A 52116-nucleotide genomic window follows, 5' to 3' on the forward strand; every position below is an offset into this window, starting at 1 on the left:
GGTCGAGGGACTACTGCTCGAAGAGCGCCCCATTTAATTAGAGCTGTATAACATTTTGAACTTCTATATTTTTCACTCCGTTTAAGTTAGTTATATTATACCTCATCTTTCTAAGAAATGCTATACCAAAAAGGAGATAGCCTGCGCGTTGAGAAAAAGACATAAAGTGCGAGCGCTCTTTCCAGACGAAAAATGCGATCGCACTCACACTCTCAATCAAAGATTGCCCCTCTCATTGCACTCATGGCGATCGCCCCATCACCTATAATTTTAATTAACATCCTGTCCCTCCCTTAAGCAGGGCTGGGGGGACAGGATGGGAGGGGAAACGAGACTTAAAGCGATCGATAAACGCGATAGTTAATTTCAGGGAAAATATTATCAATCTCCTCAACCTTCTCCAACCAACCCGAATCAACTTTCCCTTCTTTCACTTCATCGTAAAGCTTGTGAAAGCGCATTAAGTGCGATCGAGTCCGGCGCACTGCATAGGGCACCATCGTTCCTGTACGCATGATAAATGCCCAGTCAGAAGATTGAGCTAGCAGCACTTCCCGCGCGGCTTGGTTCAAAGCCCGCCACTGCAATTCATCTGCAGGTTCCATGCTTCCCAACTCAATCATCCGTTCCGCTGCTTTGTGTAAGTGCGGGTAAATCCAAGCATTGGTATCGTTGAGCCAATATTCGTGGAAACCCCGGAAACCCCAGCTAGACTGAGACGGGCGGCACACTTGCTGAGTCGGATTTCCGCGCAAATAATCGGCTAAGTGCGTCATGTCGTAGGTATTTTGGTCGTACCAACTCTTGCGGAACAGGTAATCTAAGAACCAAGGCCCTTCGTACCACCAGTGACCGAAAAGTTCGGCGTCGTAAGGCGAAACAATAATGGGCGGACGCTGCATAATGCCGTTGAGGTGTTCGACTTGGCGTTCCCGGTTGAAAGCAAAGTTGCTGGCGTGTTCGGCTGCTTTTTCCCTTGCCCAGTAAGGATCGTACAACTGTTTATCGCCTAAACCCAATCCGCGACCGGTGATTTTGTGATATTTAATCCCGGTATTTTTCCGCTGACCGTTGGGCATGATGTAGGGCTTAATGTAATCGTAGTCAGCTTCCCAGCCCAAATCTTTGTAGAATTCCCGGTATTCGGCCGCGCCTGGATAGCCGACTTCAGAAGACCAAACCTGCTGCGATGATTCGTGATCCCGGCCGAAGGCTGCTACTCCGCATTCGGTGAAAATTGGGGCGTAGCTGCCGTAGCGGGGACGCGGGCGGGCGTAGAGGATGCCGTGACCGTCTGTGAGAAAGTAGCGGAGCCCTGCATCGGCTAACATCCGCTCTAAGCCTTCATAGTAGGCGCATTCTGGCAGCCAAATGCCTTTTGGTCGGCGGCCGAAGTTTGCTTCGTAGTTGTCGCAAGCTACTTGAATTTGTGCCCAAACTGCTTCGGGGTACATTTTCATCAGCGGTAGGTAGCCGTGGGTGGCACCGCAGGTGATGATTTCGAGGTTGTTGGTATCTTGGTGTTCTTTGAAGGCTTTGACTAAATCTCGATCGTACTTTTCCCAAAAGTTGCGAACTTGAGAGAAGTGAGCGGCGTAATGTTCTGCTAAATAGCGGAGGTGACCGTTTCCGCTGTTGTGTTCGATTTCCAGATCCGCTAATTCTTCGAGTTTAGCCAAGTGGTCGTCGAAGCGGTCTTGCAGCAAGGGGTCGCGCAGCATGGCAACCAAGGGCGGCGTCATGCTCATGGTAATTTTAAAGTCGATGCCGTCGCGCTTGAGCCCTTCAAAGACTTGCAGCAGGGGAATGTAGGTTTCCGCGATCGCCTCAAACAGCCATTCTTCTTCTAAAACGTAGTCGCTTTCGGGGTGGCGGACAAAAGGCAAGTGGGCGTGGAGAACGAGTGCGAGGTAGCCAATAGTCATAAAAAAATTCGGTAAGTGGGAAACGAGCGTGTCTTTAGACCTGAGAGGGAAACGGCTAGGCGGTTTCAACCGCCGTGAATCTTTCCATTACACGGGGATTGCTAGACGGGAGTGTACTTTTGTAATGTACTTTCAGTGGGACAATTACCACATCCAACCTCGCAATCGGCGATCGCATAATGTTCGCTCCTTTATGAGCCTCTATGAGAGGGGTAATGTTAGCTTGCGCCTTCGTTAACAGCCGGTACTATATCTAGGACACTGATTTAACTCAATAAGTCTGTTTAATCCTAAATTTCGCTTGGCAAGGAAGTAGCTTCGCATTCCCTGGTAGGTCTTTAACTCTTACCGTTAACGTAGTACGCAGGTACGCATCTGGTCAACTATGGTTTAAGTCTTAGGCTGGAAGCCCAGTATCTTTAAACCTGGGTCGTTGACAGTGATTTGGATGCTGTAGTTATTAACTGACGCCAGTTAGGCACAGCTTTAAAATATTTTAAGATTTTATGCTGAAACGGGGCTCACAAAATGCCGTGTTTTTTTAATGGCCTTTCTCTAACAAACTAAATGTCAGCAAATTCTGATTTTCTGCTTGCTGTCGGATTAAGCCTGCTGCTGTTTGAGAGTCTACTGCTTTTGAGAAAAAGAATCCCTGGGCGTACTCGCATTTTAACCCTTTGAGTATAGATAGTTGCGAGGCTTCTTCGACTCCTTCTGCTACTACATCCATGCCTAAATTGTGGGACAAAGTAACGATCGACCGCACAATTTCTGTCGGGTCAATGCCTCCTTTACTAAAATCGAACTCACCTCCCATCCTGCTAACAAAAGAGCGGTCTATTTTTAAGGTATTGGTGGGGAAACGGTGCAGGTAGGAAAGCGATGAATAGCCGGTGCCGAAGTCGTCAATGCACAAGTGTATGTTTCGGGTTCTGAGTTGCACCAGCATTGCTGTTACTGATTCGGAATTTTCTATGAGTACGCTTTCGGTAATTTCTAGTTTTAAACTGCTGCCGTCGAGGTTAGTTTCTTGAAGAACTTGGTCGATGTATTCGATTAAATCTGGCTGAGAAAACTGTTTGACAGAAATGTTGACGCTAACGCTCAAGGGGGGGTTGCTGGGAAATAGCTGCTGCCACTGGCGGATTTGGTGGCAAGCTGTGCGAAGTACCCAGCGGCCGAGGGGTACGATTAAGCCGGTTTCTTCGGCGATGGTGATGAATTCGCCGGGGGAAACTAAGCCGCGTTCTGGATGCTGCCAGCGCACTAGAGCCTCAAAACAGGTAATTGTGTTATTGGCGATCGACACGATCGGCTGGTAGTGAATAATAAACTGGGGCGATGCGGATAAGGGAGGTAAGGCTGATTCGGGGGATGGAGGAAAGTCTTCTTCTGTGGCCGGCTCTCTAATTGACTCGATCGCCCGCCGCAGGTCGTTTTCTAGCTGCAACAGCCGCAAAGCGTGGGCGTGCATGGAACTGTTGAAAACTTCGTGTCGGGCTCTGCCGAGTTCTTTGGCGCGGTACATTGCTGTGTCTGCGTCGCGCAACAGGGTTGTCGGTTCCAGGTATTCGCCAGAACTCAAAGCTATGCCGATGCTGGCGGTGATAAATACTTCGTGTCCGTCTAGAAGGAGAGGGGAGGTGATTTTCTTTTGCAGGCGGTTGACAATGGCGGTAGCTTCATTGATGCCCTCGATGTCTTCTAGCAACAGCACAAACTCGTCTCCTCCGAGGCGGGCCACTGTATCTCCGACCCTCATACAAGCTTCCAGACGCCGCGCGATCGATACTAGCAATTGATCGCCGATGGCGTGTCCGAGGGAATCGTTGACTACTTTAAATCTATCTAAATCGAGAAACAGCACGGCAAACAAGTAGTCTTTGCGCCGTTTTGCCAGCCTCAGAGCGTGTTCCAGCCGATCGGTAAATAGTGATCGGTTAGGCAATCCGGTGAGGGCGTCGTGAAAAGCATCGTGCAGCAGTTGTTCTTCGGCGAGTTTGCGCTGAGTGATGTCGTGACAGTTAATCACGATTCCCTCGACTGCGGGATCATACAGCAAGTTGGTTGCTACAGCTTCTACATAACACCAGGAACCGTTGCGGTGGCGGACTCGGTACTCAACTGGGGACAGGCTTCTTTTGGGGCTTTCAATGGCTTTGTGGAGGGTTTCGGTGATCGTGGCACAGTCGTCGGGGTGAACTATTTCTAAGGCGCTGCGGCCGATCGCCTGGTGGGGCGCGTATCCTAAAATTCGCTTAACCGAAGGGCTGATATAGCGGAAGATTCCTTCGGCGTCGAGAATGATCGTGATGTCTGTGGCGTTTTCAATCAGCGAGCGAAATCGCTGTTCGCTTTGGCGCAGGGCTGATTCTGCTTGTTTGCGATCGCTGATGTCGAGGGCTACTCCGTCTATAATTACGTCGCCGTTTTCGTTTTTGGAAAATTTAGCGCTGTCTTGCACCCACTTGACCTCCCCCGATCTTAGAACGATGCGGTACTGCCGATCGCACGGCAAAAGAGTCGCTCTCGATGCTGCTACGCGGCTGTCAAACGAGCTTTTGTCGTCTGGATGGATGATTTCGGTCAAGAGTTCCGGGTGCGAAATCACTTCTTCGGCCCCGAACCCAGTAACTTCGCGCACGCCCGGACTGATGTAGGGCATGGATATTGTGCCATCTCGATGCAGCACGGTGCGGTAGACTGAGCCGGGAATGTTGGCTGCCATTGTGGCTAGCTGCTGCTGGATGCCGCAGACTGCTGCTTCGGCGCGCTTGCGTTCTGCAAGTTCGGTTTGGGCTTGTTGGTAAAGTTCGGCTTGGTGGATCGCGATGGCGCACTGATCGGCTATGGCTTTGAGTAGGGAGAGTTCTTCTGCGCTCCAAGAGCGCGCCCGATCGCACTGATAGAGGCTAATTCCTCCCAAAAATGACTGCTGGTAGAGCAGTGGGGCGATCGCGACGGAGCGAAACCCTACCAACCCTGCTGATTCTTGCAGGGACGGGCACAGGGTCGATAACTCGTCGATAATCAGGGTTTCCCCGGCCGCGAGCCCCGATCTGTAGTGTTCGGCCACTTTGCAATTTAGCCCGACAAACCCTTCTCTGTCGGCTGCTTTGCTGATGTAGCGAACTTTGATGCCGCCTTCAGCATCTGGCTGCAAGATGGCGCAGGCGCTGATGTCTAGAGCTTCGTGCAGTTGATCTGCGGTGGTTTGCAGCACTTCATCGAGTACAAGCGTGAAGCGCATGGCTTGGAGGATGCGGTTGACAATCGCTTCTCGCTGAGCTTGTCGCTGAATTTGGGCGATCGCTTCTTGTTGCTGGCGCCGCATTTTGTATTCTTGGAGCGATCGTTCTAAGACTGTTGGCAACCTAAACAGCCGCCCTTTTAATACGTAATCGGTCATTCCAGCTTTGATGCACTCAACTGCCGCTTCTTCTCCCAAACTTCCCGTTACTAAAATCAAGGGTATGTCTTGCCCTAATTCCTGCATTAATTTCAACACTTCTAAACCGTTGAAGCCGGGGAGGCGGTAATCTGAGAGTACAGCATCGTACTGGCAATTTTCGAGCAGTTTTCTGCACTCTGTGGCTGTTTCGGCAGTGTCGCACTTAAAATTTACCCCCCCCGCTTCTAAGGCAAGCACTATTAATTCCATATCTTCTGCCATGTCTTCGATAATCAACAAGTTTAATGTTGATTCCGCTACCATTTTTAGTAGATAGTTGGTCTGATTTATATCTAACATAAGGTATTGGGGAGGTTTTCAATTGGTTATTCGTGTTGTTGCTAGTAATTTTTTAGACGGAAATTGGTTGTTAATTTTATCTCGATATTTTTAGCAAAATCAATTATATACTCTACTCTCAAAACCTTTATTTAGCACCGACAGTCGAGGGCTGACCGAACCGATTGGGGATCATCCCAATTTTTTAAAGAGCGTTTTTTAGGAGTACGAGCATCTTGCACAGCCAAGCCTAGATCTTTGGCTTCCATCTCTGACAGGGAACACCCCTGTCACACCAAACTTCAGATGCTCTCACCGATTGTGACTTATTTAAGTGTATAAGAGTTTTAAATTATGAATTTAAAACTCTTATACACTTAACTTACTAATCTATACTACCGTTTGAGATTGTTTGCCCTAGTTTAAAGTAAAACGTGGCTCCTTGACTAGGTAGGCTTTCGGCCCAAACCGTGCCGCCGTGGCGGTGAATAATCCGCTGGACGATCGCCAAACCGATGCCCGTACCTTCAAATTCTCTCTGGGAGTGCAGCCTCTGAAAGGCTCCAAACAGGCGATCGGCATATTCCATCGGAAAACCCACCCCGTTATCCTTGACAAAAATCGTCCCATCAGGTAAACCCTCAATAACTATTGTAGCCGGAGTGCGTCCGCGGCTGAACTTGACGGCGTTGCTAATCAAGTTGCTGAACACCTGTTGCAGCAAGGTTGGATCTCCCATTACTGTCGGCAAATCTCCGACGGCAAATTCAACGCTGTGGGGAGTTTGGGCCGGATCTGCGACGGTTGGGGGTTTAGTCAATTTAATCGCATTTTGTACCAAACGGCTCAGATCGATCGGAATTTGCCTCAAATCGGTGCGACTCACCCGCGACAGGGCGAGCAAACCGTCAATCAACAGGCTCATTTTTTGGCTGCTGTCTTCAATTATTTCCATATAGTGAACTATTTTGCGATCGCTCAAAGCCTCAGTTAATTCTAGCCGCTGCTTCAACGCTTCTACAAAACCTGAAATGTGTCGCAAAGGTGCGCGCAAGTCGTGGGAAACCGAGTAAGAAAAAGATTCTAATTCTTGATTTGCAGATTCTAATTGCTCTGTGCGTTCTGACAAAGCTTGTTTTGTCTCTACCAACTCAGTGATATCGCGAGAAGTGCCAATTAAAGCATAAACCTCGCCGTCGAGATTTCTCAGGGGAATTTTAAAAGTATCGTAGTAAATAGTCTCGCCAGATATCACAAATTTATCCTGCAAGTGCAGAGCTTCGCCTGTTTCAAATACCTGCCAATTTTCCCTACCAAATTGTTCGGCTATTTCTGGGGAAAAAGATTCAAAAATAGTTTTGCCCTGCATCTCTCTTCTGCTATTTAAACCAGCAGTTTTGGCAACAGATTGGTTGACAAAAGACAGGCGCATCTTGTCCCGTTCTACCACATAAATGTAGTCCGGCAAAGCATCAAAAAAAGTCTCTAACTCTGCAGTACGCTGGGCGACTTGAGCTTCTAAAGTTTCGTTGAGTTCTTTGAGTTCAGCTTCTACTCGTTTGCGTTCTGTAATATCTTGACCAATGCCGATACAACTGCCGTCGGAAAGGCGAACATTTGCCCAAGAAGTGTCGATAATTCGCCCGTCTCTAACTTGTGTTTTGAAGTCGCTCCACTTCTGACGTGCTGCTTGAATTTCGTCCAAAACGTATTGACGATATTCTGGCTGCGGATAAAATTCCGCCAAGATATCGCCGTCTTTGGTTTCCGCCAAACTCCAGCCGAGCACTTGTTCCCAGTGGCGGTTTACCCAGTTTATTTGACCGTTTTTGTCTAAGAATGCGAGCATAATCGGCACGTTGTCGAAGATAGTTTGCAGCAGTTCTTTTTGCTGTCTTAATGATTCTTCGGCTTGTTTGCGATCGCTGATGTCGAGTACGGAACCGATAATTTGCCTCATTTTCCCGTCTGGGGTTCTTTTGAAGATTGTAGAGCGATCGTGCACCCAGCGCCATTCCCCATTTTTGTGTTTGATTCTGTAGTCTCTGTCATCCGTTTCACAGGCATTGCTGCTGTGTTTTAGTCGCTCCATACCTGTAATTAGCTTTAACATATCATCGGGATGAACTAAGTTAGCAATAGCCTCTATACCCAAATCTTGCCATTCTTTGACCGTGTAGCCGAGTATGGCTGTGACAGATTCATTTGCATAAATATTTTGGTTTTCTACTGCATCGTAAATGTAAATAAAGTTGGGAATAGTTGTCAGGATGCTATCTAAAAGTTGTTGATGTTTTTGCAGTTCATATTCCGCCTGTTTGGACTCGCTTAAGTCCAGCACAAAACTAACGCCTAACTGTTGCGTTCCTTCTAAAAATGTGCTACCCAGCAGCACCGGAACGCGGCTACCATCAGAGCGTATAAATTCTTTTTCAAAGGGAACAACCGTATTTTTAGCCTTCAGTTCGGCAACTTTTTCGGTATCTAAACGCACGTATTCTGGCGGTGTCATTTCTTGCCAGTTAACTCTCCCGGCAAGCAGCTCGTCCCGCGTATAATTTACCGTGTTTAAAAAAGCGGCGTTGGCATCTGTAATGCTACCGTTAAGATCCCAAAAAATTAGGCCGATCATGTTAGAATCAACTATGGCTTTAAATTGGGATTCGCTTTGTCGCAACTGCGATTCGACTTGTTTTAGTTCTGTGATGTCGCGGGCTATGGATAAAAGTGTGGCGACTGAATTGTCTTCAGCAAACTCGGGAATGACTCGACAGTGGTAATGTTTTATGCCCTCGGGACTAGGAAACTCAAATTCTATGGTTTCTTGTTTGCCGGTGCCAAAAACTTTCAAAAAAGTCTCGTCCCACAGGTCGCACAAGTGTGGGGGCATTCCTGATTCTCTGTTGCTCTTGCCAATTAATTCGGCAGGGGGTTTTCCGGTTGCTGATTCTACTGCGTGGTTGATGTAAAGGTGGCGAAATTTTCGATCAAACCTGGCGATGATATCAGTCGCATTTTCCGCTAGGGTGCTGAAAGCTTGTTCGCGCCGGTGCAGTTCTTCTTGAATGCGGTGGCAATCGGTTATGTCTCTGCCAAAAGATAGAATTGAAACTACTGTTCCCGATTCATCCATGAGTGCAGAATTGTACCATTCGCAGTAAATTATCGAGCCATCTTTGGTATAGTTGCGGTTGCGGCAAACGTTCCGGGTTTCTCTGCTGTCTAACAGTTGATTCGTGACGGCGCACACTTGCTCGAAGTCTTCTTGATAAACTATTGACCATTGGTGCCAGTATTTGCCAATCGCTTCTGCTGCACTCCAGCCAAATAGTTGTTCTGCCATTGGCGACCACCGCACTACCCGAAATTCCCTGTCCCACTCTATAACTGCCATGGGCGAGTTTTCTAGATGAAATTCCCGCCGCGAGTTGGCTTTTTTTATTTGAGTTTGAAGTTGCTGCCGGAGTTGCTTCGCCTCGGCCAAGCGATCGCTGATTTCCTGTGTGTTTGCTGAGCCGGCGTTGGCGATTTGAGCAATGGTTTCTGCTGTTTGTTTTTCGAGTTCGTGCCAAGCGAGTTCGAGGGCTGATTCCGCCTGCTCTAGCTCAGTGGTGCTGTTCTGAAACAGTGTGGCACTTTCAACTGGAATTTCAGGCATACTTTTGGCACTTAGACAAGTGTTACTTTTACAATTCAAAATTAAAGCTTAAAAATTAAAAATATGTAATTTCCTGTTAAATTATACATTTTTAATTTTTAGTCTGTGCGTGGAGCCGATCGTTAGAGGCGCGCGGCGTTATTAAAGACTGCCAGTAAAAGGATTTGGGGTGCAGATTGATCAGCCATTGTGGTGGATCGATCTAAAACTCTCCTGGGTAAGGGAAGGGTGCGGGCAGGAGCAGGCGCTAAGTATATTTTTGCACAGAGTTGTTGTTTGGGGGCGATCGAAAGGAGATCGGCGTGGCTGCGGGCTTGGGTCGATCGCAAATCTGTAGCAGGGTGTTGCGTATGCAGAGCCCCATTTGTCTCAACTAAACACGCTTTCTCAAAGTCCGGCAGGGGTTAAAACCTGCCGAACAAAGGGTTTGACGCGCTTGTTGACACCAATGAAACCGCCCCTACCTACAAATAATCTCCCATCAGTTTGGTCAATAAAAAGCTAAAATAAAATCTAAAGTTATTCAGTCTTTAAAATCGCTTATGACTGCTGCTGCACCAGTTAAAACTGAGTACGAAGCCATTATCGGTCTCGAAACTCATTGTCAATTGAGTACGAATACTAAAATTTTCTCCAGTTCTTCTACAGAATTTGGCAATGCCCCAAATACTAACATTGACCCAATTTGTATGGGAATGCCTGGAGTGTTGCCAGTATTAAATCAAAAAGTGCTGGAGTATGCGGTGAAAGCAGGGCTGGCTCTCAACTGCGAAATCGCACCTTACAGTAAGTTTGATCGCAAGCAATATTTCTATCCCGATTTGCCGAAAAATTATCAAATTTCTCAGTTCGATTTGCCGATCGCTACTAACGGTTGGCTAGAAATTGAACTCGTGGATGAGACGGGAAATTCTACTAGAAAAAAAATCGGGATCACTCGCTTGCACATGGAGGAAGATGCCGGAAAATTGGTGCACGGCGGCAGCGATCGGCTCAGCGGTTCAACTTATTCAATGGTCGATTACAACCGTGCCGGTGTGCCTCTAATCGAAATTGTTTCGGAACCGGATTTGCGATCGGGCGCGGAAGCTGCTGAATACGGTCAAGAATTGCGCCGGATCGTGCGCTACATCGGTGTTGGCGACGGGAATATGCAGGAAGGTTCGCTCCGGTGCGACGTGAATATTTCGGTGCGCCCCGTTGGCAGAGAAGAGTTCGGCACGAAGGTGGAAATTAAAAATATGAACTCTTTTAATGCGATCGAACGGGCGATCGATTATGAGATCGAGCGGCAAATTCAAGCTGTGGAAAATGGCGAAACCATCATCCAAGAAACCCGGCTGTGGGATGAAAACAAGCAGTGTACTTTCAGTATGCGGGTTAAGGAAGGTGCAAGCGATTACCGGTATTTCCCGGAACCGGATTTGCCTCCGATCAAAGTTTCGGCCGAGCAATTGCAGGATTGGAAAGCTCAACTGCCGGAATTGCCGGCAATGAAGCGCAATCGCTACGAAACTGAGCTCGGTCTTTCTCCCTACGACGCGCGGGTGCTGACTGACGACAAAGCGGTGGCGGAGTATTTTGAAAAATCGATCGCCGCCGGTGCTGTGGCTAAACAAGCTGCCAATTGGGTGATGGGCGATATTACTGCTTATCTGAAAAATGAAAAACTGGCGATCGCAGAAATTCCTTTCCAACCGCAGGATTTAGCTGAACTGCTGGGGTTAATTGAGGCCGGTACGATCAGTGGCAAAATCGCTAAGGATATTTTGCCGGAGTTGCTGGCCAACGGTGGTTCGCCTCAGAAGTTCGTTGAGAGCAAGGGTTTGATTCAAATTTCGGATACTGGGGCGATCGATCAAGCGATCGATGCCGTGTTGGCAGCCAATCCCAAGGAGCTCGAACAGTACCGAGCCGGTAAAACTAAGCTGCTGGGCTTTTTTGTCGGCAAGGTGATGAAGGAAACGGGCGGCCGAGCCGATCCCAAACTGACGAATGAGCTGCTGACGGCGAAGCTTAACGGCCCAGGCTAAGCATTTGTTAAGGGGATCATGTAGCGGATACAGCGGCGGGCGATCGGTTTTTCCTGAACTCGTCGCGCGATCGCCCTTCTCGCTGGCTCGTAACTTTATAATTAATCTACATTTCTTTACAACATCTTCATGTTTGGGGGTGACACCCCTCATCCCGACCGTGTTATATTGTGTTATGTAGATGCACCCTGATGGCAGAGAGAGTTACTTAGGTAGCTCTCTCTTTTTTTTGTCTTTTTTTTTGCACGGACGTGAAAATACGGATGGGAGAGGGGGATTTGCCATACTGATCCCCGATTACTGATTACCGATTAGCAATTACCGCTTTGAGTCGATTAATATCAACTTTAGTTATTAACTAATTTTGGCACTATGAGCGAACAAGCTAGCGAGCTAATCAAGCAGGGGATTTCGCAATATCAGGCGCGCCAATTTGAGGCGGCGCTGGGTTCTTGGCAGGAAGCGCTGGCGCTGTATCGCTCAATGAACGATAAGCGGCGATCAGGTGCGGCGCTGGGTAATATGGGCGTAGCTTACGAAGCGCTGGGAAATTATGCTCAGGCGATCGACTGCTACCAGCAGCATTTGGTGTTAGCGCGGGAAATTGGGGATCGCCGGGGCGAGGCGAATGCTTTGGGAAATCTGGGCAATGCTTGCTGTGCTCTTGAGGATTTTTCTGGTGCTATTGATTACCAGCAGCAGCGTTTGGCGATCGCGCGGGACACTGGCGACGGGCGCTCTGAGCTGGAAACTTTGGGCAATTTGGCGCTAGCTTACGATGCTAAGGGAGATTTGCCTGGTGCGATCGAATGCTATCACGAGCAGTTGTCGATCGCGCGCGCCTGCAAGGACGATCGCATTGAGCGCAATGCTCTCAAGAATTTGAAGCTTGCTTACAAGTATTTAGCAGATTACGACAAGGCCGACGAGTACCGACAGCAGCAATTGGCGATCGTCCGGCAACTGTTTTTAACCGATAAAAATAAAAGTTTTCTACAACTTGCAGAAACAGTGGGTTTGAATCCGATTGAGGATTTTGCTGGGGCTAATTTAAGCGGCTTTGACTTGCACTACACTGATTTTAACGGTGCGGATTTGCGCGAAACCAACCTCCGAGGTGCCGATTTGACTTTGGCCGATCTCAGCGGTGCTTTGCTGAGCGCTGCTATTTTAATTGATGCTAATTTGTGCAATGCTAATTTGCGGGATGCTGAACTCAGCAGCGCCAATTTAAGCGGTGCTGATTTGCGGACAAAGCTGCCTCGGGCGAATTTGAGCGGTGCAAATTTAACCGGCGCCAATTTGAGCAGTGCTTATTTACCGAATGCGATTTTAGTAAATGCAAATTTGACAAATACTGATTTGAAGAATGCTGATTTAAGCGGTGTCAATTTGAGTGGTGCGAATTTAAACGGTGCTGATTTGAGCCGCGCTGATTTGAAAAATACGGTGGTTAAAAATGCAAAGTTTTTTGGTTGTCTGGGAATTTCGGAAGCTGTGAAGGTTGAATTGATGGCACGGGGCGGGATTTTTGAGTAGAATTAATTGGAAATATTGGTAATTGTAGAGGGTAACAAAAGCTATGACTGCCGTAACTGCAAAACGATTCTCGATCGCAGAATATCACCGTTTGGGAGAACTGGGATTTTTCGCCCCCGAGGAACGAGTTGAATTGATTCGCGGAGAAATTATCCTCAAGACTACTAAAAGTACGTTTCACTCTGTTTGTAATTCGCTACTGTTAGGAGAATTGTACCCGCTGCTGCGAAAAAGAGCGATCGTGCGCGGTCAAGAGCCAATTATTTTGTCTGATGATAGCGAACCAGAGCCTGATGTTGTTATTGCCCCCAATCGTTCTGACAATTATTTATCTTCTCACCCGCAGCCTGCTGAGATTTTATTGGTAATTGAGGTTTCGGATTCTACGTTGAAGTACGATCGCACAACCAAGTTGTCTCTCTATGCTGAGACTGGGATTTCTAATTATTGGATATTTAATTTGGTTGATAATCAACTGGAAATGCACAGCGAACCTTATCAGAAACAAAACGGGAGTTGTAGTTATCAATTGCAACGAGTTATGTTGCCAAATCAGACGGTGGTAATTCCGGGTTTTCCAGAGTTGTCTCTGGAGTTGTCTTCGGTATTTCCGGCGCAGAGTGGTGACTAAACATTCTGGCTCGATAGCACATATTTTAACTCAGTAATTAAAGAGCGATCGAGCTTTTTTCGATGATATAATGTAAAAGCGCGATGGCTACGCCCCGGCTTGCGCCTACGAACTCTTCACCAAATTAGCCCTATGTCTGCTCAAACTCTCGCCCCGCCGGAACAAATTGTCCACCTATCGGGTATCAGTTGGCAAACCTACGAAACTTTGCTTGCTGAAATCGGCGATCGGCAAATTCGACTGAGATATAATCGCGGCAATCTTGAAATTATGGTGCCTTCTCCAGAACACGAACGCTTCAAAACAATAATGGGTCGATTTGTTGAAACCTTAGCGGAAGAATTAGAGGTAAGAATTGAGCCCCTTGGTTCCACAACTTTCAAGCGTCCTGAACTTAGCGGTGCAGAACCGGATGAATGTTTTTACATCCCGAATATTAGTGCAGTTAAAGGCCAAAAAAGAATCGACCTGACTCAATATCCGCCGCCGGATTTAGTGGTGGGAATTGATATTACCAGCCGTTCGGAAAATACCTTGCAGGTTTATGCGGATCTGGGAGTGCCGGAAGTTTGGATTTATAATGGATCGCGACTCAGAATCAACAGATTAGAAAATGGAGAATACCTTGAGGGCGAGATCAGTTTAGCATTTCCCAGCTTACCGATATTAGAGATTGTCAGATTTTTGGAATAAGCAGAAACAATGGACTATTTGGAATTAGTGAAAGCATTTCGGAATTGGGTAAAAAGCCAAATTCAGCAAAACCAATGAGTTGCAGATAAAATTAAACAAAATTTACAATGATAGTCCAGGAAAAAAAGCTGTGTTGTGATAAAATAGAGATGATAAACTAATTTAAATATCAATTACAGGCTGGTAGTGCCAGCAATTCTACCCGATATGCGATCGCTAGAGTCTCACAACAAATACCCAGATTGCTTGTGGATGCAATTAGAAGCAATTCCAGTTCCATCGGTTGCACCCCAAACCCAGCAGCTCGATATTCACTTGAGCCTGAATTTTAACGAGCATTGGGAACCCCTGCTAGGTGGTCGCGTCAAATTTGGTCTGCAAGGCGGGACGCTCAAACTCTATCTAGAAAACTGCGAAATACCCGTAGCATCACGTCAGTTAGTCGGTTCTTTCAAGCTTTTGCCAATAGGAGAAACCCTGCCCATTCAAAGCAGTGCAGAAAATTTAGTAACCGAAAGTCAGCGGGGAGTTCAGGGCGGGGAGAAGGCGGAAAAAACTAAGGAAACAGAGAGCATATTTTGTCACGTTTCCACAATCAGCGATGATACAACGCCAGCTTGGATTTTTGCAGTAGAACAGGGCAAATCAGTATTAAAAGGTTTGCTAAAAAGTGCTAAGCTGGGAGAATTGGCTGGCAAAGAATTTAGGATGGCAGCGGCTTTTGAAGTTGCTAAAGAAGATATTAATCTCACAGATGCGGAGGGTTTGTGGCCGCACGATATCACGCCAAATCAACATTCGGTTTTAGAAAGAATCCTGACTATATATCTGCAAGCAAATAAACTCCAACCTGCCCTCAGTTGGGCGCTATTGTCCTACAATTTGCCTCCGGTTGAACCGCGCGAAGTGGAAATTGTCCCGGAAGCTGAATCGGAATTGCAGGAAATGGTCGATCGCATTATCTCTGCTGAAACCGACAACTTTGTAGAGTTGGCAAAAATCGCCAATCTCAACCCAGCACTAGATTTCGCGGGTAGCAGCTTGCGCGGAACGACTTTAAGTGCAGTGGATTTTAGCAGCGCAAATCTCGATCGGGCAAATTTCCGGGGTGCAACCTTAAACGATGCCGATTTCAGCGACGCCAACCTGCAAAATGCCAAATTCGGCGGTGCAGATTTGAGTGGGGCTTTCTTAGGAAATGCTGATTTAAGCGGTGCAGATTTGCACAAAGCAAGTCTAGCTTTAGCTAACCTCAGCGGTGCCAATTTGAGCGGCGCCAATCTGCGGGAAGTGAACTTAACAAATACTAATTTCAGCGGTGCGAATGTCGAGTCAGCCAGATTCGGGAATAATTCAGGAATGGATGAGGAGATGCAGGTGAATCTACAGCAGCGAGGCGCAATTTTTGAAGAGGTTTAGCCCGTAAGTGCGAGCTCCCTTTTATTCATCCGCCTCTATTGTGGCACGGGCGTCACGCCTGTGCGAGGGAATTTCACCTTTAAACTATCGCCTCTGAAAAAAGTTGCTTCTTAATCCTTAACTCTCTAACTAAATTTATAGAGGGCGATGAACCGTAACTGTTAAGAGGGTAGACAGGCATTTCTTGCCAACACTGACGGCAAAACCAGTATACTTGACTGTGGCGAAGGTGACGCAGCAGTTGATTCGTGCAGCAAGGACAGCTTGTCATAAAAACCTCTTTTTTATAGGAAAGTGTATTTTTCTTTTGTTGCCAAGTGCTGTAAGCTGTGTTGAAGCAGCAACTCTATGAATGTAGATGTAAGAAGTAAAGATTTGGTAAAGAATACAAGGTTGTTAAGGAATTGATGCAAATCGAAATCTTTCGTAAAAATAGCAATAACTGAGAGAAATTGTATCCAACAATCCCCAGATTTCCAGAGAGGATATTAAGATTGTCACGTCTTAAGAATCCTGCGTCTGCCATACCGGGGAGTGTCAATCATCCCATCCCAAAATCTCTGCCACTTTTCCCGGCAGGGTGGTGGGGTCAAATGGTTTGCGAATTACCCCAGCAACACCCATTTCGGCAAATTCAGCTATATCGGTTGACATAACTCTTGCTGTCAGCAGAATCACTGGAATCGATCGAGTTATGGGATCGGATCGGAGACGAGCGTACACAGCAAACCCATCCATTCCCGGCATTGATAAATCCAGCAAAATAGCATTAGGTCGTTCTGTTTGTAGGATTTGTAAACATTCTTCTCCTGATTCGGCCACCAGGGTGTTCCATCCCGCGAGGTCTTCCAGGCACAACTGTACCAGTTCGCGGAGGTGCTCTTGGTCATCAACAATGAGAATTTGCTTCCCTTTCATCTTGTTTTCAGGCAGGAGACTGCCATCATAATTAGCTACTTGCAAAGTGTTCATTTTATTTGGGTTGATTAGGAATCTATTTTTTGGTTGCCAATTGAGTCTCAAATACACATCTTTAAGCAATCGCTCAAATTTGCAGTTGAGAGTTGAATCCGAACTTCGGATGGCGGAACTCTCAACTCTTTAGCAAGCTGAATTGTTAAACAATCCTGGTGTATTTCAGTCCCATAGATTTCAGGATGTACGCGGTGGGGCAACGGGATGAGAGTTTGAAATCCACTAGGAAGGAGATAACCTTTTACTCCAGCCACTTCGGTAGGTTGACCTTGAATTAAAACAGTTTCTGGAGTGATTTGGAGATTCAATTTGACAAGATGAAGGTCAGAAAGGTGAACTTTAAGGATAAGTGTCACATCCTTTTCTTGAATTTTAATGCCTGTGATCGGTGTTTCCTCTGTATGAGCAATCCAAAGTGTGGATTGCTGACAACAAGTGGGCAAACCGGAAAATGAACCTGCGAGATCCTGATTTACATCATTCAAAGCCTGAAAAGCATTCATTGAGTCTCCTCCTAATGCAAAGAACTTTTAGCTGCATAACAGGAGACTAAATAGCAACGGTAAGGAATTGGTAAAGATTCCGTTATTGTTACAAAACTTCACAAAAATGGTGCAAGTTATTCATCCCATCCCAAAATCTCTGCTACTTCTTCCGTCAGGGTGATGGGTTGGATCGGTTTGGCAATTACCCCAGCTACCGCCATCTGGGCAAATTTAGCCCGATCGCTGGGCAAAACTTTCGCTGTCAGCAGAATCACTGGAATCGATCGGGTAATCGGATCGGACTGGAGGCGAGCGTACACAGCAAACCCATCCATTCCCGGCATAGATACATCTAGCAAAATAACGTTGGGTTGTTGTATTTGCAGTATTTGTAAACATTCCTCTCCCGATGCTGCCCCCACTGTTTTCCATCCGCGTAAATCTTCTAAGCAGGCCTGCACCAGTTCCCGAAGGTGTTCTTCATCGTCAACAACTAGAATTTGTCTGTCTGTCATGGGATTTTGGATTGGAGATTTGGGATTTGGGATGGATGCTACAGATTAATCTAAGCGTTATTCAATGATGGCTAAGGGTAGGGTGAAGCAAAATGTGCTGCCTTCACCTAAGATACTTTCCGCCCAGATTTTTCCGCCATGTCGCTCAACTATACTGCGACAGATTGCTAAACCTAAGCCGGTGCCTCCTTTTTCACGGGAGTCGGAGGCATCGACTTGTTGAAATCGACCAAAAATGAGTTCTAGTTTATCGGCAGGAATGCCTCGTCCGCGATCGCTAACTTGGAACAGCACAAAGTCTGTCTGGTTTTCGGCACTCAGATGAATTGTGGAGTCGGCAGGTGAGAATTTAATCGCATTACTGAGCAAATTTGTTAAGGTTTGGACGATCGCATCTCCTGTTGCCCAGACTTCTGCATCCGTGGGGTTAACGATTAATGAGATCTGCTTTTGAGTAGCCAGCGCCTGAATGCTATCTACTGCTTGCTGCATCAAATCGGCAGCTTTGCAAACAGTTTTGTCCACAATTGCCCGCCCGGAGTCTAGGCGCTCCAAATCTAAAATATCATTAACCAGGTTCACTAATCGATTGGTATCGAGGAAGGCAATTTCAATCATGCGTCTAGATTTTTCGGGTTTTTTATCATAAACCCCACTTTTTATTAGTCCCAATGACATTTGAATTCCTGTCAAAGGAGTGCGAAGTTCATGGCTGACAATGCCAATGAACTCATTTTTCATGTGTTCGATCTTTTGTCGTTCGGTAATATCTTCCCCAATGCTGATAATTCCAATGATGTTTCCCTCTGAATCTTGCAGCATGGTATTGTTCCACGCAACGAACCGTTGTTCACCAGATTGGGTCAAGATGGGATTGTGATAATAGAGATGATATTTCTGGGCTAAAACGTCCGAAAAAACACTTTGGATCGATTGTTGAATAGAACTGGGTAAGAATTTTTTAAACCAATTTTTTCCGAGAACTTCTGGGTAAGTATATCCTGTGACTTTTAAGAAGAAAGGATTAACGTAATTGACATTTCCCTCTAGATCAAGTCCGACAACAATCAACTGCACGTTATCCAAGAGCGATCGCCAGCGTCGTTCGGCTTCTCGGATCGTGGCTTCGGCTTGCTTACGTTCTTGCAGTTCTAGCAGAAGTTGTCGGTAGAGTTTGGATTGCTGAATGGCGATCGACAATTGGCTGGCAATCTGTTCAAGTAATTCTATTTCCCACGATTGCCATTGACGAGGTGCCGTATTTTGGTAGATAGCTAACAAACCCCAGAGATTTTCTCTCAAAAATATCGGGAAAACTGCATAACTTTTTGCTTGCCATTGTTCCACTAGCTCGATATGACATGGTTGAAGTTCATCGGTGTAAATATTATTAACAACCAAATTTTCATGATTGCGGAATCGACCGCCGTGAGTTTCTTGCATATAGGTATCTGCACCATTTTTTTGAATATCGCTTCCTATCAGTTTTCTCCAACCCTCACCAACTGACTCCACGACAAAATCACCACTCCAATCAGGATTAAAGCGGTAAATGGCAGTCCGATCAGTTTGTAATGTCTGCCTGATTTCAGTAACAGCAGTATTTAGAACGGCATTCAGATCCAAAGATTGGCGAATCCCTTGAGTAATCCTCCACAGCAAATGTTCCTTTCGGGATTTCTGTAGTAAGGCTGCTTCCGCCTCTTGTCGAACTTCTTCGAGGTGCTTCGCTACTGTGATATCTTGCTGAACGGCCACCAGAACCTCGCCATAGTCGGAATGATTGAATACACAGCAAGTGGCACTACACCAAAATGGAGTTCCATCTTTCTTGACATTATGAACTTCATAGGTAAATTCACCCCTTTGTAAAACGACAGACCGAATGGCTTGATTTACATCTTCAGGACTGACCGATTCGCTGCCATAGTTCACTATCGAAACGTGCTGACCGTTGAGTTCGCCAGAGTCATAGCCAAACATCTGCTCAAATTTAGGATTGGCATAGACAATTACTCCATTGTCGGTTCTTACTAAGCAAATTCCTTCCGCCATGTTGCGGGTAATGACAGCCTGAAGCTCCAGCATTTGTTCGGCTTGTTTAAGTTTAGTCAGATCGCGCAGACTAACGATTACCCCTACAATATTTTTGCCTGCATCACGTAAAGGTGTATAAGTAACGCTCAAAAATTGCCTGACTAAATTGGGAGAATCAAACCAGTTTTCATACTGAATTTTTTCCCCAGCCAAACATCTGTCTAACCGAGGTTTGACCAAGTTATCGAACACGTCTGCATCCAGGATATTTCTAACATGATTTCCGATAACTTCGCTTTCAGATTTGTTGCACCAAGTCAAATAAGCTTGATTGGCTATTTGATAAATATAGTTGCGATCCATCAGCACAATCCCATCTGTTGTATTGAATATGATGCGTTCATATTGGCGGAAGGCTTCTTCAGTACGTTTGCGCTCGGTGATATCAAATACGCTAGAACGACTCATCATGAAGTTACCTGCTTCATCATAAATTGCTGTCGCATTTAAGTTTATCCAAATCGGTTTTCCGCTTTTATTCAACATCTCAAACTCTAAATTCTCTATCCAGCCTTCTTTTTTAAATAAGGGAAAGTTTTGATAAAAAATATTTTTACTTTCAAGTGTCATTAAATCAACAAATTTCTTTTGGTTTACAATTTCATCGCGGGTATAGCCTAACCACTTCAGTTCCGTATCATTAATCATAATTATTGTTCCTGCTGCATCTAGGGAATGATAGCCACAGGGAGCATTATTATAGAGGTCTTCAACTTGAGTGATATAGTGTTGCAAGCTATGGTTGACTTCAGTGAGTTCGGCTGTCCGTTCTCTGACTCGTTGTTCGAGTTCAGTATTGAGTTGTTGTAGGGCAATTTCTGCTTGTTTTTTCTCCCTCAGTTCCGTTTGTACTTGCTCAAATAAATCAGCTTGCTGAATGGCAATTCCAGCTTGAGTTGCTAGCTGTCGCATGAGTTCAATTTCTGATGGTTGCCATTCGCGAGGTTCTGTACACTGATGGGAAATCAATAATCCCCAAAGTTCTTCTCCCTTAAGGATAGGAATAACCAGGCTAGCTGTAACGTGAAAATTTGGCAGCAATTCCCGGTGAGAAGTATCAATTTCGGCAGTATAAGTATCAGATTTAGAGGTGAATAAGCCTTGTTTGAAGGGTTCGATATAGCTTTCAGCAAAGCAAGGCTCCTGTATCTGAGTGGATAAGATTGATCTCCATTCTGAACCAACTGACTCTACCACCACCTTTCCGCTCCAGTCTGGAGCAAATTGGAAGATAATTACGCGATCGCATTGCAGAGTGTTTCTGAGGTCAGTTACCGTAGTGTTGAGAATGTCTTCTAGTTTGAGGGATTCGGAGATAGAAAGTGCTGTTTTAGCAAGGATTTGTTGTTGCTGTTGTTGCAATTTCCCATAATTATCATCAGTATGTTCTATCATGAGTCTACTTAATTAATTACATTTTTTAGATTGAGGCCGAAACCGGGTTTTTAGCCCTCGTGCGTAAGTTCTATTTAAGTATTTGAGGACTTACGCAATCATCCCAGGTATGGGGGCAACCGGGCGTGGGGAGAACCCCTACAAAACACTATATATTCAGGCTATGGGTAAGTCCTATATTTCTCGGCTTAAGTAAAGGACGACTGCGCCTGATTCGGCTGAGTACCCGCGTGACTAATTCAGGCCCTAGTACCGGCTTGGTAATAAAATCATCGGCTCCCGCTGCAAAGGCTTGTTGCAGAGATTCTGGAGCGGTATGGGCTGTTACCACCAAAATCGGTAAATTTTCCCATTGGATATCCTGTCGGACGACCTGACACAATTCTAAGCCGCTGACGATCGGCATTTCTAGATCCAGCACTACTAAATCAGGTTCAGTGCTAATTAACACCTCCCAAAATTGCTGTGGTTCTTTGAGAGTTGTCACCTCAAGTCCCCAAGGAGTCAGTAATGCTGATAATTTAACCAGCATCACAGGGTCATCATCTACGATTAAGACTTTGGCTTCTGAAGTTTTGGGACTGGGTAAAACACGGGCGATCGCTCGAAAAATTTGCTCAGTGGTTGCAGGTTTGTGGAGAAATTGCTTAGCACCTAAGCGCGATACTGCCAAGCGATCGGCAAGGCTATCTCGTCCGGTAAAAACGATTATAGGAAGAGTAGGCGATCGCTCCGTCAGTTCTCGCAGTAGCGTCAATCCATCTTCCTCTGTCTCTGCAAAACTTAAATCTAGTAACATCACATCGGGCATTGACAGTGCAAGATGCGATCGGGCATCAGTAATATTCGGTGCAATTTTCATCCGAAATCCCCAAGCTTCGGATTCTACTTTCAATCGCTCCGTTAATGCAGCATCATCATCAACTACCAAAACCCGATAGTTAAAAATTGAAATAGTAGAAACTGGTACAGCCGTTGATCTAATCGGTGTTTTGGCTAATTCCTGCTGTAATCCTGTCACCACTTCCGAGAAGCGGGTAACTTCCTCAGCAGTGAAAGAGCGATCGTTTATTAGCAAATGCTCTGCAGAGCGTGCCAATTTCGAGCCTTCGGGATAACCAAAAGATCCCAGAGAGCCGGCCAATTTATGAGCTTCATGTTTTGCCGCTTGCTGTAATTCTGTTTTTAATTTTCCTGCTAATAGAGCAGTTTTTGCCTGATCCAATACAGCAAGTTGTTGGTTGAAGCTTCCCCGAAACCGCTCTAAAACTTTGTCGCTCTCGGACTTATCTACCCCGCGAGATTGATATTTTTCGGTACTCTCGGTGACCAACTTGTTGAAGTTAAGGGGCGCAGATTGGGGGTACGGTTTCAGTCGATAGCCCATGCCATAAATTGTTTCGATGATTTCTTCACTTAAGCCGCCGACATTTAGTTTCTTTCTGACATTTTTAATATGAGTGATAATGGCGCGATCGGTTGGTGCGTCATCAAATCCCCACAGACGATCCAAAATAGCACTGCGGCTAAAGATGCGATCTGGATTTCGCAGTAATAATTCCAGCAGATTATATTCTTTCGCTGTCAGTGAAATTATTTGTTCGCCAAATGTCACTCTACCAGACTCTAAATCTAAACAAAGATCTCCCCAAGTCAATGTATTAGCCGCTGAATTCTGAGTAGAACCTCCTGGGGAAAGTGCTTTACTGCGTCGCAATAAAGTTCGGATTCTTGCCAGTAATACTTCCGTAGCAAAAGGCTTGCTGATGTAATCATCGGCTCCCGCATCGAAAAGAGCCACCACCTCCGCATCTGAATCCTTTGCAGTCATTAACAGGATCGGTTTGTGGTAGCCTTGCGATCGCAGTTGCCGACATAGACTAATTCCATCTAGTTTGGCAACCTGCAGGTCTAACAAAATCAGGTCATACTCAATTGCTGCTGCCAAGTCTAGGCCCACTTGTCCATCATTTACCAGATCGAACCCGTAATGATTTGCTTCCAACAGCTTTGCCAGTGTTGCACTCAGCCATCCATCGTCCTCTACTAGCAGAATTTTTATCGGAGACTTCTTCATTTTGGCTGTGGGGTTCAATTCCCATGCGATCGACGCGCTTTGATGTCAGGTCGAAGCGTTGCTTTTAACTAAATCACTGCTACTCATTACTACTGCTTTTATCTTACCCTTTTTGCAGTCCCATCAGCTAAAAATTGCTGTCACTTCCGCAGTTTAGATAAAACGAATCGCCCTTTTATCCATATCCGTTCATCGTGGCACGGGCGTCTCGCCTGTGCTTCCGAATCGGGTCAAAAAGAGCGATCGCCCTCTCAAACAAATTATCCTTCATCCTCCGACTTTACAGGAGGACGCCCAGAAATCACAATAAATCCAACAGATTCGAGAGTCAGGTTTGGGCGGCGAATACCAGCTAAAACCGCTTGACTCAACAAACTTTCGGTATTGATTTCATCAGCCAAAACCGATTCTAAAAGTTGTTCTGATTTAGAAAGTCGATTCAATCGTAACTGCAATTGATTCACCCGGTTTTCGAGTTGGATTGCCGCACTGACAGCAGATCGATCGCACATTTCCACAAAAGCCGATCGCCCGCGCAGCAACTCCTCCGATACCACCCGCCCTTTTTGACAAAAATCATCCCATTCTAGCGGATCGACAAAACTGTCAATAAGCGAAGTGCGATTTTTCGACAAATTGTAATCCCGATTCGGCCCCCCTTTCCCCTTATAAGCCCGCTGCAAAATCGCTAGAATTTCCCCATCTTCCACCAGAGACATCGGCTCGCTGCGAGCATCTACAAATACAGTTTCAAAAGTTGGGATAAACAGAGCATCAGCGCGGCGCTGCAAAGCTTTTAAGTTGTAATTTTCGATGTTTTGTGCTTGCAAAACTTGCTCGGCGGGCTGCACATCAGTCTGGATTGAATAATTAAACTGGAAGCCGAACCATTCCTTCCCGGGCTCCGCATCCCAACTTTCATCATGCCGCCACATGGCAAAAGCTTGACCGCGATCGTCCCAGCGAATATAAGAGCTAATTGCATCGATCAATCCCTCACCAATGCGGTAAAGAGCCACATCCGCATTCTGATAAGCAATACGGCGATTGTAACTGCCATATTGCTGGCAATAAGGAACCAATCTGGTCATCAAATCGTTCGAGGGAATTAACGTTTTTTGAGTAGGTTTATAGCGCATCAACCCCGATATACTCGGATGTTCGATTTGTTTGAAGTGAAGAGCTTGACACAACCAACCTTCAGTAGCCCGCTGCATTTCTTTATGCTTAGCATCGCAGTTGTCGAGAGATTCAAAATACTGAGATGCACTGTCATCAAGAGTATCAATTTCATCGAGAACGTACTGTTCGTCAATTTTGATTTTCTCTTGTTCGATTTCAGTTTTAATCGCTTCAATTTCGCTGGATAAGCCCTTGCCTCCCTCAGCAAACAACTTTTCTTCAAGTTTGAGAATTTTTTCCTCAGCATAAAACTGAAGGCTGGCAATAGATTTGTTGAAGATATCAAACCCATCTTTTAAAACTTGAAACCAAGCTTCGTGGGGACTCTCCGGCAAATCCGGGCCTGCAAACAAACAAAATTGCACTCCCATTTTGCTGCCAATGCGATCGACTCTGCCGAGTCTTTGTTCTAACTGGTTGGGAAACCACGGCAAATCGAAGTGAACTAACCAATCTGTCAATTGCAGATTTACCCCTACTTCCGCCGATCGATCGCACACTAAGATAAAACAATGGGGTTCAGTCTTAAACCGCTTGAGACTAGCCTCAACATCATCAGCCGATTTGCTCGTGTCATGGCTGGCGATCGCATTTTTACCAAAGATTTTAGCTAAATTTTCCGCAATCTCTTTACAAGTTGCCGTAAAACTGGTAAAAATCACAATTTTCGGGAAACGCTCGCCCGGAATCGGTCGTTTTATTTGCTGTTGAATTCTCGACAGCAAATCGCGAGGATTGCTGTGATACTCGCGCGGAACCTTCAAAGCAACTGCCAAAAATCGGAGAACCGCAATTCGTAACAAACTGAGTCGATCGAGTCCTTCCTGGGGCTTTTCCAGGGTGTTAAGCAAGGTTTCCAGCATTTCCCTTTCTTCGGGAAACAGCGCAGTTTTGGTCAAAATTGCCGTGTCATTTTGTCCAAATTCGCGATCGAGTTCTGGAGTCGATTTTTTCTGCAAACGAGCTTTGACAACCCGTTCTAAAACATTCAGCCAAGTACCGGAAGCGCGGAAAAATAGCAGAAAAATTCTCTGATATTCGCTCGACTTGGGAGCGACTGTGCGCCATTTATCGAGTACGGTTTGAATTTCCGACCACTGTTCATCATTCAGATCATACTCAGTTTTGGGGACAGCCTCTCGCTCGAAAATCACATCTTCAACCGCATCCCGGCGGTTGCGAAGGATGCGACGATGCAGGCGGTAGGTATCGCTAACGTGAGTGCGAATAGTTCGGACAAGGCGAGCCTGTTCTGCGGTTTCTTTAGTTTTCAAACAACTTTCTAACTCTGTTGCTAATCCGATTAAATAATCATCTTTGGCAAAAAGAGTGCGAAGTTGAGCGAGTTTTGTTTGCAAAACAGCAGGCTTGGCATTTTCTCGGAAATCAAGCAAAGCGCGACCGATTTCTTGACGGTTTTGCACCTGTTCTTTGAAGCTTTCCAGGTCATCAAGACGGTAAGTTGTCGGATCTAGCAAGTGCAGCATCGTTAGAAAATCTTGCTCGCGGCCGAGAACTGGCGTTGCAGATAATAACAATACATTTTTGCTTTTCTGAGCTAGTTTCTGACAAAGTTCAAAGGATTGCTGCTGAGCGCGATCGCTCGAATTTGCCATTGCCGCCACATCATGGGCTTCATCAACAATCAGAAAATCTAGGTTGGCATTGCGGCTAATTTGATTGATTTCGCTAACAGCAACAAGCTGCACTCGGTCAGCAAAATGAGACAAATAGAATTTATTTTCCAACTCCTGCCGCCACTGTTCGAGCAAGTATTTCGGAACCAGAACCACAGCGCGTCCGTTGGGTTCATCTAGTAGAAATTGGCGGAGAATTGTCCCGGCTTCTACTGTTTTTCCCAGTCCTGGTTCGTCTGCCAATAAATAGCGCACGATTGGGTCTTCTAGGACGCGCCGCACGACTTCAACTTGGTGCGGATAGAGGTCTATGTTAGCAGAAATTAAACCGGTCATGCCACGGCTGACGGCCCGCTGTTCGATCGCAGATTGAACAAATGCCAATCGGCGATCGTGAAAATACGGCGTTTCTTGGCCTTTGACTGCTAAAATGTCGATCGGATCGGCGATCGGGATATTGCAGCGAACGTAAAGTTCGGTTTCAACAGCTTGCAAACTTTGGCTGTCGGGGAGGTCAATTTCGTACTCTAATTTATCTTCATCCCAGTCATAAACTCGCCCAATTATCCATCTTTCCTGAGTTGTACTCCAGAGGTAGCAGCGGGTTTGGCGCTGAAGTCTAGCTTCTTGCAGCAAACCCAATGGCACAGTTTTGCGGATGCGGTTTTTAACTGAGCAAAAATATTCAACTACGGCATCGGTACGCGATACCTCGACAACTTTTCCGACTCCCAAATCGTTTCGGGGCGATCGAACTAACGAACCAACATCAATCATAATTTCAGCCTGACAATACTTACTAGAATACAGTACATCCTTTCACCTTAAAAAAATTAGCAAGATGCGATTTGCGCCTGCGTCACTTTTTTAGTCAAATGACAGTCAATCTGCTATTCGGAAAACAATAAGTTTAGCATGGTAACTAACATTTTGGTATTCAATAAATATGCTGGCAGCGAATAAGAATACCTATTTACGAGCAAGGAAAAACAACGCCTGCATTACCGGATTCCCATTTCGGGTATTTCTGCATAACACTGCTATAAATTTGAGAGTCTGTGAAGGCTGCTAACCAAGCTTGTAGCGGAGGCCAAGGCTGTTCGTTGAACCAAGCTAGATCCGTATGAGCGAATTGACGAACAAAAGGTGCGATCGCCATATCGGCCAATGCTACATTGTTACCAAACAAATATTTAGTCGCGCTTAACTGTGCATTTAGTCTGCCCAGATATAAAGAACCTTCATACCGATGTACTTGGGCCTCAACACCTGGATAACGATCGGGGTACTTATAACGGTCAAGATGATATTTAAACCTATCATCAAATAGAGCGATAAGTTCCAGCATTTCTGTAACAGAACCTTGCTGTGGCATTAACCATTTTTCAGGATCATGTTGTCTCAATGCCCACAACATGATATCGATACTTTGATCGAGTACCCGCCCGTCAACATCAATCAATATTGGTACTGTACCTTTGGGAGATACCTCCAACATCTCTGGTGGTTTGTCTCGCAAAACAACTTCCCGCAACTCACACACCCGATTGCTAACCATCAAGGCCAAGCGCGCGCGCATAGCATAGGGACAGCGGCGAAAGGAATACAAAATCGGGTATGTTGCTGACATATTATATCAATTCCGGTTGCACCGGAATTATTGTTGACTGTTGACTGTTGACTGTAGAAAGAGGTGTCGAAAAACTGAATGGTTGAGTGTTAACTGTTGACTCGATTTTATTATTCCGATGCAACCGGAAACGATATAATTAGTCGATCGCACGATCGGGTTTTTCGGGTCATAAACCCCGTTTGTTCGTAGATTTCTTGTCGCTAAACAAGATTTTTCGTATAAACGGGGTTTCTTTGAGCTTAGTGAATAATAATATTAGTCGATCGCACCATCTACTTTTTCCTTCACATCGTAGCGCGCGCCTATATGTACTTGGTTGCGACGCTTAGCAAGCTCAATCTGACGTTGACGTTCAGATAAAGCTTGTTTTTTGGTTTCAGTTTTGGAGTCATGACAATGAGGACAACTCACACCAAGTATAAATAATTCCGAAGCCTTATCTTCCTGACTAATCGGGTGACGACAACCGCGACAAAGTTCATAGTTACCCGGCTTTAAGTCCTGACCAACAGAAACCCGTTCATCAAAGACAAAACATTCACCTTCCCAACGACTTTCTGCTTCCGGTACCGTTTCCAAATATTTTAAAATTCCGCCTTCGAGATGATAGACTTCCTCAAAACCTTGAGTACGCAAAAAAGCAGTAGATTTCTCGCAGCGAATACCACCGGTGCAAAACATTGCCACCTTGGGTTTATTGCGTAAAGCCGTTTCCCGCAGCACCCATTCAGGTAATTCGGAAAAGCTTTTTGTTTTGGGATTAATAGCGCCTTCAAAAGTACCCATAGATACCTCGAAATCGTTACGCACATCAACCACGACAACATCGGGATCGTCAAGCAGCTTATTCCACTCATCAGGCTTAACATATTTGCCAGCCATGAGGCGGGGATTAATGTCCGGTACTCCCATCGTGACTATTTCGCGCTTCAAGCGTATTTTCAGGCGATAAAAAGGTGCTTTTTCCGAGAAAGATTCCTTGTGCACCAGATCCGTAAAACGCGGGTCACTACGCAAGAATGCCAGCACTGCGTGTACGCCCTCGGACCAGCCGGCAATCGTGCCATTGATGCCTTCTTCGGCCAGCAAGATAGTGCCTTTGACGTTGTTGTTGTTGCAACAATCGAGTAGCGGTGCTTTCAGGTCGGCAAAATCCGGTAGTTCAACGAACTTATATAAAGCAGCGGTTAAGAAAGAAGCCATAGATTGAATTTATAGCACTAATTAATTTCCATACTTCTATGAAAATTCAGTCAAAGCGGACGGTGGGACTCGAACCCACGACGTTCAGCATGGGAAGCTGACATTCTACCACTGAATTACGCCCGCGCTTAGGGTTTTTTACTTGTTTTCACCTTCTTTGACTTTGGAGGCGACTCGGTAAAAAACGACTAGAAAAACATTGTACAACTATTTTCTGATTTTGAGTATAGCATTTTGACAATCAATTTTGGGCGATCGCCGATCGCACAACGGAGCCATGATACTGTGGGGACGAGCCAATTGTCATCGCGGTCAAAACCTGCCACTAAATCAGCAATCGCCTCGGTTCCGAACATTGACAAAGAGCTAGCGGCTTCGGATCGCGCGATCGAACTGCATCATTTTTAACAGCGCAGCCATTGAGTCCGCAGTTTGACTATGCCCCCATCCCATCGCCACCAACGATCGCGCACCATCAACTCCGCGTCGTTCACTTTACTCACCAACATCGCTAGCGCCACCGCAGAATCGCACTTTCTCTGAACCGTTACCCCCCGCAGCCTGTCTTGAGAATCCGAACTTGGCAGCGCTGCTGGAATTTCCCTAAGTTCCCTAAGCCAATTAAAATATATTTTTGTTACTTTTATTTAAAATTTTAGCAAGGAATGCCGGATTTTGGGAAGATTAAAAAAAATTCAGTTATTAGATTTTGTTTGCCAATTAACAGACTCAAGCTTCAACACCAGAAGAAGTTTAGGAAGTAATTGCTGAGTTCGAGCAATATTGGCAAGAGCCGAACGACGATATCTTGAAAATGGTTAAAAAGGTAAAAATGTCCCAACAAGCAGTGATGAAACACTGAGAAAATCATCCAGAGATAGTTTACCTTGACGGGGCGCTAGCCCCTTTGCGCTGGCAGCAACATTCCTCAAAATGAGATTAATTGCCGTTTTGTAGAGTGTGCTGCTTTTTTGACTTTATCTACTTAATTGTACTGTTTTCTTTCCCCGCAGCTTCTCCATAGTCCCACTGCTGGAGAAGGGCGGCAAAGATTCGGGTTTGAAGTTCCTTGATGAGTGGGCGGATTTAGGAGAACTGGACTCTGTGGCGGTCAACATTCAGAGAAGTGCTACGACGACGATCGCAGAATGTGGTAAATTTACTCTAGCTCTACTTTCAACAGTACAATTAGTAGAATTTCTGACAGACTTTAACCCTCACAATTCTCCCCTTTTATCAACGCAATAGAACTCTCAAATAATAATAATAATAATAATAATAATAATTTGAAAATCGCTCGCGCAGAATGCGCCTAATCAATATATCCCCAGGTAGATGCCTGAGCCTTGAGTTTATTATATTTCTTAGATATATAATAAATAAAAATTTATCATCATAATATTAATTCACACAGCAAGATAGGCGGTATAAAAAATGACTAATAAAAAGAATTACCAGAAATCTCAACCTAAAGCTGATATCAAAGCTGAAGGAAAGCAGCAGAACAATCAAAACGAGTTATTTCCAGTCGTCGGAATAGGAGCCTCTGCGGGTGGATTGGAAGCCTTTAACCAATTACTCAGACATTTGCCGATCGATACGGGCATGGCATTTGTAATAATTCAGCATATGTTGCCGACTCAGGAAAGTGTGTTGAGTGAGATTTTGGGTCGATCGACCCAGATGCCCGTGGATGAGGTGGCATCTGGGATGCAAATAGCACCAAATCAGGTCTACGTGATCCCCCCGAATGTCAGCATGACCATCGATCAAGGGGTGCTGAAGCTAACGCCTCGCGGTAGCACACACGGGGTGTTTATGTCCGTCGATACTTTTCTGGTTTCCCTCGCCGCAGAACGCGGGAACCAAGCCATCGGCGTCGTTTTGTCCGGGGGCGACGGTGATGGTGCCCAAGGGTTAAAAGCGATTAAGGCTGCAGGCGGTATTACTTTTGCCCAATGTGAACGATCGGCACAAGTCAGCAGTATGCCGAACACTGCGGTGGCTACGGGTCAGGTAGACTTTATCTTGACACCGGAAAAAATTGCCGAGAAAATAGCAGAGATCGGCCGTCATCCCTACATTGCCGATCGACCTGCGACAGAATCGACTACCAGCGAAGATGCGATCGACATTAAAGATGCGATCGCCAGAATATACTCTTTGCTGCGCGCCGCTACAGGAGTTGATTTTACTCACTACAAACAAACCACCTTGAAGCGGCGGATGCAGCGGCGGATGTTGCTGTACAAGCTGGAACGGATCGAGGATTATGCCGAATATCTCCAAAACACCCCGACAGAAGTAACGGCGCTTTATCACGATGTCTTCATTCATGTCACCAGCTTTTTCCGCGATCCCGAAAGCTTTGAGGCTTTAAGCAGCAAGGTTTTTCCCGAAATCGTTAAAGATAAATCGTCGAAAATACCGATCCGAATTTGGGGGGCCGGCTGTTCAACGGGTGAAGAAGCTTACTCGATCGCCATCTGCTTGTTAGAGTTTTTAGCAGATCGAGCTACTGATCTGCCCATTCAGATTTATGCCACAGACATCAGCGAAAATGCGATCGCCCATGCGCGCCGTGGCTTTTATACGCCAGCCCAAGTCGCGGATATTTCACCCCAACGCCTGCATCGGTTCTTTGTGCAAGTCGAGGGCGGATACCAAATCGCTCAGTCGGTGCGCGAACTCTGCGTCTTTGCTAAACAAAACCTGATCAGCGATCCGCCGTTTTCCCGGATGGATTTGATCACTTGTCGGAACGTGCTGATCTATCTGGGCCCGCCTTTGCAGAAAAAGCTGCTGCCCATTTTCCACTATGGGCTTCGGCCCGCGGGCTTTTTGCTGCTAGGCACTTCGGAAACGGTTGGTGACTTTTCAGAATTGTTTACGCTATTAGACAAAAAGAACAAAATTTATACTAAAAAACTGCTGTCGCATTGGCTCAGCATGGATTTAACTGCTAGCAACTATCCTGCGACAATCCTCAATCCTCTACCGCTGGTGACGGAAACCTTAAACGAAATCGACATCGAGAAACAGGCCGATCGCATTGTTTTGAATCACTATGCGCCTGTCGGTGTCGTGATTAACACAGCCAGGGAGATTCTGCAATTTCGAGGACAGACGAATGCCTACCTAGAACCGTCTCCCGGTAGGGCTAGCTTGAATTTGCTGAGAATGGCAAAAGAAGGATTGCGCGTCGAACTCCGCACTGCAATAGAACAGGCCTCCCAGCAGCAGTTGCCGAGCGTGCGCGAAGGCTTGCAAATTAGAGAAAACGAGATCATCCGCCAGGTCAAAATTAATGTGATTCCATTCCCAACAGGCGCTGTGACAAACAACTATTTTTTAGTTTTGTTTCAAGACGAGCCACCGCTCCCTGCAATGCCTGCTGCAAACAATGGTAAAGTCAACTCCGATACTTTAGAGGGTGAAAGTTTGGAAATTGCGAGGCTGCAAGAAGAACTCAAAATCACAAAAGACCACCTGCAATCGATCGTCCAAGAACATCAAGCCGCTAACCAAGATTTGAGAGCCGCCAATGAGGAGATTTTGTCGAACAACGAAGAGTTGCAAAGTACAAATGAGGAACTAGAAACCGCAAAAGAAGAGATTCAGGCAACCAATGAAGAACTGAACACGATTAATGACGAATTGCAGCGGCGAAATGTTGAATCAACTCAGGTGAGTAACGATTTACAGAATCTGCTCGGCACCATCAATATTCCGATTCTGATGGTGGGAGGCGACCTGCGAATCCGCCGGTTTACTCCCGCAATCGAAAGCATCTTCAACTTGATTTCTAGCGATGTCGGGCGCTGTTTGAGCGACATCACTCACAAGTTGATAGTGCCGGAGTTAGAGCCAATGATTGTAGAGGTGATCCGCACCCTCAATTTGAAAGTTCAGGAGGTTCAAGATCGAGAGGGTCATTGGTATGATCTGCATATTCGACCGTATCGGACGATCGACCACAAAATTGATGGGGCGGTGGTGATGTTGGTGGATATCCACGCTCTCAAAGTCACCGCCCAGCAGTTGATGGAAGCGAAAAACTACGCCGAAACGATCGTAGAAACCGTCCGGGAACCTTTGCTAGTGCTGGATCTAAACCTGCAGGCGATCACTGCCAATCGTTCTTTCTACGAGACGTTTCAGGTGATGCCGAGCCAAACTGAGCAGCGCTCATTGTTCGATCTAGGTAATGGACAGTGGAATATTCCCAAGTTGCGATCGCTCCTCGAAGAAATTTTGGCAGGAAAGACCGAGTTTCACAATTTTGAGGTCGAGCATGACTTTGAGCATATCGGGCATAAAATAATGCTGCTCAATGGCCGCAAAATGCCTCCCATCGGCGATACACAGATGATTCTGTTGGCGATCGAGGATATCACCAAGCAAAAACAGTTAGAGACAGAACGCAGCCTTCGGATTCAAGAACAATTGGCTCGTGCGGCTGCTGAGGACGCCAACCGCATCAAAGATGAGTTTTTGTCCGTCCTCTCTCACGAACTGCGGACGCCGCTCAATGCGATCATTGGCTGGACACAGTTGCTGCGCCTGAAAAAATTTGACCAGCCTAAAATCGAGGAGGCGCTAAAAACGATGGAGCGCGCCGCCAAAGCACAAAACCAGCTCATCGATGACATATTAGACGTTTCGCGGATTAGCACAGGTCAGTTTCGGCTCAATGCTATTGCAATTGAGCTGCATCCACTGGTTAAAAATGCGATGGAGGTGGTTAGTTTGGCAGCAGAAGCCAAAAATATTCAAGTTGAATCCCGGCTAAGTCCTTTAAAACCAAGCGTGTTGGGCGATCCAAGCCGCTTACAACAGGTGGTGTGGAATCTACTTTCAAACGCGATTAAATTCACCCCAGCCGGAGGCAGAATTGACATCGCATTAGACTACATTGATGGCATGGCTCAAATCCAAATTAGCGATACTGGTAAAGGCATTCACCCTGATTTTCTGCCCTATGTGTTCGATCGCTTCCGTCAGGCGGATAGTAGCTACACTCGCAGAGACGGTGGATTGGGCCTAGGACTCTCGATCGTCCGTCATTTAGTAGAACTCCACGGCGGTACGGTTAGTGCAACAAGTTCGGGTGAGGGAGAAGGAGCAACGTTTACCGTGAGGTTGCCGCTACGAACAGATATCCCATGATTGTTGACTGTTGACTGTTGACTGTTGACTGTTGACTGTTGACTGTTGACTGTTGACTGTTGACTGTTGACTGTTGACTGTGAGTCAAAAAAATGAATATTGCGCCCGCCAACAAGGCCAGCCACCTGATTTGTTTGCCGGGCCCAACTTCAGTTGCTTCTGGTTCCCAAACTTGTTCCCCCTCCATTTCTGGAACTTACAGCGCAACTTCTCGTTCATCTTCCTCAGCGGAGAATTGCCAGCGAGAGTTTTGTGAGACTTCACTTTCAGTTACATCCACTGCTGAGTTCCTGTCGCGCCCGCTCTGCACGGGGGGAACTGGTTGCTTTTCTTCTGCTTCTGAAAAAACTTGATTAGTCATGGTAGTTCCTCTCCCCGCTATTAGCCTTTGGTTTTTTTTATTGTAAAGAAAGATTGCAGTTTTTATATTTGATTCATTTTAGCGGATGGCCTCAGCAGTCCCGCGTGCCGCTTTTGGGTGAGTGTGGTGCCCTTTCACCTTACAATGGCGAATTGATCCGAGTTTGTACGATCGACTTTTAATTTGATCGGCCTCTGGGGCATACTGAATATTAGGGTGATTTGCGATCGTGGGGGCGATCGGGCTAGCATTGTCTCTCCCCAACTGGCTTGGCCGTCACCTATCTATCAATGCTGAGAAAAGTCAGTCTAATCTTGAACTGATTATTCCTAACCTATACTCTCATGTGTTTATTGTATAATACGGCACATCTGCTGAGAAAATTGTGCCACTTTATTTAAAAAAAATCACAATGAATAGCATCTTTTCTCCCGTCCAACAGTTTCTAATTACTTGGCTACTAATGCTAGTGACGGGATGGTTTACCCTGACTGCTGTCAGTTATGTTGGGGAACTGGTCAGCATTTTAGTAACAGCGGGACTCATTGCATTTTTATTAAACTATGCAGTAATCAGACTCCAAGTATTTTTGCCTCGGGGAGTAGCCGCGGGGCTGGTTTATTTAACAGCAGGTGTGGTAGTAGTAGTAATCGGTTTAACTATTGTGCCGCCCGTGTTCAGCCAAGCGAGACAGTTGGGGGTGAGGTTCCCGGATTTGCTGGAGTCGGGGCGACTGCAGCTAGCTGAATTTCAAGCATGGAGTGCCGAGCGCAATTTGCCGTTTAACGTGCAAATATTGGAGCAGCAGTTATCAGCGAAAGTACAGGAACAAGTCCAGGCGATCGCAGGTACGAGTTTAGGCTTAGTTGTCGGTACTGTCAACTGGTTTTTGGACTTGATTTTTATTGTGGTGATTTCCTTTTATATGCTCCTAGACGGGCAAAGAGTGTGGCAGGGTTTGACCAGCATTTTTTCCCCAGACATTCGCTATGTTTTAACAGAGACTTTGCAGCGAAACCTCCAGCGATTTGTATCGGGACAGTTATTGCTGGGACTATTTATGGCCATCTCGCTAACTCTGGCTTTTTGGTGGCTGCAAGTTCCGTTTTTTCTGTTGTTTGCCGTGTTTATAGGATTGACGGAAATAATTCCGTTTATTGGAGCAACTTTGGGAATTGGCACTGTTAGTATAATTGTAGCCTTTATTGATTGGTGGCTGGCGCTGCAAGTGTTGGTAGTGGCGATCGGTCTCCAGCAAATCAAGGATAATTTAGTAGCTCCCAGAATCATGGGCAATCTCACCGGATTGAGTCCGGTAATTATTTTCACAGCTTTGCTGTTAGGAGGTAGAGTGGGAGGATTGTTGGGAGTTATCCTGGCAATTCCGCTCACTGGGGTTGTAAAAAGTATAGTAGAAATTGTACTCAATCCCAAATTGCCTCCCCAAACAGGCTCATTTTTCTACAATCCTTTTAACGGCGAGGAGTTGGGGAAAATACCAGAAGAGGAAACTAGAATAATCTTGGTAGCCGATGAAAAAAAGTAGTCTAATTATGGTAGTAAGTAATTCAGTTATGAAAACTTTTATAAGTCCGGAATTAACTTTTGGCTGCTGAGTCCATTAAGAAAAGACTAAAGTCTCTACAAAGAACTTTAAGAACTTTAGTCTTGATTACTAACCCACTTAAAATCTCAAACCTAAAAACTTATGAAATGGTGGCAAAATCTTAGAAAAAATCCTCTAGCTCGGTTAGGAGCCGTGCTGCTGTTAATTTTTTATACAGTCGCACTTTTAGCCGAATTTGTAGCACCTTACGACCCCTACGACTCTCAATTAAACGGTTCATTGCTGCCGCCGACTCAGATTTATTTAACCACCCAAGATGGGCGATTTATCGGACCTCACGTTTATCCGACTACTCAGGGCCCAGTGGATGCGGATACGGGCGCTCGCGAAGTAATTGTAGACTGGCAAAAACCCTCTGTTCTCGGTTTGTTTGTCAAAGCTTCCCCGTATAAATTTTTAGGATTGTTGCCTTTCGACAGGCACCTGTTTGGCACTACAGGAGAAGGCCAAATTAATCTTTTAGGCACGGATGAACAAGCTCGCGATCAATTCAGTCGCTTAGTACACGGCAGCAGAATTAGCCTCAGCATTGGTTTAGTTGGCATAGCAATTTCTTTTCCGTTGGGATTGCTGATCGGAGGCATATCGGGTTATTTCGGCAGTTGGATTGACAGTATTTTAATGCGCTTCGCCGAAGTATTGATGACGATTCCCGGTCTTTATTTATTAGTAGCGCTAGCAGCAGTGCTGCCCCCAGGATTGACAAGTGCTCAGCGATTTATATTGATTGTACTGATTACTTCATTTATCAGTTGGGCGAGTTTAGCGCGGGTGATTCGCGGCCAGGTACTGTCAATTAAACAGCTAGAATTCGTGCAAGCGGCGCGGGCAATGGGCGCCAATCCAATTTATATTATTGTCCGCCACGTTTTGCCACAAACTGCTACTTATGTAATTATTTCTGCTACTTTGTCAGTTCCGGGTTTTATTGTGGCGGAGTCGGTTTTGAGTTTAATTGGCTTGGGAATTCAACAGCCCGATCCTTCTTGGGGAAATTTACTATCCCTGTCTACTAATGCTTCAATTTTAGTGTTGCAGCCTTGGTTGGTTTGGCCTCCGGCGATACTGATTATTTTGACTGTTTTGGCGTTTAATTTATTGGGGGATGGGTTGCGGGATGCTCTCGATCCGAGAAGCATTCAAAGGTAATTGGGAGTTAGTAATTTCTAGTTTCCAGGCAAGCCGATGTAACAGTTACGCCCCCTAATTTTGCAGATTAACCGGCAAGCGGATAGTAAAAGTAGAACCAACACCCTCCTGACTCTTTACTGAAATATTGCCGCCCATCATGAGGCAAAAACGCTGGCTGATTGCTAGTCCCAAACCGGTGCCGCCGTATTTGCGCGTGGTAGAAGCGTCTGCTTGGGTAAAGGGTTGGAAAATGTGCTGCAACTGGTCGGGAGTCATCCCAATTCCTGTATCTGTACAATTAACAACTAAAAATTCTTTGCTAGCCATTGAAGATTGAGAATCGGCTGTCGGTTCAGAAGTGTTTTCTTGTTTTGATTCGCTGCTGCCGCCGACAATTTTTTCTCGGCTGGCTGTGAGGGTAATTGTACCGTTTTGAGTGAATTTGGCGGCATTGCTCAGCAAATTTAATAAAATCTGCTGCACTTTCGTAATGTCACCGTGCATAGTGCCGATATTGCTAATTTGGTGCAAGTTGAGAGTGTTGCCATTTTTCTCTATTAGCGGCACGGCGGTAGATGCTACTTCTTCAATCAAGGCGGCGATGTCGAAGGTTTCTAAGTAAAGATCCATGCGGCCGGCTTCGATTTTAGAAATGTCGAGAATGTCGTTAATTAGCGATAGCAAGTGTCTGCCGGAAGTGCGGATTTTGTCTAAATCTGGGATGAGTTCATCGTAGCCCAACTCTTCGGTTTCTTCTTGGAGCATTTCGCTGTAGCCGATGATGGCATTCAGTGGTGTTCGCAGTTCGTGGCTCATGTTTGCCAAAAATGCGCTTTTTGCGGTGGAAGCGGCTTCGGCTGCTTCTAGGGCGAGTTGCAAGGCGGATTCAAAGACTTTTCGATCGCTAATATCCTCGACGCTGCCTTCATAGTAGAGTACCTTGCCGTCAGCGTCGCACACTGCGCGCGCGCTTTCGGAAATCCAAATTACCTTGCCGTCAACGCGGTAAACTTGTGACTCAAACCCCGAAACTTCTCCGAATTCTTCCATCACCCGCATAAACTTGTCGCCCTGCTGAGGATTGACGTAAGCTTGCTGTCTGATGTTTGTGAGATTTGATGTCAATTCTTCGGGAGTGGCGTAGCCGTAGATGCGCGCTAAAGCTGGATTTACGCTCAAGAAGTGACCTTCGGGCGTTCTTTGAAAAATGCCTTCGACGGCATTTTCAAAGATGCTACGATATTTTTGTTCTGCTTGACGCAGAGCGATTTGTGTACGATCGCGCTCGCTTGCTTCGATCGCCAATGATACTAAATCTGCGAGGGAAGCAGCAAAATTTTGTTCTTCTAATGTCCAGTTGCGAGTAGTTCCCACTTGTTCGATACAGATGACTCCGACTGTTTGTCCGCCGAGGCGCACTGGCGCGTCTAAGGTTGATGTAGTACCCATTAGTGCAAAGTAAGATTCGGCAAATTCTCTAGTTCTAATATCGGAGAGAGCGTCCTCGGCTGCGATCGTCCGGTGTTCTTCCAAAGCTTGAAAATAAGCTGGATAGTCTGCTGCTGCGAGTTCATTACCTTGGGAATGCTGCGGGTTGCTGCGGCTAAATTGGTCGAGACATTGCAGTTTCGATCGACTCTCATCATACAGCCACACGCCAGCTTTTTCTGTCTGTAGGGTATGAGCTGCCGCTTCGGTGATTTGCCTCAAAGCTACTTTTAAATTGCCTCGATAAAGTGCTTTATTTCTTGCGAGTTCTACCAAAACCGTATTTTGTTTGAGCAACTGTTTTTGCCTTTGGCGTCGCGCCGATTCGGCTCGCTTCTGTTCGGTAATGTCGCGGGCTACTACAATGACGGATTCTTCTGAAAGCGGTGAAATGCTGGCGGCAAAACAAACTTCGCGGTCGTCAATGGTTAAATCGTACTCGATGCTGACAGTTTGTTGAGTATCTAAAGCTGCTCGGATGTGGTTGAGAAAATTGTCGGCTGTAGCTTGCGGAAACACCTCTGTGACTGTTTTGCCAATTAATTCTTCGGTTGGTTTGTAGAGCAGAGAAAGATTTGTGGGCGCGATTTTTAAGTAGCGACCGGTGGAGTCCACAACTATAATTAATTCGTTCATAGCTGCAAACAAAGCCCGCAATTCTGCTTCGGCGGCTTCGAGTTCGGCAGTCCGCTCTGCTACTCGCTGTTCTAAACTAGAGTTGGTTTGTTCGAGGGCAACAAAAGACGATCGCAATTGTCTTGCCATTTGGTTGAAAGAATGAGCTAGAAGGCCGAGTTCTTTGACTCCTTGAACTTCGACTTCGCCGTCTAATTCTGCGGAGGTGAAGTCGGATGACTCAGACATTTTTGTTAAAGCTTTGGAAGCTTGCAACAATCGGGTAATCGGTTTGACAACCCAGCGAGAGGTAAAAATTCCGAGGACGATCGCCAGTACGAAGGCAAAAAAGCACAATAAGATAGTTGTGCGAGTGTTGGCGTTAATTTGCTCCATAAAGTCTGCTTCCGGGATTGCCACTACAATTAGCCAATCGAGGCCGCGGCCGTCTTGCAGGGGAGCAACCGTAATGAATTGACGTTTGCCGTCTATATCGAAGGTAAACTGTCCTTGGCTGTTAATTTGTTCAAAACTACCAAATCGTTTTTGCAAGTATGTCGATGCCGATCGAATTAGCAAATTTTTGCTCTGTGTCGCCAACAGGCGTTTTTGTCCGTCTTTGTCGGTCACAAAGGGCAATTCGTCTGTGGAACTGGCGACTATTTCCCCGCTGCGTTCGATCGCAAAAACTTGTCCCGACGGGCTAATTTTGATGCTTTTGAGAAAATCGCTGATTTGAGAAAGAGTCAGGTCAATGGCCAATACCCCTTGCAAGCTACCCGTTTGGCTGTAGATCGGCCTCACGGGCGTAATGCCGAGCACTGGCGAGGCTGCGAAGACGTAGATGGGAGACCAAGTGGCTTTTCCTGACTGTTTGGCAGCTTGGTACCACGGTCTAGTACGGGGGTCATAGGGGACGGTTTGGATTAGCTCAGTGCGATTTCCTTGGCTATCTAGGCGATAAATTTCGCGGTTTGGAGCGGTTGATTCGTCTCTGATGTATACTAAGTCTTCTGCTTCTCGCTTGAGCAAGAGGAATTTTCCCTGTTCGTCGCCGTAGTAGATGGTTGTATTTCGATCGCTCAGCTTGGTCTGGTTCCACAAATAGCGCTCTAAGTTGGGGAAGTCTTCCGGGTCTAAGTTTCCAGAGGCGATCGCAGCAGTATTCATTTGCAGGAATAGATGAGACACATCCCCAAAACTGCGGAAATTTTCTTTCGTCCTCGCTGCGACTTCCAAGCTTAACCTCGTAGCAAGGTCATTGACGGCTTTCTGGCCGTTGCGAAACGACAGCCATCCAGTCACACCGACTGCTACGGAGATTTGCACCACCAGCGGTATCAACAAAACTAGGCTCAGTGACATCTTGGGCGAGCTTTTCATCAGACAACTGTTCAGACTTTTCAATAACATCAATATTGTGACACCTACCGGGTTTGCCTATCCTTTGTCGTTTAAAAGATGCCCTAGATAATATAAGTTGCAAAGTTGTACAGCAATAGTGAAGTGCGGTAGCCGCCCACTCAAAACTTGGCTGAGGTTTCCACGGCTACTGTAAAAACTTGTAATATTAATCATGCCACTACTTGTGTGAATGTGGCGATCGCTCTGGGGACTCGCGGCCAAAAAGTCACACCAGGTTAGAAAAAATGCAATTGTAGACCCGCGATTCCAACCCTGCTTGTCATCAGTCATTCCCAATTATTCTATTCTTTAATCTAAAATTTAAAAGGGAGCATCTCATATTTGTAAAAACACTTCTTCTGCCTCCTTCCTTCTTCCTCTTTTCTCCTGGCTCCTGACTCCTGACTCCTAACTCCAATTTCTACCTTGGCTGCAAAAGTGAGATGCTCCCATTTAAAATCTCAAATAATCTAAAACTGTATCACTTCCTCCGGGTGCGGGTGCCCACCTTACCCCTGCTTAATAAAAATTTGATTTTTCTTTTTTCTACAGTGCCAGCACAAATGTAAATTATGTGACAATCCACTGTTAGAAAATTTGCTATTAATAAGATAATCGACCAAAATCCCGATCGAGCGCTCATAGGATAATTGAAACATCTGCAGTTCATTGAGGGCAGCAAAGTAAAGCGTTTTTGGCTTTTTTGGACGATCGATCTTTTGGCAAAATAATACTTCTGGAGGATGACATGAACTATACATTTGAAATCCTGGGCGTATCTCCAACTTTAACATTTTTTAACCAGCAGCAGGAATTGCTGCAACAACAGCAGCCGTCCGGTGTAGAATACTTGGCAAACCGGAAGTGTACTCTTGATGCGTTTGTGGCATCCGTAGAGACAGTTTCTCCTAACCGCGGCTGGGATGTCGATCGAGTTGTAGACACCGTGATTAGTTTCTGGATGAACAACTCCGATAGCATCCAGTATTGGAGACACAGGCTGCGGGATGCCGGCAGCGAAAACTTGTTAGTAGCCAGAGTAGGCGATATCAAGTCTTTGCAAGCTGCATTTGAATCGCTGCTGGGCGAATAGAAAAATCGGGAATAGCGAAAAAGTTGATCGACTTTTTCGCAAAAATCAACTCAAATTTCTCTTCGCAATTCCCAATTCCCCTGATTCGCGACACGGAAGCCGCAGATATAAAATATCTGTTTCTTCCAGCTTCTACCTTCCATCTGCCTGATGCCTTATACCAATTTAATGTGAAGTTGCAGATATCTCGCTCCCCCTAAATCTCCCTTAATAAGGGGGACTTTGATCGGAATCTTGTCCACCTCTTATTAAGGGGGGCTAGGGGGGATCGAGATATGTGCAGCCTCATAAAAAATTGGTATTCAACATCTGGCTAATGACTAATGACTTCGCAATTGGCAATTCCCAAATATTATGTCTCGTTCCAAAGCCCTGCAATCTTATATTTTTGTCCGCTTGCTGCTCGCACCCCTAATGTTGTGGACAATCACCACAGCAGTATTTTTATTGTTGCGGGCCACTCCAGGCGACCCCATAGATGCCATTCTTGGCTCACGAGCTCCCGCAGCGGCCAAAGAAGCAATGCGAACTCAACTCGGCCTCGACGCACCCCTGTGGGAGCAATATTTCAAATACATGAAAGACTTATTCAGTCTGAACTTGGGAACCTCAATCACCACTCGCGGACAAACCGTGTGGCAAATTATCGGAGACTATTTCCCCGCTACAGTGGAATTAGCAGTTTGTAGCATGGCCATAGCTTTAATTGTCGGCATCAGTATCGGTTCCCTGGCAGCATCTCGCCCCAACAGTATTTTCGATGCTGCAGGCCGTTTGTTTGGCATTATCACTTACTCGCTGCCGGCTTTTTGGGCTGGCATGGTTTTGCAATTAATTTTCGCGGTGCAGTTGGGATGGTTTCCCCTGGGAACTCGCTTTCCCGTCACATCCCCCGCCCCCGAAGGCTACACAGGACTATACACTATTGACAGTCTCCTGAGCGCTAATCCTGGTCAGTTTCTCACATCTTTGCATTATTTGGCACTTCCGAGTTTGACGTTGGGGATTCTTTTGAGCGGCATTTTCGAGCGCATTGTCAGAGTGAATCTCAAGCAAACTTTGCAAGCAGATTATGTCGAAGCAGCGAGAGCTAGAGGCATTCCCGAATTGCAGATTTTATGGGCTCACGCTCTGAAAAATGCACTAATTCCGGTGATAACTATCTTAGGATTGACTTTTGCTGCAATGTTGGGCGGTGCTATTTTAACAGAGGTTACTTTTTCTTGGCCGGGGTTGGCAAATCGCCTTTACGAAGCGATTAGCTTGCGGGATTATCCAACTGTTCAAGGTATTGTGGTGTTTTTTGCGGCAATTGTCGTAATTGCCAGCATTGTAATTGATATTTTGAATGCTTACGTTGACCCCCGAATTCGGTACTAAAAATATCAAGGAAGAAGGGCAACGGATGCGCGACTGTGGCACTATCGGCTTTTTCTACCTGCACTTTCTGGATTCGCGAGATGTTTCAGCTAGCGGTGGCCCTGTAGAAGCAGTTGTCAAAAAGCTCGATCGGCTTTTAGAGTGACGACACTTGCCAATTTATAGGCAATACTGGAGAAAATAAACTTCAATTTTTGAGGAAACGCTGATGAGATTATTGCGAACAATCGCCGCTCTATCGGCGGCCTTTACCCCACTGATGGCTGAAGCTGCCTTTAGCCGTCCCATGCCGGGAACAGCCGATTTTCCCAGAGCCTCAAACCCCCAAGTAAATGTGCCGGTTTGCTTCATAGAAACCCGAGGCGGCACAACTTTTGATTTAGTCAGCTTGTGCGGCAGCAATGCTGCTCCCCAAAACACTAATCCGGTTGCGGGCAACCCCGCCAATGCTCCTGCCAATAACCCCAATGCAGGCGCTCCGCCTGCTCCCCCGAACCCCAACGCCATCACCAGAGATGGGGCCGGTACCCCGATAACTACTCCTACAGGCACGGCAAATCCCAACAATCCCAACAATGCCAATCCGGGAACTTCGCCCGCAGGTACTCCCAACAACAATGCCAATCCGGGAACTTCGCCCGCAGGTACTCCCAATAATGCCAATCCGGGAAGTTCACCGAGCACCAATCCCAATAATCTCAATCCGGGAAGTTCGCCCTATATCACTCCCAACAATCCCAATCTGGGAACTTCGCCGAATACCAATCCCAATAATCTCAATCCGGGAAGTTCACCGAGTACCAGTCCCAATAACAGTGCGTCTCCCACGGGTGGAACTGCTGGCGGCGGCAACGGCGATTTAGTGCCCAATCCCAATATCAATCTTCCGAGAGTGCCGCCGAGTTCCTTTGGTCCTGGAGGTGTTGCACCGACTAGAGATGCGATTGATGGCCCCCGCCAGTAATAGGCGAAGTGTCAGAACTTTCATCACAGAAACCGGGTTTCTCGGAAACGTTCTCTTTTTAAGGGATATTTCACCCGCGAGAAAGCCGGAATATTTATTTGCCTGCTTAATATTGCTCTCAGGTGCGATCGGCATATTTTGTAGCAGAGTAGCCAAATAAAAGTTAAGCTAAGAACTTGTAGACGCTATCAGCCAAGCACTCTTTCAAAACTGGACAACCAGGTAGAAGCAGTGAGAAATAGCCAGCTTTAATCCGTAACAGGATTAGCGATCGGCACAGGTTAAAATTATTACCAGGCGGGTGCTCGCCAGCTCCAAGTTCTCAAGCTAAACCATTCAACAGGAATATTTTTGTTAAGCCAGTGTGGTTTGGAAAGTACCGGCTGATAACATTAGCGAGACAAAATTAACCCGATTATTCGGAGGCTCTTCATGAGCAAAATATTTGTTTTAATAAATTGGAACAAAATTGCTCTAGACCCGATCGCACTTGAGGAGGACATCTAGTGTCAAACTTAGTTCAACGCTTAGAAATAACCGCTCATCCGCAACTTGAAAAATCCCTCGGTTATCGAGGAGATAGTCGCTGGGTAGCTTGGCGCTGGGAACCCGACATCGACCAACTTATTTCCAGCGACGGCAAAACTGTCGGCACTGGCAATAATATGGCTTGGCTGGTGTTTTTGCAGCACGATTTAGTCGATCCTGCGGTACAAGAGTACAACCTGGGCGAGGGCGATCGCTACTGGCTGCTTTTAGACACAGAAACTAGAAATCTCTACGTCGGCGAAGGGAAAACAGTTCAAAGTTTGCTTGAACAGCCGGAAAGTTTAGGTTTATTGGCTTGTCTCGATGGCGGGAATGCCGATCAAACTGGTGAAACTTGGCAGCAAACGCTATCTCAACTAACAGCCAAACCAGTTGTTCGCCACCTCACAAATGCCCTTCCTTTCGGTATCGCGGCTGCTTTGATAGGTGCTTTAGGCATCGGAACCGGATTGTGGGTAGTGCCGGCGGTGCAGCAGAAAATAGCCGAAAAAGCTGCTTTTATTTCCCCAATTAGTTCTGGCGCCAACTGCGGGCTTGGCGGTTCAGACGATTTTTCAGCTTATATCGGTTCGTCAAGCGGAAACAAAGAACTTCATTTAATAGGCGTTTACGAAGCCAATGCGGATCACAAGGACCGAAATTTATCTAAAAGGGCGATCGAAGTCAAAGTAGAACGCCGAAACAAGCCAATAATTCTCGCACTTTCAGCCTACGAACCCGTGCAATGGAACATTACCGCAGAACCGGGCGCAGTTATCGAAAAAATAATCGTTAACGGATACCACAACCAAACTGTTTCAGGAGTTTCGGGAATTCCGGTAGAAGAGCACAGCTACGAAGAAACCGGAGACAATCTCGGTGACTTTATCTACAAGTGGGGTGCTACCGCTGACAGTTCCAATACTTCTTCCCTCGTGACTAAATTGGAACAGAAAAACGGCACCAGTTTAACTTCTTTTCAAGGATGCTACAGAGGTAAGAACTTTAGTATTAATTGAGAGCAACGACAGAGGGCGACAAGTTATAGAATTTTAGATTTTCGATTTTCGATTAAAGAATTGGGAATAACTGATTCGATATGGGTTGGGAACGTGTTACAGTTCCGTTCTTTTTTTTAACTGGTGTTAAAACCTATCCCTCTAAAATCACAAAACCCGCCGACGCGGGTTTTTTATTGAGAGCTAAACTTATTGGCATCTCTATAGCAATCCTCGCATCATTTGTGAATTTCTTACTCCCTCCCCTTGGGTTCGGGGAGGGTTGGGGTGGGGTAAAAAATTTACGACTCCTGCAAGGATTGCTATATGGTATGATATGCGGTGGCGTCATTACCAATTCCCAATTATAACAATACTAATAAATTTCTTATGAAATACTGGTACGAAACGCTCGCAGTAGCACAGCGAATTTTAATTGAATTGGGGAGGCGGCGGCGCAGCTTAGTCTTGTGGAGTATATTTCCAGTTTCTATCTTGCTAATTAACGGTTTGATTTTAAAAGAACGCGCTAATCTCACCACAGCAAAAGCCTTTGAAACTGCTGCACCTGCAAGCTTAGTAGGAGCGGCTTTATTTTTTAGCTGTCTCGGTGGTAGCGTAGCAACAGTAGTAGCAGAGCGAGAACAGCATACCCTCAAACGCTTGTTTATTTCCCCGCTGAGCGGCACTTCCTACTTTTTAGGAATTTTCCTGGCTCACAGTTGCATCGGCATCGGCCAGGTAATTTTAGTATACACGATCGCCTCTTGTTTAGGAGCACAATTCCAAGGCTCTATTCTGCTAGGATGTGCGATTATTCTGCTCAGTATTGTATCTTATGTAGGTGTAGGCTTTATTCTCGGCACCCAGTTTGCGAGGCGCACTGAAGATGTCAACTCGCTAGTAGCCGCTTTCGGCGTTCCTTTGTTGATTTTAGGAGGCGCATTTTTGCCTACTTCGCTGTTTCCCAAAAGTCTGCTGGATCTGGCCCAGTATAATCCAGTTTATCACATGAACGAAGCGCTGATGGGCGTGTGGGCTGACGGCAAAGATTTGGCTGATATTGCAGAACACTTTTGGTATTTATTCATATTTTCTATTGCCATGATTGCAGGTGGATGGCTTTCTTACCGCAGGATGCTGAGAGTAGAAAGAAGACTTTAAAACGAGTTCATTATGTCGTAATTATTCATCTCTCTCTTCTGGAGACTCAGCGCCCTCTGCGCTCTCTGCGGTTTAATCGTTCAGAAACAACGGTAAATATATAAAATAATACGGAGAATCAAAGCAGTGCTGCAAATAGAAAAGCTAAATAAATCCTACGGCGAGCGTTCAGTGCTTAAAGATTTAACACTGCACATTCAATCTGGAGAAATTTACGGTTTGCTCGGGCCAAACGGGGCTGGGAAAACTACAACTATCAATATTTTATGTAATTTGCTAAATGCAGATAGCGGCAAAGTTTCTATAAATGGCGAACCTGTTTCCGAAGCTACAAAATTGTTAATAGGGGTAGCGCCTCAAGAAAATTTGCTTTACCAAAGCCTTAGCTGCGAAGAAAACCTCAACTTTTTTGCTCAAATTTACGGCTTAGAGCGCAAGCAGCGGCGCTATCAAGTAAGACAGTGTTTGAAAGCAGTTAATTTAACAGATAGAGCTACAAGCCCTGTGGAAACTTTGAGCGGAGGAATGCAGCGCCGTTTGAATATTGCGGTGGCTTTGGTACACCAGCCTAAATTAGTAATTTTAGATGAACCGACAACGGGTTTAGATATTGAGGCTCGCTATGAAATTTGGGAGTTAATTCAGCGCTTGCAATCGGAAGGAATTACAATTCTGCTGACAACTCATTTGTTGGATGAAGCTGAGCGGCTGTGTCATAAAATCGGGATTTTAAAGAATGGCAGTATTGTGGCTGAGGGCAGTTTGGAGGAGTTGCAAAAACTGATTCCAGCTCAAGAAATTATCGTGGTAAAAACAGACCAAGAAGCTGAAGCCATCGCCCGCGCTAAACAATGCAGTTTCATCCCCCGCCGCTACGGTAGCGATTTAGCTTTTTGGCTGCCGGAACGTTTAGAATTAAAAGAGATTATTTTGCTATTCGATGGAATTTCTATTGATTCAATTGCTCGGTATCCGGTGCGGTTAGAACATATTTATGTAGAAGTGACTAAACAAACTGTATCCTAATCTGCGTCTATCTGCGTATATCCGCCACCATCTGCGGTTAAAGTTCCAAAGTAATTCTGTAATCAGGGCAAAGAGCCGACTTTTCCGACTTATAAAGGCAGAGTCCGGAAGTAATGATAGAGATAGGGAAAGTCAACCCACGAGGTCTAGATTTTAAATATCTCGTAAATTTGGATGTTGTGTTGGGAAATATTAAATAATAAAAAATGGTCTAAAAATATGCCTTTAGTATGATAGATTTAAGTTGGATATAAGTTATGTAGCCATTCCAAGGGGAGGTCAGTGAAAGCCCACTTTATATCAGGACTTCCGCGATCGGGATCTACTCTGCTGGCAGCTTTATTGCGCCAAAATCCCCGTTTTCACGCAGCTATGACTAGCCCAGTGGGGGGATTAGTGGAGCGGATGCTAGAAGCGATGAGCGAAGACAATGAATTTTCCACGTTCATTTCCTCTGAACAAAAACGGGCACTGATTATGAGCATCTTTTCAGCTTATTATCACCCGCAAGCTGAAAAAGAAGTGATCTTCGACACCAATCGTCTTTGGTGCAGCAAGTTGCCCTTAATTCGGGAATTATTTCCTGAAGCTAAAGTTATCTGCTGCGTCCGAAATATCGCTTGGATTATGGACAGCATTGAGCTACTGATTCGGCGCAACGCCTTTGATGTTTCCAGGTTATTTAATAATTCAGCGGAACGGGCTACAGTCTACAGCCGCACCGAAGCATTAAGTCAGGGTTCCCGTTTAGTTGGTTATGCTTACAACGCTCTTAAAGAAGCATTTTATAGCGAACAGAGTGCATCTCTTCTACTGGTAGATTACGACCTATTAACCATAAAGCCGGCTAAAACGATGTCGCTAATTTATCAATTTCTTGGCGAAGAGGCTTTTGAGCATGATTTCGAGAATGTTCAATATCAAGAGCCAGAATTTGATAATAAGCTCAAAACACAAGGGTTACATCAAGTGCGTGCTCAAGTCGAGTTTAAACCGAGAAAAACAATTTTACCCCCCGATTTGTTTGAGCGATTTGATGGCTTGTCATTTTGGACTGATGCCACAAATAGTCGCGCCAGCGCCATTGTCGCGAAGCCACAGTCAGGCAGGGGTTAAAACCCTTGCCTCAAAGCGCAAGTCCTCACTTCCGAGGACTGAAAAACTCATTAGTCCTCGGAAGCGAGGACTTTAGCTATGAGACAGGGAATTCATTCCCTGGCGGACTAGCGGGCGAGCGAGAAAACTGGCCGGTTTAAAGCTTCAGTTGATCGGCCTTAGATACATCGCCGTGTCCTGATTGTTCGACGTGTGCTTCGATCAGGGCAGCGCTTCGCACTTGAATATATAAACACTAAATCCCCAAAATATCACCAACCATGAACTCACCAACCACGAACAAGCAAATTATTTTCGTATACTCTTCCGTACAAGACTATCAAAGCCTGATTCAAAACACTGACGCAGCTCAAATTTTCGTTTTAAATGAAAATTTGAGTGGCATTGAGCAAATTACAAACGCCTTGGCTAATCAAAAAGATATAGAAGCCGTACACATCCTTTCTCACGGCAGCGAAGGCAGTGTCAAACTCGGTACAGATGTACTGAATGGAAATGATCTAGAAAAATTCAACACCCAGCTAAAACACTGGGGAAATGCCCTCACAGAAGATGGCGACATCCTCTTATATGGATGCGACGTAGCCGCCGGAGAAACTGGTCATAATTTTGTCAAGCAATTGAGCGAACTCACCGGGGCAGATGTCGCAGCATCTAACGATTTAACCGGAAATGCAGCCCAAGGTGGCGACTGGGATTTAGAAATAGCAACGGGCAAAATAGAAGCCGCCGTACCGTTTAATCGGGAGGCGATGGAAGATTATGACTATACACTGGCTAACTTTAATGTCACGGTGGCAACTGATGATGGCACAGGCACTGTAGCAGGCACATTGAGCAAAGCAATTTTAGATGCTAATTCTCTAGCCGGAGATGACACTATTACCCTCACCAACAGTGTCAGGTTTACGCAAACTCCGAATCAGCTAATCGACAGCAATATCGCCTTTAGTGGTGGCGGTTTCACCGTCAGCGGAGATGCCAATAACAGTGGCAGCAATAATACGGGTGACGTTCGCCCCTTCTTTGTCAAGTCTGGAATCGTCGATTTCTCCAACATGACCATTAGCGGGGGTCGCGCCCAGGGCGGAAATGGGAGCGGTGGGGGTGCAGGCATGGGGGGTGGCTTGTTTGTTTATAACGGCACAGTCAGCCTGAATTCTGTCACCTTTTCTAATAACTCTGCCATTGGCGGAAATGGTGGAGTTATTAGTAGCACGGGCGGCGGTGCTAATTTTGTGCCTCTGAATCCGGCTAATAATGGTGCCAACATTACTGGCACCGGCGGCACCGGCGGCTTCGGCGGTAACGGCGGCAACGGCACCGGCGGCAGTGGCAGCTTCGTCGGCGGCACTGGCGTCGGCGGCAGTGGTGGCTTCGGTGGCGGCGGCGGCGTCGGCAGTGGCGGCAGTGGCAGCTTCGTCGGCGGCACTGGCGTCGGCGGCAGTGGCGGCTTCGGTGGCGGCGGCGGCAGTGGCGTCGGCGGCAGTGGCGGCGGCGGCGGCTTGGGCGGTAACGGCGGCTACGGCGGCGGCGGCGGCGGCGGCACTGCCAGTGGCGTCGGCAGTGGCGGCACTTTCGGCGGTGACTACAAGGGCGGTGGCGCGGGCCTGGGGGGTGCAGTATTCATCCGTCAAGGTACTCTCATCCTTAACAGCACCATATTTACCAGCAACACTGCTACAGGCGGTACAGGCGGTAACGGCGGCAGCAACCCCGGCCGAGGCAAAGGTGGGGCAATTTTCGCCATGCAGTCCCTCACTAACAGCAGCAATGGCAACAACCAGGGAATGCCAACTGTATTACCCACTGTCCGCACATTAGGAGCCACCTTCACCAGCAACACCGCAGCCAACCAAGCAAGCACCCCCACTGCCAACACCCCCGCCAACGGTCAAGGAGTTAACCAAGATAATAACGATGTTTACGGCAGCATTAACACCGCCCCCGTCCTTGCCGATACCGTCGTCACCCTCAGCACCATCCTAGAAGATGCAGTTGCACCCACAGGCGCTGTCGGCAACCTCATCTCATCCATTGCTGCCATCGGTACAGGGCAAAACAACATTATCGACCCCGACACTGGCGCCGTAGCAGGCATCGCCATCACCGCCGCCGACACCACTAACGGCAGTTGGTCCTACACCATAGATGGCGGTACTACTTGGAAGCCCTTGGGTGCAGTATCCGATACCAACGCTCGCTTACTTGCCGCCAATGCCAATACCCGCATTTACTTTCAACCAACCGCCAACTACAACGGCACCGTCACCAACGGCATTACCTTCCGCGCCTGGGATACGCTCTCTGGAACCAACGGCGGCACAGCTAACACTAGCACCAACGGCGGCAGCACAGTCTTCAGCACCGCTACCGACACCGCAGCCATCACCGTTACCGCAGTCAACGACATTCCCAGTTTCACCGCCACCAACCCAACCGTTAATGAAGATGCTGGGGCACAAACAGTAACAAATTGGGCCACCTTCAACGCCGGTGCAGCCGATGAATCGGCCCAAACCGCTACTTATACTGTTAGTAATATCAGCAACTCTGCCTTATTTGCCACAGCACCCGCAATAGACGCAAACGGGAATCTTACCTACACTCCCGCCACCGACGCTAACGGCACTTCTACCTTTGATGTAAAAGTCCAAGATAGCGGCGGCACAGCTAACGGCGGTGTCGATACTTCCACCACCCAAACTTTCACGATTACAGTTAATTCTGTCAACGACCAACCCAGCTTCACCGCCATCAACCCCACAACAGTCAACGAAGACGCAGGAGCGCAAACAGTCACAAATTGGGCCACCTTCAACGCCGGTGCAGCCAACGAAGCTGCCCAAACCGCCACTTATACTGTTAGTAACATCGGCACCCCTAGCTTATTTGCCACAGCACCCGCAATAGATGCAAACGGGAATCTTACCTACACTCCCGCCACCGACGCTAACGGCACTTCTACCTTTGATGTAAAAGTCCAAGATAGCGGCGGCACTGCTAACGGCGGTGTCGATACTTCCACCACCCAAACTTTCACGATTACAGTTAATTCTGTCAACGACCAACCCAGCTTCACCGCCATCAACCCCACAACAGTCAACGAAGACGCAGGAGCGCAAACAGTCACAAATTGGGCCACCTTCAACCCACATTCCGCAGATGTGGGTGGAATTTTTTTATCAGTTGTGAAAAGTGGGAACCCCAAAGTTTTTCCGTTGA

At 46.3% G+C, this 52116-nt stretch carries 33 protein-coding genes and 1 tRNA gene; 19 read left to right on the forward strand and 15 right to left on the reverse strand.

All coding sequences use genetic code 11. The features are described 5' to 3' along the window. Nucleotides 1-335 precede the first annotated feature (335 nt). The 3 genes from QUA04_RS12500 to QUA04_RS12510 form a co-directional block, all read right to left on the reverse strand. Entirely contained in the window at nucleotides 336-1925 is a 1590-nt protein-coding gene (locus tag QUA04_RS12500) for a glycoside hydrolase family 57 protein (RefSeq protein WP_015175045.1), read from the reverse strand. A 541-nt stretch (nucleotides 1926-2466) separates the two neighbouring features. After that, nucleotides 2467-5676 (reverse strand): EAL domain-containing protein, encoded by a 3210-nt coding sequence (locus tag QUA04_RS12505; protein ID WP_333257416.1) that lies wholly within the window; start codon nucleotides 5674-5676, stop codon nucleotides 2467-2469. Nucleotides 5677-6040: 364 nt separating this feature from the next. Further along, nucleotides 6041-9313 carry a PAS domain S-box protein gene (locus QUA04_RS12510; protein WP_333257419.1) on the reverse strand — a complete coding sequence of 1091 codons (3273 nt, stop codon included), beginning with the start codon at nucleotides 9311-9313 and terminating at the stop codon, nucleotides 6041-6043. A 542-nt stretch (nucleotides 9314-9855) separates the two neighbouring features. Between QUA04_RS12510 and gatB the strand changes: the two genes are divergently transcribed. The 5 genes from gatB to QUA04_RS12535 all read left to right on the forward strand — a co-directional run bounded on the left by gatB (nucleotide 9856) and on the right by QUA04_RS12535 (nucleotide 15628). After that, complete coding sequence (gene gatB / locus QUA04_RS12515; protein ID WP_333257422.1) at nucleotides 9856-11346, forward strand: Asp-tRNA(Asn)/Glu-tRNA(Gln) amidotransferase subunit GatB; 1491 nt, start codon at nucleotides 9856-9858, stop codon at nucleotides 11344-11346. Between the two features lie 372 nt (nucleotides 11347-11718). Further along, the gene (locus QUA04_RS12520; protein ID WP_333257425.1) at nucleotides 11719-12885 is read left to right on the forward strand and encodes a pentapeptide repeat-containing protein; all 1167 of its coding nucleotides are present in this window, start codon (nucleotides 11719-11721) and stop codon (nucleotides 12883-12885) included. 43 nt (nucleotides 12886-12928) lie between these two features. Further along, the gene (locus QUA04_RS12525) at nucleotides 12929-13516 is read left to right on the forward strand and encodes a Uma2 family endonuclease (protein WP_333257431.1); all 588 of its coding nucleotides are present in this window, start codon (nucleotides 12929-12931) and stop codon (nucleotides 13514-13516) included. A gap of 132 nt (nucleotides 13517-13648) precedes the next feature. Beyond that, complete coding sequence (locus QUA04_RS12530; RefSeq protein ID WP_333257433.1) at nucleotides 13649-14209, forward strand: Uma2 family endonuclease; 561 nt, start codon at nucleotides 13649-13651, stop codon at nucleotides 14207-14209. Nucleotides 14210-14395: 186 nt separating this feature from the next. Beyond that, entirely contained in the window at nucleotides 14396-15628 is a 1233-nt protein-coding gene (locus tag QUA04_RS12535) for a pentapeptide repeat-containing protein (RefSeq protein ID WP_333257435.1), read from the forward strand. A 537-nt stretch (nucleotides 15629-16165) separates the two neighbouring features. Here QUA04_RS12535 and QUA04_RS12540 read toward each other — a convergent pair. The 9 genes from QUA04_RS12540 to QUA04_RS12580 all read right to left on the reverse strand — a co-directional run bounded on the left by QUA04_RS12540 (nucleotide 16166) and on the right by QUA04_RS12580 (nucleotide 28953). Continuing rightward, nucleotides 16166-16546, reverse strand: coding sequence for a response regulator (locus tag QUA04_RS12540; RefSeq protein ID WP_333257509.1), 381 nt, complete (start codon nucleotides 16544-16546; stop codon nucleotides 16166-16168). A 101-nt stretch (nucleotides 16547-16647) separates the two neighbouring features. Beyond that, complete coding sequence (locus tag QUA04_RS12545) at nucleotides 16648-17106, reverse strand: hypothetical protein (protein WP_333257438.1); 459 nt, start codon at nucleotides 17104-17106, stop codon at nucleotides 16648-16650. A 116-nt stretch (nucleotides 17107-17222) separates the two neighbouring features. Continuing rightward, nucleotides 17223-17603, reverse strand: coding sequence for a response regulator (locus tag QUA04_RS12550; RefSeq protein WP_333257441.1), 381 nt, complete (start codon nucleotides 17601-17603; stop codon nucleotides 17223-17225). Between the two features lie 57 nt (nucleotides 17604-17660). Continuing rightward, nucleotides 17661-21095, reverse strand: a complete 3435-nt coding sequence (locus tag QUA04_RS12555; protein WP_333257444.1) for a PAS domain S-box protein — start codon at nucleotides 21093-21095, stop codon at nucleotides 17661-17663. A 148-nt stretch (nucleotides 21096-21243) separates the two neighbouring features. Beyond that, nucleotides 21244-23172, reverse strand: coding sequence for a response regulator (locus QUA04_RS12560; protein ID WP_333257446.1), 1929 nt, complete (start codon nucleotides 23170-23172; stop codon nucleotides 21244-21246). Between the two features lie 260 nt (nucleotides 23173-23432). Further along, nucleotides 23433-26768, reverse strand: coding sequence for a protein DpdE (gene dpdE / locus QUA04_RS12565; protein ID WP_333257449.1), 3336 nt, complete (start codon nucleotides 26766-26768; stop codon nucleotides 23433-23435). A 196-nt stretch (nucleotides 26769-26964) separates the two neighbouring features. Beyond that, nucleotides 26965-27621: a glutathione S-transferase gene (locus QUA04_RS12570; RefSeq protein ID WP_333257451.1), complete on the reverse strand. Its 657-nt coding sequence runs from the start codon at nucleotides 27619-27621 to the stop codon at nucleotides 26965-26967. 258 nt (nucleotides 27622-27879) lie between these two features. After that, nucleotides 27880-28827: an oxygen-dependent tRNA uridine(34) hydroxylase TrhO gene (trhO, locus tag QUA04_RS12575; protein WP_333257454.1), complete on the reverse strand. Its 948-nt coding sequence runs from the start codon at nucleotides 28825-28827 to the stop codon at nucleotides 27880-27882. 54 nt (nucleotides 28828-28881) lie between these two features. After that, a tRNA-Gly gene (locus tag QUA04_RS12580) sits at nucleotides 28882-28953 on the reverse strand. 108 nt (nucleotides 28954-29061) lie between these two features. Here QUA04_RS12580 and QUA04_RS12585 point away from each other — a divergent pair. From QUA04_RS12585 to QUA04_RS12595, 3 genes are all read left to right on the forward strand, one after another. Continuing rightward, nucleotides 29062-29235, forward strand: a complete 174-nt coding sequence (locus QUA04_RS12585) for a hypothetical protein (RefSeq protein ID WP_333257457.1) — start codon at nucleotides 29062-29064, stop codon at nucleotides 29233-29235. Nucleotides 29236-29886: 651 nt separating this feature from the next. Further along, entirely contained in the window at nucleotides 29887-30075 is a 189-nt protein-coding gene (locus QUA04_RS12590; protein ID WP_333257462.1) for a hypothetical protein, read from the forward strand. A 186-nt stretch (nucleotides 30076-30261) separates the two neighbouring features. Beyond that, a complete protein-coding gene (locus QUA04_RS12595) occupies nucleotides 30262-33996 on the forward strand; it encodes a chemotaxis protein CheB (RefSeq protein WP_333257465.1) in 3735 nt (1244 codons plus the stop codon). On the opposite strand, the gene QUA04_RS12600 is transcribed toward QUA04_RS12595, so the two are convergent. Both QUA04_RS12600 and QUA04_RS12605 read right to left on the reverse strand, forming a co-directional pair. Further along, on the reverse strand, nucleotides 33959-34183 hold the full coding sequence (locus QUA04_RS12600; protein WP_333257467.1) for a hypothetical protein: 225 nt from the start codon (nucleotides 34181-34183) through the stop codon (nucleotides 33959-33961). The two genes, QUA04_RS12595 and QUA04_RS12600, sit on opposite strands and share 38 nt — an antisense overlap. Nucleotides 34184-34192: 9 nt before the next feature. Then, nucleotides 34193-34357, reverse strand: coding sequence for a hypothetical protein (locus QUA04_RS12605; RefSeq protein ID WP_333257470.1), 165 nt, complete (start codon nucleotides 34355-34357; stop codon nucleotides 34193-34195). Between the two features lie 412 nt (nucleotides 34358-34769). Between QUA04_RS12605 and QUA04_RS12610 the strand changes: the two genes are divergently transcribed. Next, complete coding sequence (locus QUA04_RS12610) at nucleotides 34770-35903, forward strand: AI-2E family transporter (RefSeq protein ID WP_333257473.1); 1134 nt, start codon at nucleotides 34770-34772, stop codon at nucleotides 35901-35903. Nucleotides 35904-36065: 162 nt separating this feature from the next. Then, nucleotides 36066-37133 carry an ABC transporter permease gene (locus QUA04_RS12615; protein ID WP_333257477.1) on the forward strand — a complete coding sequence of 356 codons (1068 nt, stop codon included), beginning with the start codon at nucleotides 36066-36068 and terminating at the stop codon, nucleotides 37131-37133. Nucleotides 37134-37187: 54 nt separating this feature from the next. On the opposite strand, the gene QUA04_RS12620 is transcribed toward QUA04_RS12615, so the two are convergent. Further along, nucleotides 37188-40601 carry a PAS domain S-box protein gene (locus QUA04_RS12620; RefSeq protein ID WP_333257480.1) on the reverse strand — a complete coding sequence of 1138 codons (3414 nt, stop codon included), beginning with the start codon at nucleotides 40599-40601 and terminating at the stop codon, nucleotides 37188-37190. 769 nt (nucleotides 40602-41370) lie between these two features. Between QUA04_RS12620 and QUA04_RS12625 the strand changes: the two genes are divergently transcribed. The 9 genes from QUA04_RS12625 to QUA04_RS12665 form a co-directional block, all read left to right on the forward strand. Continuing rightward, entirely contained in the window at nucleotides 41371-41715 is a 345-nt protein-coding gene (locus QUA04_RS12625; RefSeq protein WP_333257483.1) for a hypothetical protein, read from the forward strand. A gap of 354 nt (nucleotides 41716-42069) precedes the next feature. Continuing rightward, on the forward strand, nucleotides 42070-43095 hold the full coding sequence (locus QUA04_RS12630) for an ABC transporter permease (protein WP_333257486.1): 1026 nt from the start codon (nucleotides 42070-42072) through the stop codon (nucleotides 43093-43095). Beyond that, a complete protein-coding gene (locus QUA04_RS12635) occupies nucleotides 43064-43240 on the forward strand; it encodes a hypothetical protein (RefSeq protein WP_333257489.1) in 177 nt (58 codons plus the stop codon). The genes QUA04_RS12630 and QUA04_RS12635 overlap by 32 nt, the downstream gene beginning before the upstream one ends. A gap of 63 nt (nucleotides 43241-43303) precedes the next feature. After that, entirely contained in the window at nucleotides 43304-44059 is a 756-nt protein-coding gene (locus QUA04_RS12640; protein ID WP_333257493.1) for a hypothetical protein, read from the forward strand. Between the two features lie 506 nt (nucleotides 44060-44565). After that, nucleotides 44566-45606, forward strand: coding sequence for a hypothetical protein (locus QUA04_RS12645; protein WP_333257495.1), 1041 nt, complete (start codon nucleotides 44566-44568; stop codon nucleotides 45604-45606). 369 nt (nucleotides 45607-45975) lie between these two features. After that, entirely contained in the window at nucleotides 45976-46749 is a 774-nt protein-coding gene (locus QUA04_RS12650) for an ABC transporter permease (protein ID WP_333257497.1), read from the forward strand. A 126-nt stretch (nucleotides 46750-46875) separates the two neighbouring features. Continuing rightward, entirely contained in the window at nucleotides 46876-47775 is a 900-nt protein-coding gene (locus tag QUA04_RS12655) for an ABC transporter ATP-binding protein (protein WP_333257500.1), read from the forward strand. Nucleotides 47776-48057: 282 nt separating this feature from the next. Next, nucleotides 48058-48891: a sulfotransferase gene (locus QUA04_RS12660; protein WP_333257503.1), complete on the forward strand. Its 834-nt coding sequence runs from the start codon at nucleotides 48058-48060 to the stop codon at nucleotides 48889-48891. 260 nt (nucleotides 48892-49151) lie between these two features. Then, nucleotides 49152-52116, forward strand: a 2965-nt coding sequence (locus QUA04_RS12665) for a DUF4347 domain-containing protein (RefSeq protein ID WP_333257506.1), incomplete at its 3' end; no start/stop codon positions are given.

This window comes from Microcoleus sp. S13_C5 (genome assembly GCF_036700845.1).
Lineage (GTDB): Bacteria > Cyanobacteriota > Cyanobacteriia > Cyanobacteriales > Microcoleaceae > Microcoleus.

Coding starts and splice junctions, on each gene's coding strand:
- QUA04_RS12500 (WP_015175045.1), bottom strand. CDS start 1,925: ATGACTATTGGCTACCTCGCACTCGTTCTCCACGCCCACTTGCCTTTT.
- QUA04_RS12505 (WP_333257416.1), bottom strand. CDS start 5,676: ATGTTAGATATAAATCAGACCAACTATCTACTAAAAATGGTAGCGGAA.
- QUA04_RS12510 (WP_333257419.1), bottom strand. CDS start 9,313: ATGCCTGAAATTCCAGTTGAAAGTGCCACACTGTTTCAGAACAGCACC.
- gatB (WP_333257422.1), top strand. CDS start 9,856: ATGACTGCTGCTGCACCAGTTAAAACTGAGTACGAAGCCATTATCGGT.
- QUA04_RS12520 (WP_333257425.1), top strand. CDS start 11,719: ATGAGCGAACAAGCTAGCGAGCTAATCAAGCAGGGGATTTCGCAATAT.
- QUA04_RS12525 (WP_333257431.1), top strand. CDS start 12,929: ATGACTGCCGTAACTGCAAAACGATTCTCGATCGCAGAATATCACCGT.
- QUA04_RS12530 (WP_333257433.1), top strand. CDS start 13,649: ATGTCTGCTCAAACTCTCGCCCCGCCGGAACAAATTGTCCACCTATCG.
- QUA04_RS12540 (WP_333257509.1), bottom strand. CDS start 16,546: ATGAAAGGGAAGCAAATTCTCATTGTTGATGACCAAGAGCACCTCCGC.
- QUA04_RS12545 (WP_333257438.1), bottom strand. CDS start 17,106: ATGAATGCTTTTCAGGCTTTGAATGATGTAAATCAGGATCTCGCAGGT.
- QUA04_RS12550 (WP_333257441.1), bottom strand. CDS start 17,603: ATGACAGACAGACAAATTCTAGTTGTTGACGATGAAGAACACCTTCGG.
- QUA04_RS12555 (WP_333257444.1), bottom strand. CDS start 21,095: ATGATAGAACATACTGATGATAATTATGGGAAATTGCAACAACAGCAA.
- QUA04_RS12560 (WP_333257446.1), bottom strand. CDS start 23,172: ATGAAGAAGTCTCCGATAAAAATTCTGCTAGTAGAGGACGATGGATGG.
- dpdE (WP_333257449.1), bottom strand. CDS start 26,768: ATGATTGATGTTGGTTCGTTAGTTCGATCGCCCCGAAACGATTTGGGA.
- QUA04_RS12570 (WP_333257451.1), bottom strand. CDS start 27,621: ATGTCAGCAACATACCCGATTTTGTATTCCTTTCGCCGCTGTCCCTAT.
- trhO (WP_333257454.1), bottom strand. CDS start 28,827: ATGGCTTCTTTCTTAACCGCTGCTTTATATAAGTTCGTTGAACTACCG.
- QUA04_RS12595 (WP_333257465.1), top strand. CDS start 30,262: ATGACTAATAAAAAGAATTACCAGAAATCTCAACCTAAAGCTGATATC.
- QUA04_RS12600 (WP_333257467.1), bottom strand. CDS start 34,183: ATGGAGGGGGAACAAGTTTGGGAACCAGAAGCAACTGAAGTTGGGCCC.
- QUA04_RS12605 (WP_333257470.1), bottom strand. CDS start 34,357: ATGACTAATCAAGTTTTTTCAGAAGCAGAAGAAAAGCAACCAGTTCCC.
- QUA04_RS12610 (WP_333257473.1), top strand. CDS start 34,770: ATGAATAGCATCTTTTCTCCCGTCCAACAGTTTCTAATTACTTGGCTA.
- QUA04_RS12615 (WP_333257477.1), top strand. CDS start 36,066: ATGAAATGGTGGCAAAATCTTAGAAAAAATCCTCTAGCTCGGTTAGGA.
- QUA04_RS12620 (WP_333257480.1), bottom strand. CDS start 40,601: ATGAAAAGCTCGCCCAAGATGTCACTGAGCCTAGTTTTGTTGATACCG.
- QUA04_RS12625 (WP_333257483.1), top strand. CDS start 41,371: ATGAACTATACATTTGAAATCCTGGGCGTATCTCCAACTTTAACATTT.
- QUA04_RS12630 (WP_333257486.1), top strand. CDS start 42,070: ATGTCTCGTTCCAAAGCCCTGCAATCTTATATTTTTGTCCGCTTGCTG.
- QUA04_RS12635 (WP_333257489.1), top strand. CDS start 43,064: ATGCTTACGTTGACCCCCGAATTCGGTACTAAAAATATCAAGGAAGAA.
- QUA04_RS12640 (WP_333257493.1), top strand. CDS start 43,304: ATGAGATTATTGCGAACAATCGCCGCTCTATCGGCGGCCTTTACCCCA.
- QUA04_RS12650 (WP_333257497.1), top strand. CDS start 45,976: ATGAAATACTGGTACGAAACGCTCGCAGTAGCACAGCGAATTTTAATT.